Annotated in this window: 57 protein-coding genes and 1 rRNA gene (1 of these 58 running past the window's edge); 16 read left to right on the forward strand and 42 right to left on the reverse strand. The window is 35.9% G+C overall.

The window, feature by feature from the left end; translation table 11 throughout:
* Positions 1-210: 210 nt before the first annotated feature.
* A 5S ribosomal RNA gene (gene rrf / locus GJU43_RS01580) occupies positions 211-320 on the forward strand.
* A gap of 337 nt (positions 321-657) precedes the next feature.
* On the opposite strand, the gene GJU43_RS01585 is transcribed toward rrf, so the two are convergent.
* Together GJU43_RS01585 and GJU43_RS01590 are read right to left on the reverse strand one after the other, a co-directional pair.
* The gene (locus tag GJU43_RS01585; protein ID WP_154339102.1) at positions 658-1,071 is read right to left on the reverse strand and encodes a response regulator; all 414 of its coding nucleotides are present in this window, start codon (positions 1,069-1,071) and stop codon (positions 658-660) included.
* 8 nt (positions 1,072-1,079) lie between these two features.
* A complete protein-coding gene (locus tag GJU43_RS01590; protein ID WP_154339103.1) occupies positions 1,080-2,792 on the reverse strand; it encodes a PAS domain-containing sensor histidine kinase in 1,713 nt (570 codons plus the stop codon).
* 167 nt (positions 2,793-2,959) lie between these two features.
* Between GJU43_RS01590 and typA the strand changes: the two genes are divergently transcribed.
* Positions 2,960-4,756: a translational GTPase TypA gene (typA, locus tag GJU43_RS01595; protein WP_154339104.1), complete on the forward strand. Its 1,797-nt coding sequence runs from the start codon at positions 2,960-2,962 to the stop codon at positions 4,754-4,756.
* Positions 4,757-4,830: 74 nt separating this feature from the next.
* Here the strand turns inward: typA and GJU43_RS01600 are convergent, their stop codons facing one another.
* Genes GJU43_RS01600 through GJU43_RS01610 form a run of 3 tightly spaced genes read right to left on the reverse strand, consistent with a single transcriptional unit; the run spans position 4,831 to position 8,934 of the window.
* Complete coding sequence (locus GJU43_RS01600; protein WP_154339105.1) at positions 4,831-7,167, reverse strand: T9SS type B sorting domain-containing protein; 2,337 nt, start codon at positions 7,165-7,167, stop codon at positions 4,831-4,833.
* Positions 7,168-7,182: 15 nt separating this feature from the next.
* The gene (locus GJU43_RS01605) at positions 7,183-8,019 is read right to left on the reverse strand and encodes an ABC transporter permease (protein ID WP_154339106.1); all 837 of its coding nucleotides are present in this window, start codon (positions 8,017-8,019) and stop codon (positions 7,183-7,185) included.
* Between the two features lie 3 nt (positions 8,020-8,022).
* Positions 8,023-8,934 (reverse strand): ABC transporter ATP-binding protein, encoded by a 912-nt coding sequence (locus GJU43_RS01610; RefSeq protein ID WP_154339107.1) that lies wholly within the window; start codon positions 8,932-8,934, stop codon positions 8,023-8,025.
* Between the two features lie 126 nt (positions 8,935-9,060).
* Here GJU43_RS01610 and GJU43_RS01615 point away from each other — a divergent pair, with 126 nt between their 5' ends.
* On the forward strand, positions 9,061-10,113 hold the full coding sequence (locus GJU43_RS01615; RefSeq protein ID WP_154339108.1) for a hypothetical protein: 1,053 nt from the start codon (positions 9,061-9,063) through the stop codon (positions 10,111-10,113).
* 88 nt (positions 10,114-10,201) lie between these two features.
* Positions 10,202-11,059 carry a hypothetical protein gene (locus GJU43_RS01620; protein ID WP_154339109.1) on the forward strand — a complete coding sequence of 286 codons (858 nt, stop codon included), beginning with the start codon at positions 10,202-10,204 and terminating at the stop codon, positions 11,057-11,059.
* A gap of 250 nt (positions 11,060-11,309) precedes the next feature.
* On the opposite strand, the gene GJU43_RS01625 is transcribed toward GJU43_RS01620, so the two are convergent.
* Entirely contained in the window at positions 11,310-15,041 is a 3,732-nt protein-coding gene (locus GJU43_RS01625) for a metallophosphoesterase (RefSeq protein WP_154339110.1), read from the reverse strand.
* A gap of 26 nt (positions 15,042-15,067) precedes the next feature.
* Here GJU43_RS01625 and GJU43_RS01630 point away from each other — a divergent pair, with 26 nt between their 5' ends.
* A complete protein-coding gene (locus GJU43_RS01630) occupies positions 15,068-16,246 on the forward strand; it encodes a Pycsar system effector family protein (protein WP_154339111.1) in 1,179 nt (392 codons plus the stop codon).
* A 43-nt stretch (positions 16,247-16,289) separates the two neighbouring features.
* Here the strand turns inward: GJU43_RS01630 and GJU43_RS01635 are convergent, their stop codons facing one another.
* Positions 16,290-18,659, reverse strand: a complete 2,370-nt coding sequence (locus tag GJU43_RS01635) for a GAF domain-containing protein (RefSeq protein WP_154339112.1) — start codon at positions 18,657-18,659, stop codon at positions 16,290-16,292.
* A 228-nt stretch (positions 18,660-18,887) separates the two neighbouring features.
* On the opposite strand from GJU43_RS01635, the gene GJU43_RS01640 reads away from it, so the two are divergent.
* Together GJU43_RS01640 and GJU43_RS01645 are read left to right on the forward strand one after the other, a co-directional pair.
* Entirely contained in the window at positions 18,888-19,640 is a 753-nt protein-coding gene (locus GJU43_RS01640) for an SDR family oxidoreductase (protein WP_154339113.1), read from the forward strand.
* A 77-nt stretch (positions 19,641-19,717) separates the two neighbouring features.
* Complete coding sequence (locus tag GJU43_RS01645) at positions 19,718-20,299, forward strand: TetR/AcrR family transcriptional regulator (protein WP_154339114.1); 582 nt, start codon at positions 19,718-19,720, stop codon at positions 20,297-20,299.
* 86 nt (positions 20,300-20,385) lie between these two features.
* On the opposite strand, the gene GJU43_RS01650 is transcribed toward GJU43_RS01645, so the two are convergent.
* The 10 genes from GJU43_RS01650 to GJU43_RS01695 form a co-directional block, all read right to left on the reverse strand.
* On the reverse strand, positions 20,386-21,444 hold the full coding sequence (locus GJU43_RS01650; RefSeq protein WP_132034453.1) for a nucleoid-associated protein: 1,059 nt from the start codon (positions 21,442-21,444) through the stop codon (positions 20,386-20,388).
* Positions 21,445-21,488: 44 nt separating this feature from the next.
* Complete coding sequence (locus GJU43_RS01655; RefSeq protein ID WP_154339115.1) at positions 21,489-21,848, reverse strand: four helix bundle protein; 360 nt, start codon at positions 21,846-21,848, stop codon at positions 21,489-21,491.
* Between the two features lie 96 nt (positions 21,849-21,944).
* Positions 21,945-22,484 (reverse strand): hypothetical protein, encoded by a 540-nt coding sequence (locus GJU43_RS01660; RefSeq protein ID WP_154339116.1) that lies wholly within the window; start codon positions 22,482-22,484, stop codon positions 21,945-21,947.
* 359 nt (positions 22,485-22,843) lie between these two features.
* Entirely contained in the window at positions 22,844-23,443 is a 600-nt protein-coding gene (locus GJU43_RS01665) for an HPP family protein (RefSeq protein ID WP_154339117.1), read from the reverse strand.
* Between the two features lie 2 nt (positions 23,444-23,445).
* Positions 23,446-24,726, reverse strand: coding sequence for a chloride channel protein (locus GJU43_RS01670; protein ID WP_154339118.1), 1,281 nt, complete (start codon positions 24,724-24,726; stop codon positions 23,446-23,448).
* Between the two features lie 191 nt (positions 24,727-24,917).
* Positions 24,918-25,307 carry a VOC family protein gene (locus tag GJU43_RS01675; RefSeq protein ID WP_154339119.1) on the reverse strand — a complete coding sequence of 130 codons (390 nt, stop codon included), beginning with the start codon at positions 25,305-25,307 and terminating at the stop codon, positions 24,918-24,920.
* Positions 25,307-25,882: a sugar O-acetyltransferase gene (locus GJU43_RS01680; RefSeq protein ID WP_154339120.1), complete on the reverse strand. Its 576-nt coding sequence runs from the start codon at positions 25,880-25,882 to the stop codon at positions 25,307-25,309. The genes GJU43_RS01675 and GJU43_RS01680 overlap by 1 nt, the downstream gene beginning before the upstream one ends.
* Positions 25,883-25,891: 9 nt before the next feature.
* Positions 25,892-26,350, reverse strand: a complete 459-nt coding sequence (locus tag GJU43_RS01685) for a YciI family protein (protein WP_154339121.1) — start codon at positions 26,348-26,350, stop codon at positions 25,892-25,894.
* An 11-nt stretch (positions 26,351-26,361) separates the two neighbouring features.
* Positions 26,362-26,820 carry a DinB family protein gene (locus GJU43_RS01690; protein ID WP_154339122.1) on the reverse strand — a complete coding sequence of 153 codons (459 nt, stop codon included), beginning with the start codon at positions 26,818-26,820 and terminating at the stop codon, positions 26,362-26,364.
* 47 nt (positions 26,821-26,867) lie between these two features.
* Positions 26,868-27,629, reverse strand: coding sequence for a carbon-nitrogen hydrolase family protein (locus GJU43_RS01695; protein WP_154339123.1), 762 nt, complete (start codon positions 27,627-27,629; stop codon positions 26,868-26,870).
* Positions 27,630-27,792: 163 nt separating this feature from the next.
* Here GJU43_RS01695 and GJU43_RS01700 point away from each other — a divergent pair, with 163 nt between their 5' ends.
* From GJU43_RS01700 to GJU43_RS01735, 8 genes are all read left to right on the forward strand, one after another.
* Positions 27,793-29,958 (forward strand): TonB-dependent receptor, encoded by a 2,166-nt coding sequence (locus GJU43_RS01700; RefSeq protein WP_154339124.1) that lies wholly within the window; start codon positions 27,793-27,795, stop codon positions 29,956-29,958.
* A 251-nt stretch (positions 29,959-30,209) separates the two neighbouring features.
* On the forward strand, positions 30,210-30,620 hold the full coding sequence (locus GJU43_RS01705; protein ID WP_132034473.1) for a DUF2141 domain-containing protein: 411 nt from the start codon (positions 30,210-30,212) through the stop codon (positions 30,618-30,620).
* Positions 30,621-30,660: 40 nt separating this feature from the next.
* On the forward strand, positions 30,661-31,284 hold the full coding sequence (locus tag GJU43_RS01710; protein WP_154339125.1) for a hypothetical protein: 624 nt from the start codon (positions 30,661-30,663) through the stop codon (positions 31,282-31,284).
* An 18-nt stretch (positions 31,285-31,302) separates the two neighbouring features.
* Positions 31,303-32,661 (forward strand): 2TM domain-containing protein, encoded by a 1,359-nt coding sequence (locus GJU43_RS01715; RefSeq protein ID WP_154339126.1) that lies wholly within the window; start codon positions 31,303-31,305, stop codon positions 32,659-32,661.
* Between the two features lie 2 nt (positions 32,662-32,663).
* Positions 32,664-32,993 (forward strand): 2TM domain-containing protein, encoded by a 330-nt coding sequence (locus GJU43_RS01720; protein ID WP_154339127.1) that lies wholly within the window; start codon positions 32,664-32,666, stop codon positions 32,991-32,993.
* 2 nt (positions 32,994-32,995) lie between these two features.
* Positions 32,996-33,301, forward strand: coding sequence for a 2TM domain-containing protein (locus GJU43_RS01725; protein ID WP_229654981.1), 306 nt, complete (start codon positions 32,996-32,998; stop codon positions 33,299-33,301).
* A gap of 17 nt (positions 33,302-33,318) precedes the next feature.
* Positions 33,319-33,687, forward strand: coding sequence for a 2TM domain-containing protein (locus GJU43_RS01730; protein ID WP_154339129.1), 369 nt, complete (start codon positions 33,319-33,321; stop codon positions 33,685-33,687).
* A gap of 38 nt (positions 33,688-33,725) precedes the next feature.
* On the forward strand, positions 33,726-34,493 hold the full coding sequence (locus tag GJU43_RS01735) for a LytTR family DNA-binding domain-containing protein (protein ID WP_154339130.1): 768 nt from the start codon (positions 33,726-33,728) through the stop codon (positions 34,491-34,493).
* Between the two features lie 120 nt (positions 34,494-34,613).
* Here GJU43_RS01735 and GJU43_RS01740 read toward each other — a convergent pair whose 3' ends face one another.
* A complete protein-coding gene (locus tag GJU43_RS01740) occupies positions 34,614-35,639 on the reverse strand; it encodes a COX15/CtaA family protein (RefSeq protein ID WP_154339131.1) in 1,026 nt (341 codons plus the stop codon).
* Between the two features lie 17 nt (positions 35,640-35,656).
* On the reverse strand, positions 35,657-37,084 hold the full coding sequence (locus GJU43_RS01745; RefSeq protein ID WP_370455467.1) for a CCA tRNA nucleotidyltransferase: 1,428 nt from the start codon (positions 37,082-37,084) through the stop codon (positions 35,657-35,659).
* A gap of 340 nt (positions 37,085-37,424) precedes the next feature.
* Between GJU43_RS01745 and yaaA the strand changes: the two genes are divergently transcribed.
* A complete protein-coding gene (yaaA, locus tag GJU43_RS01750) occupies positions 37,425-38,183 on the forward strand; it encodes a peroxide stress protein YaaA (RefSeq protein WP_154339132.1) in 759 nt (252 codons plus the stop codon).
* 291 nt (positions 38,184-38,474) lie between these two features.
* Here yaaA and GJU43_RS01755 read toward each other — a convergent pair whose 3' ends face one another.
* From GJU43_RS01755 to GJU43_RS01865, 23 genes are all read right to left on the reverse strand, one after another.
* Complete coding sequence (locus GJU43_RS01755; protein ID WP_154339133.1) at positions 38,475-40,064, reverse strand: MDR family MFS transporter; 1,590 nt, start codon at positions 40,062-40,064, stop codon at positions 38,475-38,477.
* A 4-nt stretch (positions 40,065-40,068) separates the two neighbouring features.
* A complete protein-coding gene (locus tag GJU43_RS01760) occupies positions 40,069-41,148 on the reverse strand; it encodes an HlyD family secretion protein (RefSeq protein ID WP_154339134.1) in 1,080 nt (359 codons plus the stop codon).
* A 12-nt stretch (positions 41,149-41,160) separates the two neighbouring features.
* Positions 41,161-42,483, reverse strand: coding sequence for a TolC family protein (locus GJU43_RS01765; protein WP_154339135.1), 1,323 nt, complete (start codon positions 42,481-42,483; stop codon positions 41,161-41,163).
* Positions 42,473-43,102 (reverse strand): TetR/AcrR family transcriptional regulator, encoded by a 630-nt coding sequence (locus tag GJU43_RS01770; RefSeq protein WP_127339503.1) that lies wholly within the window; start codon positions 43,100-43,102, stop codon positions 42,473-42,475. The genes GJU43_RS01765 and GJU43_RS01770 overlap by 11 nt, the downstream gene beginning before the upstream one ends.
* A 144-nt stretch (positions 43,103-43,246) precedes the next feature.
* A complete protein-coding gene (locus tag GJU43_RS01775) occupies positions 43,247-43,564 on the reverse strand; it encodes a type II toxin-antitoxin system RelE/ParE family toxin (protein ID WP_154339136.1) in 318 nt (105 codons plus the stop codon).
* Complete coding sequence (locus GJU43_RS01780) at positions 43,555-43,797, reverse strand: hypothetical protein (protein WP_154339137.1); 243 nt, start codon at positions 43,795-43,797, stop codon at positions 43,555-43,557. Before GJU43_RS01780 ends, GJU43_RS01775 begins: the two co-directional genes overlap by 10 nt.
* A 48-nt stretch (positions 43,798-43,845) precedes the next feature.
* Positions 43,846-44,607, reverse strand: a complete 762-nt coding sequence (gene trpA / locus GJU43_RS01785) for a tryptophan synthase subunit alpha (protein ID WP_154339138.1) — start codon at positions 44,605-44,607, stop codon at positions 43,846-43,848.
* Positions 44,608-44,746: 139 nt separating this feature from the next.
* A complete protein-coding gene (locus GJU43_RS01790) occupies positions 44,747-45,484 on the reverse strand; it encodes a carbon-nitrogen hydrolase family protein (RefSeq protein ID WP_154339139.1) in 738 nt (245 codons plus the stop codon).
* Positions 45,485-45,531: 47 nt separating this feature from the next.
* Positions 45,532-45,849, reverse strand: coding sequence for a gamma-glutamylcyclotransferase family protein (locus tag GJU43_RS01795; protein WP_127339507.1), 318 nt, complete (start codon positions 45,847-45,849; stop codon positions 45,532-45,534).
* Between the two features lie 55 nt (positions 45,850-45,904).
* Positions 45,905-47,086, reverse strand: a complete 1,182-nt coding sequence (gene trpB / locus GJU43_RS01800; RefSeq protein WP_154339140.1) for a tryptophan synthase subunit beta — start codon at positions 47,084-47,086, stop codon at positions 45,905-45,907.
* 3 nt (positions 47,087-47,089) lie between these two features.
* Positions 47,090-47,758 (reverse strand): phosphoribosylanthranilate isomerase, encoded by a 669-nt coding sequence (locus tag GJU43_RS01805; protein WP_154339141.1) that lies wholly within the window; start codon positions 47,756-47,758, stop codon positions 47,090-47,092.
* A gap of 165 nt (positions 47,759-47,923) precedes the next feature.
* The gene (trpC, locus tag GJU43_RS01810) at positions 47,924-48,703 is read right to left on the reverse strand and encodes an indole-3-glycerol phosphate synthase TrpC (RefSeq protein WP_154339142.1); all 780 of its coding nucleotides are present in this window, start codon (positions 48,701-48,703) and stop codon (positions 47,924-47,926) included.
* 72 nt (positions 48,704-48,775) lie between these two features.
* The gene (gene trpD, locus GJU43_RS01815) at positions 48,776-49,768 is read right to left on the reverse strand and encodes an anthranilate phosphoribosyltransferase (RefSeq protein WP_154339143.1); all 993 of its coding nucleotides are present in this window, start codon (positions 49,766-49,768) and stop codon (positions 48,776-48,778) included.
* Positions 49,769-49,856: 88 nt separating this feature from the next.
* Entirely contained in the window at positions 49,857-50,264 is a 408-nt protein-coding gene (locus GJU43_RS01820; protein WP_154339144.1) for a GNAT family N-acetyltransferase, read from the reverse strand.
* Between the two features lie 90 nt (positions 50,265-50,354).
* Positions 50,355-50,921 carry an aminodeoxychorismate/anthranilate synthase component II gene (locus tag GJU43_RS01825; RefSeq protein ID WP_154339145.1) on the reverse strand — a complete coding sequence of 189 codons (567 nt, stop codon included), beginning with the start codon at positions 50,919-50,921 and terminating at the stop codon, positions 50,355-50,357.
* Between the two features lie 86 nt (positions 50,922-51,007).
* On the reverse strand, positions 51,008-51,451 hold the full coding sequence (locus GJU43_RS01830) for a hypothetical protein (protein ID WP_154339146.1): 444 nt from the start codon (positions 51,449-51,451) through the stop codon (positions 51,008-51,010).
* Positions 51,452-51,530: 79 nt separating this feature from the next.
* Positions 51,531-52,931 carry an anthranilate synthase component I family protein gene (locus tag GJU43_RS01835; RefSeq protein WP_154339147.1) on the reverse strand — a complete coding sequence of 467 codons (1,401 nt, stop codon included), beginning with the start codon at positions 52,929-52,931 and terminating at the stop codon, positions 51,531-51,533.
* Between the two features lie 298 nt (positions 52,932-53,229).
* On the reverse strand, positions 53,230-54,510 hold the full coding sequence (locus GJU43_RS01840) for a hypothetical protein (RefSeq protein ID WP_154339148.1): 1,281 nt from the start codon (positions 54,508-54,510) through the stop codon (positions 53,230-53,232).
* A 215-nt stretch (positions 54,511-54,725) separates the two neighbouring features.
* Positions 54,726-55,292, reverse strand: a complete 567-nt coding sequence (locus tag GJU43_RS01845; RefSeq protein WP_154339149.1) for a YceI family protein — start codon at positions 55,290-55,292, stop codon at positions 54,726-54,728.
* Positions 55,293-55,325: 33 nt separating this feature from the next.
* Positions 55,326-55,958: an NAD(P)H-dependent oxidoreductase gene (locus tag GJU43_RS01850; RefSeq protein ID WP_154339150.1), complete on the reverse strand. Its 633-nt coding sequence runs from the start codon at positions 55,956-55,958 to the stop codon at positions 55,326-55,328.
* Positions 55,959-55,963: 5 nt separating this feature from the next.
* A complete protein-coding gene (locus tag GJU43_RS01855; protein WP_154339151.1) occupies positions 55,964-56,425 on the reverse strand; it encodes a MarR family winged helix-turn-helix transcriptional regulator in 462 nt (153 codons plus the stop codon).
* A gap of 277 nt (positions 56,426-56,702) precedes the next feature.
* Positions 56,703-57,182 carry a DUF6691 family protein gene (locus tag GJU43_RS01860; protein WP_154339152.1) on the reverse strand — a complete coding sequence of 160 codons (480 nt, stop codon included), beginning with the start codon at positions 57,180-57,182 and terminating at the stop codon, positions 56,703-56,705.
* A 10-nt stretch (positions 57,183-57,192) separates the two neighbouring features.
* On the reverse strand, positions 57,193-57,671 hold the 3' portion of the coding sequence (locus GJU43_RS01865) for a YeeE/YedE family protein (protein ID WP_154339153.1). 85 nt of this gene lie beyond the right edge of the window; the window shows 479 of its 564 coding nt (coding positions 86-564); the start codon falls outside the window, past its right edge; its stop codon occupies positions 57,193-57,195.

Raw genomic sequence — 57,671 nt, forward strand, 5'->3', positions numbered from 1 at the left:
GGCTATAGATGTAAAGGCAGTAATGTCATAGTCGAGTAGTACTAATAATCCGTAAGCTTATGTACACCCTTTTCCCCAGTGGCAACACTGGGGGAGAAACTTTCTAAAACACAAAACTTTCTTTATCTCAGTATGTTAAGATATTGTTTTAATTATCAATTGTTAATTATCAATTGTCAATTAAAAAGTTACCTCAAGTAACAACGACCTTAAGGTGGTTATTGCGGCGGGGCTCACCTCTTCCCATCCCGAACAGAGTAGTTAAGCCCGCCTGCGCAGATGGTACTGCAGTTATGTGGGAGAGTATGTCGTCGCCTTTCTTTTAAAAACCCTGTTTCTAACGAAACGGGGTTTTTTGTTTTAAGGCTCTTGTCAGTTTTAACCGCAAAGTGCGCGAAAGGTCTTTAAAAATGACGTTAAATCGCAAAGGTCGCAAGGCCTATGCGTGAAGCATTGGAATTTGGAGTTTGTGCCGAAAGCTTGTCAGTATTGGAATTTGTATTTAACCTTAGTGCGTTAGGGATCGCAGCGGTATCCTTTTGCGGGGAAACTAAACCTGTGGCGAAGCCATCCTGAACCAATCCCGCAAAAGATTTAGCGAAGAGCCCGGCCCAGAGGGAAACGCCCAAAAATATAATTACATATTAAGGATATTTCTTAAGGGGTTATCTTTTTTTTAAGATATTCAAGCATTGGTTGTGTTATCGGCTTGGAAAGAAAGTCTATAATGATGGGGTATTTCTTTGCTTTAAGTAAATCTTCGGGGTCAATAGTAGAAGATAATACAATTACATTTGCCTTGTTGAATTCGGTATAATCCGAAGATGTAAAATGATCAAGAAATTCCCAGCCTCCCATAACGGGCATGTTTAAGTCTAAGAAAATTAACTCGGGCTTTTTAGTAATCGTATTTTTGCTGTTGTTGTATTTTAAGATGTTAAAATGGTGTAATGCTTCTTCGCCATTTTGTGCTGTGATAACTTCTTTTGAAAAGGAAGATTTTGAAATTACTTTTTTGCATAACATTAAGGTGATCGGGTCGTCGTCGATGCATAAAATTTGCTCAAGCATAATTGGTGTTAGTTTTTAAATGTTATGGTAAATGTAGTTCCTTTGTTCACCTCGCTATCAATGCTTATTGTTCCTCCCATGGTTTCTACCTGCGATTTTACGAGATAAAGGCCTAATCCTTTACTGTCAGGGTAATTATGAAACCTCTGGTAGAGCCCAAAAACTTTATCTCTGTTTCGTTCTAAATCGATACCAATTCCGTTATCCTTAAAGGTTAATATAGCCTTGTGATCTATTTGTTCTGCTATTATGGATATTTTTAATTTTCTGTTTTCTGATTTGTACTTAATCGAATTGGTGAGCAAATTAAGCAAAATACTTTCTATATAAGCTTTGTTTGTGTTTAATAATGGAACCTTATCAAATTTGAGTTTAATGATGGGTTTATGAAGTTCTATCTGAAAGGATAACTGGCTAAAGACATTCTCGAAAACTTCTTTTAACGAAACTTCTTCTTTTTGCATTGAAGGGTTGTCTTTTATTATAATGACCTTTACTAAATCGTTGATTGTTTCGTTTAATAAATGTGTTGATTTGTTGAAGCCTTTTAAGATTTCATCAAGCTCGGGATTTTCTACTGGGATATCTTCTATAAGATTTAAAAGACCAATTAAATTAGATAATGGTGCACGCAGATTGTGTGATGTTATGTAAGAAAATTGCTTTAGATCCTTGTTGTTTTGGGTCAATTCACGAATGAGGTGCTCTTTTTCTGTTTCTAACTTTTTTTCGTCGGTAATGTCTCTTTGGATGGAGATCCAATGGGAAATTACGCCGTCATTATTAAAAATCGGAATCATAGAGAACCGGACCCAGTATTCTTCTTTTTGTTTGGTATAGCTAATGGTTTCTATTAAGCATTCTTCTTCATTTTTGATGGCTCTTAATAGTTTTTTTAGTTCTTCGGAATCTGAATTTGGTCCTTTGTTGAATATATTTGTAGATTTTCCTATGATCTCATTAGGTTGATAACCTGACATTTGAGAGAAAGCAGGATTGATGTAAACTATTTTTGGAATTCTTCCGTTGGCTGAATTTGCTTCCGTAATTAATATTGAATCTTTAGATTGTGTGATTACGGTTTCTAAAAGTTTTAATCGTTGTTCTTCTTCTTTTTGCTTTGTAATATCCTGAATGGCTCCAATCATTCTGATGGCTCTTCCGTTTTCGTCTTTCAGTAAAAAGCCACGGTCTAAAACATATTTGTAAGTTCCGTCGGCGCATCTGAAGCGATATTGATCCTGCCATTTTTCGGTTTTCTGTTCTATAAATGAATAGAGTTTAATTGACATTCGTATACTATCTTCAGGATGGATTTTGTCAAACCACCATTTTGATGTTTTTCCAACTTCTGTCTGTTTGTACCCGAAAACACTTTCAATGCCTTTGTTCCAGCCGATACTGTCTTCCTGAATTTTCCAATCCCAAATCGTATCACTCGTTGCTTTTGCTACAATGTCATATTTTTCATTTGACTCTTTAATTTCTTCATTTGTTTTTTTTAATTTTTCAAAAACAGCAATATTTTTGCTTTCGTTTTTAGAGAGTATGTATTTGAAAATTAGAGCTGTAATTAATATAAATAAGATATCTTTTATGAAAAATAAATAAAAATATTCTTTGGTTGAGATAAAACTGGTTAGTAATTTATGACAGAAAATGGCCATAAATAACGAAATGATAATATAAATTAGAGTAATAGGGATAGTTTTACTTTTCATTACTCAAATATAGTTAAATTAACCATAATTAAACAATAATTAAACTCATTTTGGCCCCTAAATTTACATTGATTTAATCAACTAATTACTTGTCTATACGCAAACTATCGCAGAAACGTTTTTTATATCAAAATAAAGTGTACCTTTGCACCCATTAAAAATCTCAGATGGAATCTATTAGAAACATTGCAATTATTGCCCACGTCGATCACGGTAAAACCACTTTGGTTGATAAAATTATGTATCACTGTCAATTATTTCGTGACAACGAAAATACAGGTGATTTAATTCTTGATAATAACGATTTAGAGCGTGAGAGAGGTATTACTATTACTTCTAAAAACGTATCAGTTCAATATAAAGGAACAAAAATCAATATTATTGACACTCCTGGCCACGCGGATTTTGGAGGTGAAGTTGAACGTGTATTAAACATGGCCGATGGTGTATGTTTGTTAGTAGATGCTTTTGAGGGCCCAATGCCACAAACGCGTTTTGTACTACAAAAAGCTATTGATTTAGGTTTAAAACCTTGTGTAGTTATCAATAAAGTTGATAAAGAAAACTGTACTCCTGAAGAAGTTCACGAAAAAGTTTTTGACTTAATGTTTGAATTAGGTGCTGAAGAATGGCAGTTGGATTTTCCAACAGTTTATGGTTCTGCTAAAAACAACTGGATGTCTGATCATTGGGAAAACGTAACTGATAATGTGGAAGCATTATTGGATATGGTTGTTGAAAATGTACCTGCTCCTAAAGTTTCTGAAGGAACACCACAAATGTTAATTACTTCTTTAGATTTCTCAGCCTTTACAGGTCGTATTGCTATCGGTCGTCTGGAAAGAGGAGTTTTGAATGAAGGTATGCCAATCTCATTAGTAAAAAGAGATGGTACAATATCTAAATCCCGTATCAAAGAACTTCATACTTTTGAAGGACTTGGCCGTAAAAAAGTACAACAAGTTATTGCCGGAGATATTTGTGCAATCATTGGAGTTGAAGGTTTTGAAATTGGTGATACTATTGCTGATTTTGAAAATCCTGAAGGTCTAAAAACAATTGATATCGACGAGCCTACTATGAGTATGTTGTTTACAATTAATGACTCTCCTTTCTTTGGTAAAGAGGGTAAATTTGTAACTTCTCGTCATATTAGAGAGCGTTTGACAAAAGAATTAGAGAAAAATTTAGCAATGAAATTGGGTGAAACTGATTCTGCTGATAAGTTTATGGTTTTTGGTCGTGGAGTACTTCACTTATCTGTTCTTATTGAAACAATGAGAAGAGAAGGGTATGAGTTACAAATCGGTCAGCCGCAAGTTATCATCAAAGAAATTGATGGTAAAAAATGTGAGCCTATCGAGGAATTGACGATCGATTTACCAGAAAGCCTTTCAGGTAGAGCGGTTGAGTTCGTTACAATGCGTAAAGGTGAAATGCTAAGTATGGAAACTAAAGGGGACCGTATGATTGTAAAATTCAATATCCCATCACGTGGAATTATTGGATTGCGTAATCAATTGCTTACTGCTACTGCTGGTGAAGCGATTATGGCACACCGTTTTATAGGATACGAACCTTACAAAGGAGAAATTGCCGGACGTAACAAAGGTTCATTGATTTCTATGGAGAAAGGAAAAGCTATTCCATATTCTATCGATAAATTACAAGATCGTGGTAAGTTTTTTGTTGAACCAAATGCTGAAATCTACGAAGGTCAGGTAATTGGAGAAAACTCTCGTGGTGATGATATGTGTGTAAACGTAACTAAAGAGAAAAAACAATCTAACGTTCGTTCTTCAGGAAATGATGAAAAAGCAAGAATTATTCCACCGATTATTTTCTCATTAGAGGAAGCTTTAGAGTACATTCAAAAAGATGAATATGTAGAGGTTACACCAAAATCTATTCGTTTAAGAAAAATCTACTTAACAGAGACAGACAGAAAAAGATTTAAATTCTAATATTTGAATTTTATATATAAAAAAAGCCATCCGACTCGGATGGCTTTTTTTATGTCTTAAAGTTGTTAGCAGTATTATCTTTTTATGCTAAAATGGCCTTTGACGTTTTTGCCATTTGTAAAAATTAAATCAAACCAGTAATCGTCAGAAGGAAGTTGCTGACCGTTAAACTGGCCATTCCATCCCGGGCTGTTTTGATTCATCTGTTTTAACAACTTTCCATAACGATTAAAGATAGAAAGCCTGTAGTCCGGAAGCTGGTCCAGATTTTTAATTGCCCATACATCATTAATACCGTCTCCGTTTGGTGTGAAAAATTTAGGATAATCTAAAACATACACCAAATAATAATTAGAGATACCGCAATCATCTTTACTTTGTGCAAGTGCATTATAAATTCCCGGACTCACATTAGCGAAGAAAGGGGCATCCTGAAAATCAATTCCATTTAGGGAGAATTCATAATTGCCAATTCCTGTATATTGTAAGGTAACCGAATTGTCAGTGCCGGAAAAGTCCCTGATAACAGCTCCTGTAATCGAAGCAGGTTCAGATAAAATGACTTTGAATTTTTTAATTTTTTCACAACCGAATTCATTGGTGACTTTTACGGAATATTCTCCGGCTTCAGAAACAGTGATATTAGAAGCTGAGTTATTAGTATCAACATTCCAGAGATAAGAGCTAAAAGTACTGTCTACGGTCAAATCGATTTGGGTGCCTTTGCATAAGCTTTTAGTTTCGTCCTCAAATGCAGGAGGATCAAATGTGTTTACGACAAGCGTAATTGGTGTTATCGCATAACAGTCAGCTCCGTTTACGGCACGGGCATAAATAGTCTGAGAGAAAGCGGTTGTGTTTTTGAAAATGTTGGGCAATACATTTGTTTCTGCCAAGGCATCAGCAGCATTTAAATAATAGTGTATCACTAATCCGGCTGGCAGCCCTGTTCTGACTTGAGGAGTTACCTGCAAATCAAGATCAAACTGATAAAAACCATCCTGATTATTATCTAAGTCACAGGTTGCTATCGGATTCTGATCTGGAATCGTTGCGCCTGAAACTTCCAATGTTATCTGAGGCGTCTTAAAACAGCCATATTTGTTTTCAATTCGGGAAAAAATAACCTGATTAGCACTTTTATTGGTGTATTTTTCAGGAGCAGCAATTTCATTCGTTTTTGATTCAGCATCGGCTAATGATTCATAAAATCCTTTATTTAGAATCTCTGTATCATTATTTTTAATAATATCAACGACTTTCGTTAAATTGAAAACAGAGGTTCCGTCTGTGTTATCATCGCATTGAATCAATTTTGTATTGTTTGCTATAATTTCAGGAGTAAATTCAAGTTTAATTTCACCTGTTAGCACACAAGCTGAAGCTGTTACTGTTGCTTCTACTTTATATGTTCCGGACGCTGTGGCCTTATAGACCGGACCATTTTCCGAATTTATAAGAACTCCATCCTTAAACCATTTATAGGAGTAAGCAGCTGGTAATTTTGTATCTAAAGTTATGGATTCACCAAAACACACGGGATTACTGGTTAGCGCTGTCTGATCGGGACCAAAATCAATTTTTGAAGAAAAGCTACCCGATTGTAAAAAAACTGCAGAGTCATACAATCTATTATCATCATCGGCAATGACCAGTTTTACATGGTATTTTTTTCCGGTAATTACATTTGTCTGAGCATTCATGACAATGGTCTGTCCGGCATAGTTTATAGGACTTGTATTGGTGTTAAGTCCGTTGAAATAATGTATGTTGGATTCGGGACATCCGGGATAAGGATCTCCGTTAATATCATAGCCAGGCTGAATGGTGGGACGAATATTGATAGAAGAAACAGGTGTGTCAGTACCCGGCAGCACAGCCAGATTTTTGTACTCGTCATTGGTTCCGGCTTCTTTGATTAAAAAAGCAAATCCGTCTGAATAACGACAAGGGAAGAAAGACTGATATTCATTCGAAGCAAAAATATAATTGAAGCTCAAAAAATCCGTTAGGGGAACGAAGTCAAATTCCAGTACAGTAGCATTTATAGAATTAATTCCTAAGATCTGATTCAGCTCAAAATCTCCTTGCCATTTGACATCTCCGCCGCCCTGATTGCTTATATAAGGTCCTCTCGCAGATGAACTTGTTGAAGTGGTCAGAACAACACCTTCTTTAAAAGGAAAATTACTTGTTCCGGCATTAAAATACGCAAAACTGTTTTTTCCGGGTGTAAAAGTGTCCCCTGTTCCGGACACATTTGTAACCGAAACACAGGAACTATTTACTAATGTATTTTCTATTAACTGCTGTGGTGTTCTCTGATCGTTAATACTTATAAATTGTGCATTTATCCTGGCAGACGAGCAAAATATAAAGGAAACGAATAAAATTCTCTTAAAATAATTCATAGTAAAGCAAATATACTATAAATCTCTATTTTTTAATAGCTTGTAAGAAAAATGAATAAATAAAAATGTCCAGACCAATACAATCAGTATCGAAAGATAATGTACACTATAATCTTTGCTGCTCTCAACACCCATTTGGCTTCCGATGGTTTTTATTACGGATAATCTTGTAATGGGTTCTACGATCAAATTTGACATTGCTTCCAATGGAAGGAATTGCATAATATAATCTCCGGTATTGCTGTTTGGAAAAATTTTGAAAACTAAAAGGCCTTTAATAATGCCTTCAATGATACTCCATACCAAAAGAAAACCTAATGCAAATGCAGATCGTTTTACTAAAATTCCTAAAAATAAACAGAAAGAAAAGAAACCGGTCAGTTTTACAAAAAAGGCTAACAGGTAATCTAAATCAGTAAAAATGATTCCAAATTCATTATAAGAGGAAAAGGATAATCCTAGAATCAAAGTCATCACAAAAACGAAAATGGTAGAGCAAAAGGCAAAAAGTACTACAGTTAAAAATTTAGACAATATAAATTCCTTTTTACTCAGACCGTCAATTAGATTTTGCTTTAAAGTTCCGTAACTGTATTCGTTAGCCATCATGGAAACGATTACAATGGCCAGGAAAAATTTCAGCCAGGCAGCAACATAAGTATTAAAGTGCCAGATAAAAGGAAAATTAAAAATTCCCATTTCTGCTAAATGAAATTTAAATATCCCAATATCAAATTTTATCGAAGCTATTAAGGCTATAAAGGAAAGTAAAATGAAATAGGTTAATGTAAGGACACGACTGGCTTTGTTTTTCCAGATTTTCTGTAGTTCTATAGAGATAAGTCTTTTCATGGCTTAGTTGTTTTTTATAGTGGCGGTTTTGGTTAATTCTAAAAACTGTGCTTCCAGACTATTTTTGCGTTTTACTAAATGGCTTAAGGCAATGTTTTTAGAAAATAAATACTGATTCAGTTCAGCTGCAGACCATTCTGATTTTAAATACACCAGAATTTTTCCTTCTTCTTCTGTTATTCGGTCTACATTCGGATGCTCTTTCAGAACATTTTTCAAAGCTTCGTTATGATCGGCCTGAAGTTCAAAAAAGCCTTCATTGGCAGACATGCCGTCAACTGAGCCTGAGTATAGAATTTCACCTTTTCTTAATACAATTACATGCGAACATACTTTTTCCACTTCGTCTAATAAATGGGAGGCTAATAAAATAGTTGTTCCCTGAGCCGCAATTTTTCTGATAATATCACGGATCTGATGAATTCCCTGTGGATCCAGACCGTTTGTTGGTTCGTCTAAAATTAAAATTTCAGGATCGTTTAACAAGGCCGATGCAATAGCCAGACGCTGTTTCATTCCTAAAGAAAAGGTACTGAATCTGCTGTCTTTTCTTTCTGTAAGTCCTACTAAATCAAGTTTTTCGGTTATTTTAGAATAGTCAATACTTTTTATTTTACAAACCAGTTTCAGGTTTTCCTCGGCGGTCATGTACGGATAAAAGTTGGGTCTTTCAATGATGGCTCCTACTTTTTTTAAGGCTTCATGTGTCTGCATTTTGCCATTAAACCAACTGTAATTACCTGATGTTTTGTTTACAACGTTTAAAACAATTCCCAAAGTGGTAGATTTTCCACTTCCGTTCGGACCTAAGATGCCGTAAACACGGCCTTTTTGTATTTCAAAAGATACATTTTTTAAGGCCTGAATGCGCCCGTATCTTTTGTGGAGATTTTCGATAGTAAGAATGGTTTCCAAATTTATTTCGGTTTTAGTTTTTAGTATGACGATTCAATTGGCTTATTGTTACGCTAAATTTTATTTATGTGTTTAAAATTATAATTTACTGTAAATTTGTACTAAAGATATTCAAAAGATATTAAAATGAGCGAACCTTTAATGGTCCTAAAAAAACCGTCTTATCCTTTAACACTATCTCTTTTAAGTTATTTGGAACGATACGAACGAATTTCGAAAGTATCGGTGTTCTATGATGACTTATTGCGATTTTCAGGTTCGATAAATGTCTACGATAAAAATGAAACGGATACCTTATGGATTCGTGTCTATTACAATGAATTTGAACGAAATGAGATTGACCTGAACCTGAAACGAATTTATTCGCTGCTGCATTCAGATGGAAACAGTGAAATCATTCAGTTTCTGAATATTGATGCTATAGATTACTGTACTTTCGGAAATTCGAAACCTTTCCGAATAAAAGTCCGAAATATTCTCAATGACAATTATGTTCATTTTTATATTAAAAAAGCAGATGCTTCCCGAATTTACGGATTGGAACTCGAAGATATCCTATCGCCGGATAAAATCAATTTTCTGGTTTATAAAGATACTTTGATCGAAGAACATATTATCGGAATTCCCGGTGATGTTTTTATGGATACTTTGCTGCATAATTGTACCGAAATGGAAAAATCCCAGATAGCAAAAGAATTCGTAAAATTTAATGAACGCTGTATGATCCGTCTTTTAGGCGATATGCGGGCTTATAATTATGTTATTGTCCCTATTCATGATTTTGACCAGGTCGTTTATAAAATCCGCCCTATTGATTTTGACCAGCAATGTTATGAAGGTAATTTTAAGGTGTATCGTCCGCAGTTTTTCAAGGAAAACTATCCGATGATAAAACTAATTAAAGAGAAATTAGAGGAACGTTCGATCATTCAGTACAAAGATGAAGAAAGGGCGATTTTGGCAAAACGGATTCATTCGGCTGAAAACAGGATCAAAAAGTTATTGAATATCATGTGCCACGATACTATTTCGACAGAAGAACATCTGAATCAACTAAAAATGGAATTGTACCGTTATACCAATGATATGAAATTTAAAAACGCCAAATCGATGGGACACATTATGTTTGCTGCCTTTGAATTTATTACACGTAATTTTAAAAACACCAATTTAGTTTGATTTTTAGCACCGGATTTTTATTCGATTTACTTTTGTGAAATCATTTTAATCTATGTAATCCGTGGCTGAATAATTTAAAAATAATACTATGAAAAAGTCTTTTTTGCTTGCCCTTTCAATTGTTTTATTAGCCTGTCAGCAACAATCTGACAGCGATTTGAAAACACTTTTCTCGCTTCCAAAAAAGTTAAAGGAAGTTTCGGGAATCACTTATTTTCCTAAAACCAATCTGATTTATACTTTGGAAGACAGTGGAAATGCCAATAAAATTTACGCTTTGGGTGCTGATGGAAAATTAAATAAAACGATTACCATTTCAAACGCTAAAAATGTAGACTGGGAAGATATTACAAAAGATAAGGCCGGAAATATTTATATAGGTGATTTCGGAAATAATGATAACGAACGAAAAGATTTGTGTATTTATAAAGTTGCGAAAGGTGAGCTTAATAAAGAAAATGCTGTAGCCGAATATAAAGTGTCTTTTTCGTATCCGGAACAAACGGAGTTTCCACCAAAGAAGAAGGAACTATTTTATGATGTTGAAGGTTTTTTTGAACATGGAAACTATTTTTACCTTTTTACAAAAAACAGGAGCAAGGGCTTTGACGGGACTGCTTTTATCTACAAAATTCTAAATGCTCCCGGAGTTCAGAAAGCCACTAAGATCGGAACATTTAAAACCTGTGATACTTATAATCATTGCGTGCTGACAAGCGCTACAATCAGCCCTGACGGAAAAAAAGTGGCTCTGCTAAGCCATGACAAAATTGTTTTGTTTCAGGGATATAAAGGAGATGCTTTTCATAAAGGTTCCCAAACCGAAATAAAACTGAATCACTTTTCCCAAAAAGAAGCGATTGTTTTTAAAGACAACAAAACCTTACTTATCGCCGACGAAAAAACCAACAAAATAGGAGGTAAGGTGTATGAGTTTTTTTTATAAGGCTCTAAGGTTCTGAGTCGCTAAGTTTCTAAGTTTTTTTTTAAGTGTTTAAGTTAATAGCTAATAGTGAAATGTATTAAATGTTTTTTTTGAAACACTAAAAGTATTTTCAATTTTGAATAACGATTACATAAAATAAAAATGTCTGCTTTTATATTTTAAAAGCAGACATTTAACTTTGTTCCTTTGAACCTTTGCGACTTTGAGCCTTAAAAAACCTTAGTACCTTAGCTACTCAGAACCTCAGTACCTAGAAACTATAAGCTGCCCCAAAAATAACTCTTCCCACTTCGTCAGGAGATTTAAAATAAGAGATTCTGGCTGTAATTACGTTGACTGCATTTAGCCAAAGTCCGCCACCATAATCCTGGTGCCATTTTTTTGAATTTTCTCCGTCAAGCCAAATTCTTCCGTAGTCAAAACCACCCAGGATTCCGTAGGTAAACGGAACTATGGTACGGTTAATTTTGCCGAGGCTTAGTCGCAGATCGCTACTTTGTGAGAAATATGAACTTCCTAGAAAACGTTCGTTTCTGTAACCGCGTAAATCGGTATCTCCACCCAAAGTAGCACCCTGATAAAATTCGTAGTTGTTGTTTAAGATTGCTTTTCCTTTCACATAAGTAGCCAAAATCAATTTTCCACTATGATCTATTCGGTGTGTAAAACCTAATGCACTTTCAATGGCAGGGAAATTTTGTTTGGTATCATCCAGATTAGTCGTCCAGCTTGCCATAACCATAAAAGCCATACCTAAAGTTGGTTTTGCTTTAAAATCCGAGTTTTTAAAAGTATATTTAATTCGTGCTCCACTGTAAGACTGACCTTCAAAAATGGTCGGATTTATAATGCCGGGAGTATTGATAAATCTTCCTTCTGTATCTTCGACCTTCATTTTTTCGAAAAAAGGCTGAAAAGTCAATTCGCTTCCATAACGTCCTACATGTCTAAGGGCCGGAGCCACTTTAATCTGCTGGATACGAACTCTGTTATAATCCATTCCGAAATCCTGGTCGTTATTAGGCGTTTCATTTCCATACCCAAAGTAATTCTTGGCAAAATTCGGAGTAGTATATTGTGATTCTACATCAATGACCCATTTTCCTAATAGTCCCGGAAAATGCGCTACATAATTAAATTCAAGACCACCGGTTGCAAAATAATAAAAGGCGTTTAACACATGTCTTTGCGTATACGGATTTTGTTTGAAATTATTGACGGTGTAATTAAAATTAATACCCACTTTTACCCCATCATCAGGGTTAAAACCAATGTTTGGAAGTCCTGAAACTACATTGTATTTTGGCTTTTCATAGTTGTATAAATTGACATCATAATCATCCGTTAACTGGGTTTGGGTCTTTGAATCCAGGTTATAAGTGTTTTCCTTTGATTTGAAATCATAGACAATCACTCTTTTTCCGTTTTCAATGTTGTAAATATCATTGTTCTGACCCCCAATCAAACGAATTTTTATATTCGATTTGTGATTTCCGGTTACCTCAAAAGTATCGTTGTCATCTAAACCATAAATCCAAAGGTTGGAAGTTTTGCTGTCTGTTACATTTTTCGTGTAAATTAATTCATCACCTTCTTTCTTACTTCTGTAGACATTAATTTCTAAACTCTTTTTTGCATTATGATTGATGACAAATTTGTCTTTTCTATCTGTTCCGGCAATCATTATGGTGTGACTCAGGACATCAAAATATTTCGAAGCATATTTCTGCAGCTCTTTTTTCCTGTTTTTTAATTTTTGCTCAATGTCTTTAATTGTGGCATCCTGAACTTCTTTAGGCAAATTTTTAAAAGCATTATCGATATCATTATCAGATAAGTTTTGCTGAATAAATTTCGCCTGTTCGATCCAGTCTTTCTCATCAGCCGTTTTCAGAAAAGCTAAATCTAACGGATAAGGTTCTCTGTTAAGCCATTTTACATTATCGATTTCGTTTTTAAATGTTCGCATGTGGCGAAGTGCCGGAATATTCATTAAAATAGAAAGTAACGTTCCGTCATATTTCACAAAGGCCTGATCGCGATCACGCGGAATTGGCCGATAAACAATCTTGTCCCCAATTTTATATTCTCCCCAACGCCATTGGTCGCTGTGTCGGTCCCAATCGCCAATCAGCATGTCAAACAAACGGGCTTTGATGTATTCTTTTTCATCAACGGTATATTTTTCATCTTTGTGAAGATTTTTCATCATATCATCGGTACTGATGATGTCTCTCGGATGTCCAAAACTTTTGGCATCCAAATGATTGTCGGCTGCTCTCTCTTCAACCATGTATAATTCATCTCCGAAATTTGAATTGAATTCTTTCAGGCCATCCTGCTTCGGAATATAGTACAAAACGGGATTGCTGTGCGCAAGGCCTAATTTGTCTGCCATAGTTCCAACAGCAAATGGAGTGTAGGGATGAGAAGTAGTATAGAAATCCAGTAAAAAACCTTCAGCATACGTATCTTCAAAATCATTTACAATATACTGATCTTTAAAAGCAACAGATTGCAGGAATTGGGTGGCACTTTTTTTCATGGCACGCAATACATATTCACGGCCTTTATCGTCAGACATTCGTAACGATTTAGACTGATGGCCTCCACCTTCACGAATCGGTTTCAAACCTCCCATCAAAGTGTCCAAAGTTGCTGTTTTGGCTTCAATTGGTAAGCTGTAATAGGCTCTGTAATGATTTCCGAATAAGAATCTGTGAAACAGACTTTTCTTCGTCATTTCTTTAGTATAGATAGAAGTGGTTATCGTTTTTGGAAAATTGGTGCTATTGGCAGCCCAGTTAATTTCTTTTGCTTTTATGATTTCATGTTCGAAAAGTAATTTTTCTTTTTGATTTTCTTTTCCAAAGAAATTAACTTTTGCATCGCCGCTTTTAAATAGTGTCAGTGTTGCGTAGCCATTTCCTCCGTACGAAAAATCATTTGCTCCTGTAGCCCTTGCTGCTTCGGATTTCGAACCTGCACCACTAATAATTTGCCTGATATTTTCCCTGTTGATATATTGCAGATTATGATCGTGTCCCGAAACTACAATTACATTTTTCTGTCCCTGGAGTAAGGTTTTTATTCGCTTTGCGTAAATCGTGTATTGTTTATTTTGTAAATCCTGCGGACTTATACCGGATGTCTTTCGTAATAAATTAATAAAAGAACCAATAATAGGAAGCGGAATTTTATTTTCCAATGGGAATAATTGTTTTTCCAGCGAAAACTGACCACCATGTGTCCCATTACTCATTAAAGGATGATGAATAGCAAGAACTACCGTTTTTTCCTGGTTTTTGTTTAAAAGATTTTCAAGTTCATCAAAGAAGTCTTCTCTTGTTTTGATATCACAATTGTCATTAATAGTAGGGTGATGATCCCAGTTTTCGAGATACCATTCACTGTCTACCGTAATTAATGTCGAAGTACTGTCAATTTTCACATCTTCAATCGGACAGCCTTTGCGTGGTAAAAAAGCTTTTTTATCATTAAGGTATTTTGTTACAAAATCGGCCTGACGTTCCAAGCCGCTAATACCGCTGTACCAGTCATGATTTCCGGGAATAAAGATCGTTTTTCCTTTAAATCCTTCGGTTAGTTTTAATTGATTTTTAAGTTTTGTCTCTGCGGTCGCTTTTTCTGCAGCATTATTATCACCGGGGAAACCTTTCGGATATATATTGTCTCCCAAAAACACTAAAGTCGATTTTTTATTTGCTTTTTTTAGCTTTTTATGCAATAATTCAAGTGTCTGCTGCGCTTGTGCTTCGTCAGCATTTCCGGCATCTCCGACTAAAAAAAGAGTGTGGGCAATTTTTATGGTATCTGTTGCGTTTTCATTTTCGTTGGCGCTTACATTTTTTCCGTATTCTGCTTTATGTGTAGCACACGAGTGAAGTATTAACACAGAGGTTATTACCAAAGAATAGTTTTTAATCTTAGTAATAAAATGGTTATCCAAAAACAATTTCATAATTTCGTGGTATAAAAATATTCTTTATGAATTTAATAGAACAATCCGAAGATTTCGTCAGTAATTTACTCAAAGATAACCTTTCTAATCTATATTCTTACCATAATATTAACCATACTTTTAATGTAGTAACTGCGGTTAATAAGCTTTGTACGAAGGAAAATGTGGGGGGTGCCGAAAAAGAAATGCTTTTAGTGGCTGCATGGTTTCATGATACGGGTTACATAAAAGGTGTAGAAGACCATGAAAATGAGAGCGTAAAGATCGCAACGGCCTTTTTGAAAACGAAAGACCAATCAGAGGCATTTATAGCGGAAGTTTCGAAACTTATTTTGGCTACCTCAAAAACGTATGTTCCGCAAACACACCTGGAAAAGATTATAAAAGATGCTGATTACGTTCATATTACAAGTTTAGAATACGAATCCACGTGTGAATTGCTGCGTTTTGAATTAAAAAACACCCTGAACCTTTCTTTCTCCAGCTTAGACTGGGCAAAGGAAAACCTTAGTTTTTTGATAAACAAACATCGGTTTTATACGGATTATGCGCTGAAAAAATGGCAGCCTCTAAAAGAGAAAAATATTGCTACGGTTCAGAAAAGGTTAAATAAGGAGGAATTGAAAAAAGCAAAAGAGTCTGAAGCCGAAGAAAAAAAGAAAGATAAAGTAGAAAAACCGGACCGTGGTGTAGATACTTTATTTCGTGTCACTCTGGGAAATCATACCCGTCTCAGCGGAATTGCAGATAGTAAGGCGAATATTCTCTTGTCAGTAAATGCGATTATTATTTCGATTGCGCTTTCTTCAATTATACCAAAATTAGACAGTCCAAAAAATGCGCATCTGGTGATTCCGACTTTTATTATGCTGATGTCGAGTGTGATCACTATTATTTTTGCTATTCTGTCTACACGTCCAAAAGTAACTTCGGGTTTTTTTACACGTGAGGATGTTGAAGCTAAAAAAGTAAATTTGATGTTTTTTGGAAATTTCTACAAAATGCCGCTTAAAGATTATGACTGGGCCATGAATGAAATGATGAAGGACCGTGATTATCTGTATTCGACCATGATCAAAGATTTATATTATCTCGGATTGGTATTACAGCGCAAATATAATTTACTGCGAATTGCATACAACTTTTTTATGGTTGGCATTATCATCACCGTTATTGCATTTGTGATCGCTTTTAAAAGCTTATAAAAAAAAAGCTCAACTAGTTTAAAGTTGAGCTTTTTTTATAAAACTAGTTGAGTTCATCCAGTAAATCCTGATAGGTAATTTTTTTAGCATTGGCATTGGTAATGTTATTAATTACTTTTACGCGTATGGCTCTCAAGCCTGAAACACCCTGTAAATCTTCCACTTCAAATTGCTCGATTGCAGGTTCCAGTATTTTTTTGTGCTGTAAATATTTAATGTATTTCAGATATTCAGCTTCTTCGCTATTTTGGGAATATACGATCGTAATTTTTTCTTTCTCCGTAATTCTGTCTTTTGTGCCTTTGATATTTGCTTTGTCAATACGCTTTTTAACCACCTCATATCTTGCGTTATAAGTTCCATCAACATCAAAACGTTTTTCATCCATTCTGAAACGAATAGAAAGCGCGGAACTGAAGACGAGAATTAAAGATGTTACATCCAGTTCATATGGTAAAGATTCTTTAAGCTGATGATGTTCCAGTTCCATTTCACATAAAGTCTGCAGCTGCCATAAACGCAGGTTGTGCAGATACATGATGTCAAAAGGTTTTGTTGGTGCTATGGAAGCTCCGATATATAAATTATGCTCAACACCATCGGTTTTAAAACGCTCGTAATAATGCGGGTAGATCTGCTGGGCTTCCAATTGTTTTTTGTCCAGTACAGAAGCCAGTTTTTTATTGATGATGGACATCGCATTATCAAATTTCTTTCTTTCCTGGTAAAACATTCCTGTTTTTTCATCTAAGCTTTCAAAATACAACTGCTCTAATTTTTCATTTTTAGCGGTGTCTTTTGTGTTTTTTAGAAGAGGATGAATTTCTTCTTCGATATAACGCTGAATATGTTGTTCGGTATCTGCTTTTAAAGGCTGATCCAATTCGTCCCGAAGCGATTCCAATTCAAATTTACGCTGTTCCAGAAGCATCAGGTTGCTGTTGGGTTTCTGGTTTCCGAAAATTTCCAAAATGGTCGTAAGCTGATTTTTTAAATCTCTCTTAACCGTTTCATTTCGATGCTCTGAAGAACCTTTAATGTCAATTTGTCCGTATAACGGGAAAACGTTTTTAAATACAATTTCCTTAAAAATATAATCTTTAGCAGGATTGTTGTTTTGAAAGTAATTTTGGGATTCTTTTTTAAATTTCCAATACACACTTGGGTGAATTGTGGTGTATTCACGCTGAATAATCGCTTCCACCTGATGTTGCATGTCCGTATTATAACGATCGATAGTGTCGGTTAAATAAGGCAGGACCAATTCCAGTTTGGTAGCGTTTACGCTGTTTAAGCTTCTTGGATTTTCAGAAACCAGTTCGACAACACCCAGTAAATGCCCGTCTTTGATGACCGGAGCAAAAACACAACTCTGAATGTTTTGTTTTAGTAAATGTTCACCCAGTCTCTTATTTGGAGATTCTTCCATGAATTTTTTAACATTGGAAATAACAAAAGGCTCCTGTTTATCCAATAAATTTTCAAAAGAACATCCGAAAAAAGCATTTTTGCAATCGACTTCCTGATCGGTTGAAAGTAAAAAACTTTGCAGCTGATTATCATATTTAATTGGTCTTATAAATTTTTCTTCCTCCGGATTATAGATGATAAAACCCACTTTTAAATCAGGAACTTTAAAAATAGATTTAAAAATATTTTCGATAATATCATTGGATGCTACCGTTTTTGTATCGGGTTTCAGAAGATTGCTTTTTAAATTGGAGATGGCACTTTCCGTAGTGGCGTCAAATAAAGAAACAATTCCGAAACCTTTTAGCATCCAGCTTCCGGGAGGAAATTTTGATTTCCATAATTCCGTATCATTATAATTGTCAATTAACAGATCGATATCATCTTGTGTAAGCGAAACAGAACGTTCTGTTGGCGTGATTTCCATAAAATCGGCATTATACAGAATACGATAATGTTTTTCAATTCCGTTTTCATCCGGAATATCATAAAAAAAGATTTTATTGAAATCTATATTTTGTCCATAATAACTGCTCAGAATCAGGCAGCAGTTATTAATATAGAACTGGTGATTATCAAAATCACGAATTTCCATATAAAACTCATCACCGGCATTACGCAATATTCTTTTGAAACGTTCTGTATAATTGAAGGAAATGTTTTGAAACGGAATAGTAACCGCTTTTATTTCATTGTAAGTCAAAGCTGTCGGGAATAAATCAGCCAGTATGTTTTTAATTAAAGCCTCATTGTTTTTGATAATACTGAAATCTTCAATTCCAGTCTTCAACTGAGGTATAGATTCTATTTGTTTTAAAATAGCTTTCGCATAGTTCGAACGATAATCTACATCAGATAAAGCAATTTCTTCAAAAGATTCAATTAGTTTATGAAAGGAGATTATGGTTTTGAAAGGACTTTCTGCGTGCAAAAGAGTATCCATTTGTTTTTGATTTAGAATGCAAAATTAAGCAAAAATTAAGAATGTTACTTCTTTTGCCATCTCTTTCGCTTATGGTTTGATAGATTTTTATAGGCTGGAAACCAAAGGATTCAGCGCTTCTTTTTTATTTAACAAAATATTAACCTGATAAATAACGGAACGATCATTCCGTTATTGTATCTTTGCACCATAATAATTGAATAATCAATACTTTAAAAACAAATAAAAATGAAAAATTTAGAAAAAAAAGTTGCCCTTATAACAGGTGGAAATAGCGGAATAGGTTATGCTGCCGCAGCGGAATTTGTAGAAAGAGGCGCAAAAGTAATTATCACAGGAAGAAACAAGGAAGCTTTGGTGAAAGCAGAAAACGAACTGAATGTAACCGGAATTGTTGCTGATCAGGGAAATTTAAAATCGATTGATAATCTGGTAGCTGAAGTTGCCGCAAAATTTGGTAAAATTGATATTGTATTTTTAAATGCCGGAGTGGCTTCATTTGCACCTTTGGAGTCTGCATCAGAAGAACATTACGATTCTATTATGAATGTAAATGTAAAAGGCGTTTATTTTACGCTTCAGAAATTATTGCCCATTTTGAATGACGGAGGTTCCGTAATTTTCAATACTTCTATCAATGCAAGTGTGGGTATGCCGAATTCAGGTGTTTATGCCGCTAGTAAAGCAGCTCTTTTATCTTTAAACAGGGTATTTGCAACTGAATTGGCGCCAAGAAATATCAGAATCAATGCGGTTTCTCCAGGACCTGTTGAAACACCGCTTTACGGAAAATTAGGTTTGGAAAAAGAAGAAGTGGAAGGTTTTGGAACTATTTTAGGAGAGAAAATATTATTGAAACGTTTTGGTAAAGCTTCAGAAATTGCAAAAACTGTAGCTTTCCTGGCTTCTGATGATGCATCGTTTATTACCGGTACCGAAATTGTTGTCGACGGTGGATTAATCGTTAACGCTGTTGTTTAATTTTTTTTTTTTACTTTAATTCAGGAACGATTGTTCCGTATTTTATGTATCTTTGCAAAGAATTTAATTAGGGAGTCATGGCCAGAACGAAAGAATTTAACGAAGAGAAAGCTTTGGATAAAGCTATTGAGATTTTCTGGCACAAAGGGTATAACGGAACTTCGGCTCAGGATCTTGTAACCCATTTGGGTTTAAGCCGCTCCAGTTTGTACGATACGTTTGGTGACAAGCAAAAGCTTTTTTCTATGGCCCTGAAAAGATATCAAAAGCAAGGTGAGGATTATGTAAGAGAGCTTCTGCAAGAATCTGAAGATATCAAAGCAACCCTGACAGAAATCTTTAAGCAGGCTGTTGCAGAAAGTCTGGAAGACCGTATTACAAAAGGCTGTTTTATGGTAAATTCCTCGGTAGAACTTGCCATGCATGACGAAGAAATTGCCAAAATAGTGAATGATAACCGAGTGACTATGCAGGATATTTTTCTAAAAGCCGTAACAAAAGGGCAGGAGGCAGGACAAATTTCGACGAAACAGAATGCCAGAACGCTGGCTCGTTTTATCTTTAATAATTATACCGGAATCAGGGTTTTGGCCCGTTCGGGAGAGAAAGACAAACAAGCTTACGATGATATTCTCAAAGCAATGTTTTCGTTGTTTTAGTTGGGAAGTATTTAATTAAAAAACGGCAATTACATATAGTAGTTGCCGTTTTTTGTTTAAGTAAGTAATAGAAAATGAATGACTTTTTAGCTTTTTTCTTCTTTATTGAAGTAAACTAAATAGTAATACATTTGTTTTTCTTCATCCCACCCTTTTTCAACGTATTTTTCTGCGCTTTCCGGATTGATGAAATCCATTTTTATCTGAATATGCGTATCCAGATTAATCACATTTTTAATCGATTTTCGGGCGTCAGAAACTGCTGCATTGGCAATTGGGAATGAGGTTACATCTTCGATGCTGTATTTTTCTCCTTTATCCACTTTATAGTTTTTGAATTCAGGAATTAAGTCAGGGTTGTCCAGTACTTCGTTTAGGAAATTTTGTTCTTCAAACTGATCGTTTTTGGCGAAATAATTCACAGAACGGTTCATAAACATCACCTCTTCTTTTTTGTCTTCTGCCGGTAAAACGACGTCTTTAGCGAAGTTCTGACAGAATTTTAAGTACTTTTTAGTGATAAAATTTTCATCTTCAAAAGCATCAACAGATAGAAAATGCTCCAGCCAGTAACGTGCGTCATAACGGTTGCTGTCTACGGTAAGAATTTTATATCCTTCTTCTTTTTTATAATTAAAGATCAGACATCCTTTATCTAATTTGCTTAGGTTGATTCCTTGTTGCAGGATCATTTCAAGGTTGCTGTCTTTTTCCTCGAATTGTAAAAAGTCAGCTTGTAATTCACTTTTAAAAATTCCGATAGCATCCACAACATTGTTGTCAATACTTAAATTGGTCAGATAGGTCACATACACCTCTCCGTTCTTAATATGCGGGTGATTGGACTGCTCGAATAAATGTGTCGTGATTTTTTTGGAAATTTCCTGCACATTTGCCGGATTAGCAAAAATCTCGGTAGCATATTTAAACATGTCATTGTAATCCAAATCTACTTCGTGCGCAAACTGATAATAGTTTTCTTCTTTTTCTCTAAAAGGCTTAAAGAAGTACTCTTTTATCAAAGGCACAATTTCATCATTTAAATTAAATGGCTGTTCCGATAAAAAAATCGCTTCGTTTCTGCTTTTGTTTCCTACGCGGTGTATCGAAAGCGTCTCGATGTGGGTGTTGAATAAGTTGATCATATTTAAAGGTTCTGAGGTTCTGAGTCGCTAAGGTTCTGAGTTTTTTAGTTTCTGTCTTTTATTTTTTTTATAAACGAAACTAGCATTCTCTCTACTTCCCGGCTGTCCTCATATAAATTATTAAATTCTTGTTCGTTAAGATAGGTTATATTTTTAGCAATTTCTAACTGAGTCTGCATTTCAAATAAAGAAGCTATTGCTATATTTAAAAAGCGCAAAAAATCTTTATCACTTTCTCGTCCGTATCCTTCTGCAATATTGCTTGGGATTGAAATCGAACTTCGTCTGATTTGTGAAGTTAATCCGAAGATTTCTTCTTTCGGGAAATGGTTTGTTGAAAAATAGATTTTGGTAGTGAGGGCAACTGATTTCTGCCAGATTAAAAGTTTTCTAAAGTCACTCATTTTTTATTAATTTATTAAAGTTAATAAAAATAAGAAAAAACCTTCAAAATAAAAACCTTAGAATCTTAGCGACTCAGAACCTCAGGACCTTTCCGTTTAATTCCAATTCTCCTCAAACCCGAAATCCTCAAAGCTGTCGTCTCCTTCAAACATATCCAGATCATCTTCGTCTAAATCATCTTCAAATTCGCCGTAGATATCGTCATGCATATCAGCTTCAAAGTTTTTTTCGATGGCTTCGTCCGGCATTTCACCGTGAGAGAATAGCGTTTCCGGATAAATTGCGGTAGCCGATTGCTCTTCTACAGCGGCCAATTCTACAAGGAAAGTCCACATATTGATGAAATCGTACACATAGATAATTTTGGTATTTTCTTTGTCTAAAATATCAGATAATGCGTAATCGCTCATGGTTTTTTGTTCGCCGGGAACGTCTCCGGTATCAAAAAGCGGAATTTCATCTTCCTGATTCCAAGTTTCATCGCAGGTATAAAACGAAGCTACTTCCATTCCGTCAAAACCAAAAGCGTTGAAGATCGCATTGTGTAAATCCTCAAGGGTATCGTCCTCAAGAATTGCAATGTCTCTGAAAATATCTTCTTCGGCGTCTAGAATTACTCTAAATTTATAAACCATAATCTTTGTATTTTTTGAAAAGTCAAAGGTAAAATATAAAAAACGAAATACGAATTTTGAATTACGATTTGTTGAAAAGATTTTAGAAAGGGATTAATCTTAACGAATGAAGTTGGTATTACCCCGTGTGTCAGGCTGAGCGGAGTCGAAGCCCATTACAATTCGCATACCTTCGACTTCGCTCAGGATGACACCAGGTCAACATGCTTCCTTTAAGGTTTTCAAAACCTTACAGATTTTAATAATGACTAAAGTTTAAAATTTTCGTTGTGACTGTCAGGCTGAGCGGAGTCGAAGCCCCGTTCCAATTGACAAGCCCTCGACTTCAATCAGGATGACAATCATTTTTCGAATAAAAATTACTTCCCAACCAATCGCTTTCTGATCTTATGATAACGTTTGTGATATGTGCTATGACTTGGATAGGTTCTGCCTGAAGTCATGTTATTAAAAATTAGCGCCGTTATAAATAGAATTAATACACCGTCTAAAACGGGAGAAAGTACATACATATAACCTAAATTTTTTATCTGAGCAGAGCCTGTAACTGCAATAAGTGCGGTTGCACCTCCGGGTGGATGAAGTGTTTTAGTAATTTGCATAAAAATAATAGAAAGCGAAACCGCAAGTGGTGCAGCTAACCAAATAATATCAGGCACCAGCTTGTTTACTGTAACGCCAATAATCGCCGAGATCAAATGGCCACCAATTAAATTTCGGGGCTGTGAAAACGGACTTTGGATAATTCCATAAACTAATACGCTTGATGCTCCAAAAGAACCAATTAAAAAAACAATATCGCTGCCGGAAAAGCGAATAGATTCCAGATAAGCGAGGATTCCAATTCCGATAAAGGAACCTAAAAAGGACCAAAAATGTTCTTTATAATCAATTAAGGTTTCTTTGTAAAGGATATAACGGGTTTTGCGATAACTTCTTTTTATTTTCTGAACTGGCATGCTTATTTTATTAAACTTGGAGAATACGTATAAACAGTATATGGATAAATCATTTTCGCTGTGTATTTCGAAATCAGGCAAACACCTAAGATGGGAAGGAATAAGGTATAATCGTTTGTTAATCCGCACACTAAAAATATAGCAGTAAAAGGCGCATGAATGCTGGCACTTAAAACAGCTGCCATTCCGATGATCATAAAATTAACCGGGATTACCTGCGTGTTAAAAAACGTATTTAAAACTGAAGCTACCAATAAACCCAGAAAAGCACCGATAAAAAGGCTCGGGGCAAAAACACCTCCATCGCCGCCGGAAGCCAGTGTTACAGAAGTTACAATTGGTTTCAGGATTAAAATTCCAATGAAAGTCAATGCTAAAGTTATGGTTAACGGAAGCTCGCTTGAATTTCCAAAAATCATTTTAATAGCATGATAGCCTTCCCCGTACAATTGCGGAAATACAAATAGAGAAACACTCAGCACAGTTGAACCTAAAAGAATTTTGTAATAATGCGTTTGAATTTTACCAAATTGAGATTTAAAAAACAAGACGCAACGGGTTAGGTAAACTGAATTTATTCCGGCCAGAATGCCTAAAAGAATAAAATACGGAATCGCTTTCAGATGCCAGGTTGTAATCGACACGCTAAATAAAGGTTCTTCTTTTAGAATGGACAGTAAACCAAACGCTATCGAAACAGCAATTACATTGGTAAGGATAAAAGCACGCGTTATTTTTCGGGAAATGACTTCAACAGCAAATAAAATTCCCGCAATCGGACTGCTGAATAAGGCGGTGATCCCCGCGGCAACGCCCGCACAAATCAATTCTGTTTTGTATTTACGAAAGACATTTTCTTTTTGCTGTGCAACGGAACCAATTGTCGCAGTAGCCACAACAGTGGAGACTTCGATTCCGGTTGAGCCTCCAAAAATTACGGTTAATAATCCGTTTATAAAATGGGATGGAATTTTGTAGGAAGGAAGATTTTTTGAACCTGAGTTAGTGCTTTCAAAAACTTCTTTAATGCCTTTGTTTTCTTTTTTCTTAAAAAGGTACTGTCTCAAAAAATAGATTACAGACAATCCGAAAACGGGAAAAATAAGGCAGAATACAGGGTTTACGGTCACTTCGTGAAAGAAGATTTCTTCGTAGTATTCGGTTATTTTTTTTAATGAAATTCCTAAGAATGCGGAAAGAAAACCAATTAAAACAGAAACTATAACTAATTTTCGGAAAACAATGAATTGATGATTTTTTTTGATTTGTGCCGTTTTGTTCATCAGAGTTAAATTTGAGAATCGCAGCGTTTTATTTGCGATTTCACAAAATTAGAGATTCATATTCGTTTTTTAATAGATTTGGCTCTTTATAAAATGTTAAATTTATTTATTCTGGAAAAATCCTGCAAAGCCACAAATTAGCAAAGTCTAATTTAATACCAGTAATAAAATGCCACCCTTACGTAATTATTCTATCGCTCGTAAAACTCAATGGGCAATAAATCCGGATCAGCGATAAAAGTAAATCGCTTATCAGTCGTTTCATCAATTCTGATAGGTTCTGAATCAATATTTTTCGAATTTAAAAAAGCAACGGTTTCCTCCAGATTAATGACTTCAAAAGCCAAATGACGCAAACCCACTGCTTCTGGTCTTGAAGGCCGTTGCGGTGGATTCGGAAACGAAAATAATTCTACGATATAACTTCCGTTTAATGCCAGGTCAAGCTTGTACGACTGCCTTTCTTCACGGTAGATTTCGCGAATAATAGTTAAGCCTAAAACTTCGGTATAAAAAGTTTTGGATTTTTGATAATGAGAACATAAAATGGCAATATGGTGGACTTTGTTTAAGGTAAGCATTATGATTTTGATTCAGGTTCCTGATTTAATTTTCGAATGATTTTTGCGGGATTTCCAACAGCCAGTGAGTTGTCCGGAATGTCTTTCGTAACAACCGATCCGGCGCCGATAACGCATCCTTTCCCGATCGTTACGCCCGGACATATAACAGAATTTCCGCCAATCCAGCAATCGTCTCCAATAGAAACTGGCCGTGCATTTTCTAATGTTTTGCGTAATTCGGCGTCAAGCGGATGAGTCGCCGTATAAATTTGAACGTTTGGAGCAAAAAACACATTCGATCCGATATGTACCGGCGCGCAGTCTAAAACCACACAATTGACATTGAAATAAACGTTGTCTCCACAGAAAATATTGTATCCGTAATCACAATGAAAGGGAGGTTCGATATAAAAACTTTTACCCGTATTCGGAATTAATTCGGCTAAAATCTCCTTTGCTTTTTTGGTCAGGCGGTATTCTATTACGTTGAGCCGGTGCAATAAGTTTTTGGCTTTTCGTCGTTCTTTTACTAAAACAGAATCTCCTGCAAGGTAATATTCGCCCGAAATCATTTTTTCTTTTTCAGTCTTCATACACTAGGGTTATATTTTTGTCTTCGCGATTTTTTCATGAATTTTTAAGGTTTCCTGCAAGGCTGCGGTGGCGTACCAGGGTGTTAATTCAGCTTCAAGTAAATTTGCTTTTATTGTGGGATCCGTGACAACAAGTGCTTTTGCCTCTTCAACAGTTTCTACATTAAAAATATAAATGCCCCTGTAGTTTCTATCGTTTTTCATGAAGGGGCCTGCGACAATCAGTTTGCCTTCCTGAGCTAATTTGTTGATATTGGCCATGTGTCCTTCAAATAATTTTTTGGTCTCTTCTTTGGAGGCACTGGTGTTCGTTCCTGATTTTAGAAGGCAAAAAACGTATTTTTTCATTCCGTAATCATCGGCATGCAAGGATTTTGCCAGATTTTCATCGAATTTTACTTCTTTTTGCTGCGAAAAACCAATTGCAGTTAAAAGTAAAAAGACGGGCAATAGTATTGATTTTTTCATAGGCTTGATTGTTACAGTAATTTTTTCAAAATCACAATCTGACCCAAATGATAAACATCATGCTGAATGATTCCATGAATGTGTTCGTAATAGGTGTGGTTGTTATTAATGTATATTTTTTCTAAATCGGAATCATTAAAATCTTCAAAAAAGGCATTCCACAATTCCTGCGATTTCGCCAGACTTTGAAGCGATTGTTCCCAGGCTGCTTCGGAAGAATCTAAAACCGGAACAAAATAATTATGGTCAGGAGTCAACACGGTTTCTCCCTGAACGCGTCTTAGAATGTTTCTTCTCCATTGGATAAGATGGTTGACAATTTCCCAAATGGTATTTAAATTCGGATTTACTTTCCGGTAAGCCTGCTCTGCCGTTATATTTTCTAAAGTATGTGCCAGAGTTACTTCCAGCCACGGATTTCCATTATAAATGGATTGATATAAATTCGAGATTCTTTTGTTTTCTGACATAACTACTATGGTTTTTGGTTTTTTCTTAAAATGTAATTTTAGTTTTTTTAGTGATTATCAAAGGTGTAAAGTGAATTCTCTTCAATAATACGTGTTGTAATTTCTTCTGTTTGGGTATTGAAAACAATAATGCCTTGATTTTTATGATTAAGTTGTCCTGCTAATTTTCCTTCTTTTGTCCAGACAGCACTATAACCAGCACTTATAAAATTATCACATTGGCCAATACAATTTGACATTAAAACGGGCATAGCATATTTTTGAGCAACTTCGGGATAATGTACAACAGCTTTTTCTATTCCGTTTTGTGATTTGGCTACGCTGGCGACATAAATTTCTCCGCCCATGTTGCTTGCTTTTTCAGCATGTGCTATTTGCAGGCTTTCATAGCAAATAGCGGGAATAATTTTTTGGTCTTCAATTTCAATTAGTATTTGTTCATGACCTTTTTCAAAATAAGGAAATTCATCCTCATGAAGCTGTTGCTTGGAGTAGGTAAGTCTTTCCTGATTGGGTCGAAATACAATCATACTGATTCGGATCCTGTTTTCAGCCTTTGTTGGAATTCCGACTCCAATCGTAATCTCTTTACGATTCGAAATTTGCTGAAAAGTATTCAGTCGATCATCTTCCGGATCAGTTGCAAGGGCTTTGGAAAGTTCCGGTTCATAACCTGTTAAAGAAAGCTCCGGGAAAAATATGGAAGTTGCTTTGAGGGAAGAAGCAATTTCGATAAATTGAATGTGCTTTTCTATATTGGCCGGGATGTCTCCCTTTACAGGTTTTATCTGTGCGACTGCTATGTTCATTTATTCTTTATTTTAAAATGCGACGAACTAAAAGCTAAGATACAAATAAGTAATTTACAACTCATCCCCGAATTTCTACAATTGGGTTATTTAATATTTTTTAACTAAAACTGTTAAAATACATTTGCATCATCAAAAACCAATACTATATAAACCAACAGGTATGAAAACCAAATTACTTTTTACAATTATCGTTTTATTTTTTGGAGCTATTGTTTCTGCTCAAAACACCATTTCGGGGAAAGTGGTTGACCAGAAAGGAAAACCAGTTCCCGGAGCTAACATTTACATTGACGGAACGTACGATGGGGCTACAAGTTCTGAAACGGGTGAGTTTTCTTTTGAAACGACAACAACGGGAAATCAGTTTTTAATTGTGAGCTTCCTGCTGTATGACACCTTCAGACAAGAAATTGATGTTGCCAATTATAAAAACCAGACGGTTAAATTAAGAGAAAATGTAAATGCTCTTGACGCGGTTGTAATCACAGCCGGAACCCTGGAATCTGGAGATAAGGCGAGGGTTTCAGTACTAAAACCCTTAGACATTGTGACTACTGCGGGTTCTGCCGGAAATATTATAGCCGCTTTGCAGACTTTACCGGGAACACAGACGGTGGGGGAAGATGGACGATTGTTTGTTCGTGGAGGAGAAGCCAGCGAAACACAGACTTTCGTTGACGGACTTCGTGTCGCGCAGCCTTACGGAGCAAGTACGAATAATTTGCCAACCAGAAGCCGTTTTTCTCCTTTTTTGTTTAGCGGAATCGCGTTTTCTACCGGTGGTTATTCTGCAGAATACGGGGAAGCTTTATCGAGTGTTTTGCTTTTGAATACACAGGACGAACCGGATCAGAATAAGACAGATATCGCTTTAATGACCGTTGGTCTGGGAGTAGGAAATACGCAAAAATGGAAAAAAAGCTCGTTCAGTATCAATACCAATTACATCAATCTGGCACCTTACCAGGCCGTTATTCCACAAAATGTAGACTGGAATAGTCCCTACCAGTCTTTGGGTGGAGAAGCCGTTTATCGTTATCATTTTACGAATGGAACCTTTAAATTATATGCTGCTTTTGATTCTGAAAAATTCGATCTGAATCAGAAAAACATAAATTTTGCTGACCCTGTCCGAACGGATTTAAACAATAATAATTTTTACTTTAATGCTTCTTACAAAGGGAATTTTGGAACCGGCTGGCAACTGACTTCAGGAATCAGTTACGGGTACAGCAAAAACAAAGTTAAATTTAATATCAACGATGTGGACAGTGATGAAAATGCGGCACAACTGAAATTGAAATTGAAAAAGAATGTTTCCAATTACTTTAAATTATCTTTTGGAGCTGATTATTTCATCACAAAATTTAATGAGAACTTCAATGACAATATTTCGACAAAAGTGACAAACGGTTACGACTCCAATATTGCGGCTTTTTACACAGAGGGTGATATTTTATTTTCAAAGAACCTTGCCCTGAAAGTAGGTTTGAGACTTTCGAATAATAGCTTACTGGATGAAACTAATCTGGCACCAAGGGCTTCCGTAGCTTACAAGGTTTCTAAAAACAGCCAGTTCTCTTTTGCTTATGGGGATTTCTCCCAGACACCTGTGGTGGATTATATCAAGTATTCAAAATACCATCAGTTTGAAAGCGAAAAAGCACAGCATTATATTCTGAATTATCAATTTACCAAACCGGGGCAAACTTTCAGAGCCGAGGCTTATTATAAAGATTACAGCAATTTGGTTCAGTATAATACTAGAGATATTCAATACAATTCGGTTTTCAATAATAATGGTTCGGGTTATGCCAAAGGACTGGATTTATTCTGGAGAGACAGTAATCTGCATAAAAACCTGGAATATTGGATTTCTTATTCGTACATCGATTCAGAAAGACAGTATAAAAACTTTCCGAATATGGCGACACCAAATTTCGTTGCGAATCATAGTTTATCCATCGTAACCAAATATTTTATTACCGACTGGAAATCACAAATTGGTTTCACGAACAGTTACAGTTCCGGAAGACCTTATAACGATCCGAACCAGACCCAATTCATGAACGGGAAAACGAAATCCTACAATAGTTTAAGCTTTAACTGGGCGTACTTATTAACCACACAAAAAATATTGTATTTCTCTGTTTCAAATGTGTTAGGAAGCCAAAACGTTTTCGGATACGATTACGCTAAATTGCCGGATGCAAACGGAGTTTACAACAGACAGGCGGTTACCCCAACAGCAGACAGATTCTTCTTTGTTGGTTTCTTCTGGACGATTAGTCAGAATAAAAATGAGAATCAGTTGAAGAATTTATAGTTTCTAAGCGACTAAGTTGCTAAGGTTCTGAGGGAGTAAGAAAAAAAACTTAGAAACTAAGAACCTTAGCATCTTAGAACCTTCCAAAAAAACAATTCAGTCACCAAATTCAACAACTCGGTATCATTTAATTTTAAAACAATAATATCCGGTATACTTTTGAAGTATAAATTAATAACAGAGTTTTAATCATCAATAAAAACGCAGTAACTCAGAACCTTAATTACTTAGAACCTTAAAAAAAAGAAATCATGACCAAAATTATTACACTAATCACCTTTTTTATCTGCAGTTTAATGTCTGCACAAAATGTAAATCTTACTGTTTCTGTTTCAGGTTTGAAAAACAATACAGGAGCTGTCAAAGTAGGTTTATACAACTCAGACGGCACATTCCTGAACACGACTTACAAAAGCATTGTTTCTGAAATTAAAAATAATGAGTTAACCGTTACCTTTAAAGGTATTCCAAAAGGAGAATACGGGATTTCAACGTATCATGATGAAAACAGTAATGGAAAGCTGGATAAAAATATGATGGGAATTCCTTCTGAAGCCTATGCATGTTCGAATAATGCAAGAGGATTTATGGGGCCTCCTTCGTACAAAGATGCTAAATTTACGGTTAGCAAAGACTCGAAAATAGCTATTGTATTCAACTAAAAAATAAATAATTAATTAACAACCATTAAAATAAATCAAAATGAAAAAAATAATTACCACCATCGCATTATTTGTAGCCGTAATAAGTTCAGCACAAACACAATTTGAACAGGGAATGGGAAAAGCATTCGGACTTTGGAAAGAAGGAAAAAATACAGAAGCTTCGGCAATGTTCGAAAGAATAGCGTCTGCAGAAAAAAACAGCTGGCTGCCTAACTATTACGTTGCCTTAGTGAACACAACAAGTGCTTTTGCAGAAAAAGATAAATCTAAAGTTGATTTATTACTGACCAAAGCACAGGATGCCCTTGATGTTGAATTTATAAAAGACCAGAACAACGCAGAATTGTATGTTTTACAGGCTTTGCTTTACACGGCATGGGTGGTACAGGATCCGATGACAAACGCTCAAAAATATTCCGGTAAAATAATGGAGAATTATGCTAAAGCTAAGGCCATAGATCCTAATAATCCGAGAGCTGTTTTTGGTGAAGCCGATTATCAGTTAGGCGGAGCAAAATGGACAGGTGTGGATACAAAACCATTGTGTGCTCAGGTTGATAAAGCTGTCGAACTTTTTGCTACATTTAAACCGGAAACTCCTTTTTCACCAAAATGGGGATTAGACAGAGCATTGGAAACGCAAAAAAGTTGTAAAAAATAATATCATATTAGTTCAAAAATGAAAGACCATAGAAATACATTCGCAAATTTGAGAACCGGAACAATCATGTGTTTCAAAATCTCTATGGTCTTTACAGTCATCTTCTCCGCTTTTTTAGGAGCCGATTTAAATGTTCAGAATGTACTGCTTACGTTCTTTTTAAGTTGTCTTTATTCCTTTGGACTCGGTTTTGGAAATGGCTTTCTGAATGTTCTTTTAGATAAAAAATGGGATTGGCTGGAACAAACAAACCTCAGGGTGTATTACGGCATTCTCTGTACTGTTTTATATACGGTCCCGGCTGTTTTAGGAATCAACTATATCATCTTTGTAGTGGTACAGCATCTTCCTTTAGAGAAGTTTTTTAGCGAAAGAATGATTTGGGTACACCTTTTTTATATCATTTTATCGTTGGGAGTTTCGACTTTCATGCAGGCCAGAAGCTTTATGGTAAAGTGGAAACAAGCCTCTAAATTTGAAATAACGCAACAAAAGATTATTGCGGGAACGGCAAATGCTAAATTCGAAAGCTTAAAAAATCAGATAGACCCGCATTTTCTCTTTAACAGTTTAAATGTGCTAAGTTCCCTGATTGAAGAAAATCCGGATAATGCACAGCGTTTTACCACTTCCTTGTCTAAAATCTACCGCTATGTTTTAGAGCAAAAAGATAAAGAACTGGTTTCTGTTGAAGAAGAATTATCGTTCGCCAAAACCTATATGAATTTGCTGAAAATGCGTTTCGAAAACAGTTTGTTTTACGAGTTGCCGACAGAAGGTATAAATCCGGATGCTAAGGTCGTTCCGCTGTCTTTACAGCTTTTGCTCGAAAATACAGTAAAACACAATGTGGTAAGCGAACAAAAACCATTGCATATCAAAATTTTTATTGACGGTGACTGTCTCGCGATCCAGAATAATTTTCAGAAGAAAGAAGTACTGCAGGATCGTCAGGGGGTTGGTTTGCAAAATATCGTAAACCGATACGGAATTGTAACCGACAGAAAAGTTTTGATCGAACAAAATGAAAAAAATTTTACCGTTAAAATTCCGATTTTAACCAAACAAATTTCAGTTATGGAAACAAGTGCAGAATATAGTGATGAAAATAAAGCCTATTTCAGGGCTAAAAAGAGAGTAGAAGAGTTAAAAGGATTTTATGCAAACGTAATTTCATATTGTTGTGTGATTCCGTGTTTAATTTTTGTAAATTTAACCTACTCTCCTGGATTTCAATGGTTTTGGTTTTCGGCCTTAGGCTGGGGATTTGGACTTACCATGCACGCTTTCAAAGTGTTTGGGTACAGCTCTGATTGGGAAGAACGAAAAATCAGGGAAATTTTAGAAAAAGAAAACAACCAAAAAACCTGGAAATAAGTATGGAAACGAATTGTAACAAGAATCGTGAAAGATTTGAGTTTCAACAAATCTTCAGAAAAAAAGCAGTACAGCTAAAATCCTTTTATACGCATGCGTTTATGTATGCAGCAGGAGTAGTGATTTTTGTAGTAAAGGAGTATTACGGAGTTCCATTGAACTTCTTTCCGTTCCAATATTTAAATCATGTTGTAATGATAATCTGGACCTCAGTGTTTTTATTTTCAGCAATAGATTTATTTCTTTCTTTTAAAGTTTTTGGAAAGGTATGGGAGGAACGTAAACTGAAACATATTTTAGAGAAAAGACAAAAAAAACAAAAATGGGTGTGATCATGGAGATAAATTATAACGAAGAAGACAGATACTATCTTGCAAAAAAGAAAGTAGAAAATATTAAAGGCTTTTATAGTAATCTTACCGCCTTTATTGGTGTGAATATTATTTTGATTGTCATTAATTTGTGGACATCTCCACAGTATTTATGGTTTTTCTGGCCACTATTGTGGTGGGGAGTAGGAGTTCTTTTTCATGCATTAAAAGTTTTTGAAGTATTTCCGGTTTTAGGTAAAGATTGGGAAGAAAGAAAAATTAAGGAATTGATGGAAAAAGAAAAAGAGAACAAAAACAAATGGCAATAATATAAATCAATAAAAAAATGGGACGATTTAGAAGACGTATGTACGAAGAATATGCAAACGAATTTAGCACAGACGAAAGTTATAACAGAGCTTACAGAAAAGTAAAAAAAATAAAAGGATTTTATTCGCATTTGAAGGTTTATATTATAGTGAATGCTATTATCATTATTTCAAGTTTAAACAGAGACTTTGTTGGAAATCATTTTGAATTGAGAGGCTTTCAGAATTGGGAAATCTATTCGACCGCATTTTATTGGGGAATTGCTTTAGCCATTCATGCCTTTACCGTTTTTGGGCCTGATATCTTTTTCAATAAAGATTGGGAGGATAAAAAAATCAAAAAATATATGGAGAAAGAAGTAGAGAGTAAGAATAAATGGGAGTAACTTTAAAATTTATTTTTTCAAATTTTGCATATCAATAGATGATCACATTAATTATAGAAGACGAAAAACCAGCGGCAAGATTGTTGCAGCGGAAACTTGAAAAGTTAGATATTGCCGTAGAAACCATGTTGCACTCTGTAGAAGAATCAATTCAGTGGTTCAGCAATAACAAACATCCCGATTTAATTTTTCTGGATATTCAGCTATCGGACGGTTTGTCGTTTGAAATTTTTGAAAAAGTAAACATTACAAGTGCCATTATTTTTACTACCGCTTACGATGAATATGCTTTAAAAGCCTTTAAGCTTAACAGTATCGATTATTTGCTGAAACCGATTGACGAAGATGATCTGGATGTTGCTGTTACCAAATTCAGAACCCGTCTTCCAAAATTAGAAACAGAAACTACCAACCTTCAGCTCGATTTTGAACAAATCAGGAAAATGCTTTCCAATCCATTTGAAAAGAATTATAAAAAGCGATTTACGGTTAAAATAGGGCAGCACCTAAAAGTGGTTACAACAGACGAAATCGAATGTTTTTTTAGTGAAAATAAAGGAACCTACATTCATACCTTCGACAACCGGAACTATTTAATCGATTCGACTTTAGAAATCCTCGAGCAGGAACTGGACGGGAAAGATTTCTTTCGTGTAAGCAGAAAGTTTATTGTTCCGCTTACAGCCATAAAAGAAATTCAGGTATACACCAATTCACGGCTAAAAGTTATTTTGCCTTCTTATAAAGAAGATGAGGTTATCGTGAGCCGTGAAAAAGTTCAGGATTTTAAGAGTTGGCTGGGATAACAGCCGAAGGTCAGATTAAAATTTCATCCTGTTAATCCGTAAGGTTTGGGATTAAGCTGATAACATATACTAAATAAAAAAATCCTTCAGCGAAGGATTTTTTTATATTTTCAAAGTTTTTTATTTACTCAGTCGGTGCAACGTATAAGTCATGGCGCTTAAAAGGAAAAATGCCATAATTTGATGAATTAATCCTAATGCCAGAGGAACACTGTATAAAAGTGTAAATACGCCCAACGCAAACTGAATGAATACAAAAAGAACTAACGTTTTTATTCCGTTTTTTTGCGTTCTGGAAAGCGGGAATTTTGTGCTTTTGTAATATAAAAATAGAATAAAAGCGACTACAACATAAGCAAAAGTTCTATGCACAAACTGAACACCGCTTTTACCTTCAATTAAATTTTTGACAAGGCTCGACTGTTCAATAAAAACAGAATCGTGTATGAATTGCCCGTCACTCATTAAAGGCCAGTGATTATGGATTAATCCGGCATTTAAACCTGCCACAAATCCGCCGTAAATAATCTGGATCAATAAAGCAACCAGGGCAAATCTGGCAATATTGCGAAGTGGCACTATTTTATTGAAATTTCTTTCCGGATAGATTAAATCAAGGGCAACCCACAACGTATAAGCAAAAGTGATAAACGCAAAAGTAAGGTGTAAGGACAGTCTAAAGTGACTTACATCCGGATTGTCGATTAGGCCGCTGCGAACCATAAACCAGCCCAGAAAGCCCTGAAATGCTCCCATTGCCAGAAGAACGATACACTTTTTGACAGTTGCACGATCCAGTTTTTTCCTGATGAGGAAATAAACAAAAGGAACAAAGAAAACCAATCCTATGATACGACCAATAAAGCGGTGGAACCATTCCCAGAAATAAATAAATTTATAATCGGATAGCTGAAAATCGTTATGGATATTGATTTTCTGATATTCCGGAAATTTCTTGTACTGTTCAAAAGCTTCGTTCCATTTTGCCTCTGTTAAAGGCGGAAAAGTATCGGTTACCAAATGCCAGTCGGTCATTGATAATCCTGAATTGGTCAGACGTGTAATACCGCCCACGACCACCATTAAAAACAATAAAACACAGCCGGATAGTAACCAAATAATTACTGATTTATTCTCTTTTTTCATTGTATAAATACTTATTCTTAAACTTTTTTCAAACCTAACTTTTCAGCTTTTTTCTGCATAAAGGCAAAAGCAGCGTCATATTCATTTGGAATTTCGCCTTCGAGAATGGCTTCTTTAATAGCTTCTTTCAAAACACCGATTTCACGTGAAGGCTTTAAATTATAATATTCCATAATTTCTTCTCCTGAAATTGGCGGTTGAAAATTACGTACCTGATCGCGTTCTTCCACTTCAACAATTTTCTTTCGGACGATTTCGAAATTCTTGTGATACTTTTTAAATTTTGCCGGGTTTTTGGTGGTAATATCGGCTTCGCATAATATCATTAAATTTTCAACATCTTCCCCTGCATCAAAAACCAGACGGCGAACGGCACTATCGGTTACGATATCCTGTGCCAGAACAATTGGACGCGAACTCATGATGACCATTTTTTGCACAAATTTCATTTTGTGATTTAAGGGCATGTGCAGGCGTTCGAATATTTTTTTAGCCATTTTTCCACCCAGAAATTCATGTCCGTGAAAAGTCCAGCCCTGTTTTTTATTGAAACGTTTTGTCGGTGCTTTTCCGATATCGTGCAGCAAAGCCGACCAGCGCAGCCAGACATCATCGGTGTTCGGGCAAATATTATCGACAACTTCAAGCGTGTGATAAAAGTTGTTTTTGTGGGTATGTCCTTCAATTTCTTCGACCTGGTTCAACGCTGTTAATTCAGGTAAAATAATATCCAGAAGTCCGGTTTTATATAAAAGTAAAAATCCGATCGAAGGTTTTGGCGTCGAAAGAATTTTGTTTAATTCATCCACAATTCTTTCTCCTGAAATGATATTTATTCTTTCGGCATTTTTGGTAATCGCGTCCAATGAATTTTTCTCGATCTCAAAACCCAGCTGAGTCGCAAAACGAATCGCACGAAGCATACGCAGCGGATCATCAGAATAGGTAATGCTAGGCTCCAAAGGTGTTTTTATGATTTTGTTTTCTAAATCAGCCAGACCACCAAAAGGATCTGAAAGATCTCCAAACGTTTTTTCGTTTAAGGATAAAGCCAAAGCATTTATAGTAAAATCACGACGATTCTGATCGTCTTCCAGAGTTCCGTTTTCAACAAGCGGGTTTCTGCTCTCAAAATTATAAGATTCTTTTCGGGCACCTACAAATTCAATATCAGTGTCTTCAAAACGTAACATGGCAGTTCCGTAAGTTTTAAAAACCTGAACTTTTGGTTTTTTAGGAAGTAACTCCGATACTTTTAAGGCCAGTTCGATTCCGCTGCCCACCGCTACCACGTCAATGTCTTTTTTAGAACCACGGTTTAAAAGTAAATCCCGGACAAAACCGCCAATCACGTAAGTATCGACATTTAGTTCCTGAGAGGCCTGCGAAATGATTCCGAAGATTTTATGTTGTAAAGCTGTTTTATAATTTGTCTGTATAGCCACGAATTCACGAATTTTAAATAGTACGTTTTATTGCTGAAGAGAATCGAACGTCTGCAAATTTACAACATAGAAAATGCCTATTATAATCTACGGCTCACTTTTTTGAAGAAATTCACAGTTTGAAGTGCAGAATTTTATGAAATAAAAAAGGTTTCCTCGAATTTCACGAATTTCCACGAATCATACTGCATTTCCAAAAATAAAAATTAGCGGCAATTCGTGTAATGGGTGGCAAAAAAAAGCCCGTAAAGGGGAATTATGGGAGTATCAAACAAATCAATTGCAATACTGTTTTTTTAGCAATTCAATTTGTATTTTTGAATCACTTAAAAATGCACAAATGAAAATTGTTATATCACCTGCGAAGTCATTAAATTTTGAAAAAGAATTACCCACTCAACATTATACAGAACCTTCTTTCCTAAAAGAAGCACGTCAGGTTCATAAAGTTTTAAAACCCAAAAAGCCAGGTGATTTAGCGGAATTAATGTCGATTTCCGAAAAACTGGCCGATTTAAACTGGCAGCGAAACCAGGAATGGAAAACGCCTTTTACACCTGAAAATGCACGTCCGGCAGTTTATACTTTTGATGGTGATGTTTATACGGGTTTAGATGCGTATACCATTCCGCTGGAAAAATTAGAAGTTTTGCAAGACAAACTCAGAATTTTATCGGGACTTTACGGTGTTTTAAAACCACTTGATCTTATGCAGGCCTACCGTCTCGAAATGGGAACAAAACTGCCCATCGGCGAGCATAAAAATCTGCATGATTTCTGGAAAGGACCGGTTACCAAAGCGTTGAATAAAGAGCTGTCAAAAGGGGAGTTGTTTGTGAATCTAGCCAGTACTGAATATTTTTCCGCTGTTGATGTGAAAGCTTTAAAAGTGCCGGTAATTACGCCCGATTTTAAAGATTATAAAGATGGGAAACTTAAGATAATCAGTTTCTTCGCAAAAAAGGCAAGGGGAATGATGGTGCGCTATATCATCGATACCAATGCTGAAACGATTGACGATTTAAAAGGGTTCAATTACGAAGGATATCAGTTTGATGCCAATCTTTCGGTGGGAAATCATCTGGTGTTTACGAGATAGGTTTTTTTTTGAAGTTGCAAAGTTGCAAAGGTTCAGAGGTTTTTTAGGGTGTGAGTTGTTTAGGTGCTAAGTTACTAAGTCTTTTTTGTTACCTTAATTAATATTCTGGCTTTCGGTTTGGAATTTCAATTGCCTCCGGCTTTAGCTGGAGATATGTGGTTGAATTCATAAAAAGGCTTTAGTCAGACTATCTTATTTAAATATTATTTCGTTCGGGAAATTAAAATAAAAAAGCCGGGTTCAAATAGAGCCCGGCTTTCCGTATTATAAATCAATTTATTATAATTATTATTAATGCATCGCATCGGCGGGATTAATCTTGTTTTTTCCTTTCTTGATGAAAAGAATAATGGGTATACAGCATAAAAACATTACTCCTAAGTACATGAAAATATCGATATATGACATTACGGTACTTTGTTTTAAAACGGCGTAATCTATTGCCTGATAGGCTTTTTTAAGCGCAACATCGGCGCTGTAGCCTTTAGCTTCAAACGCTCTTTGCATTCCTGTGATACGTTGTTGAACCTGATAGTTTGCAGGATCTACATTTGTCAGTAGATTAACTCTGTGCTCCTGGCTAAAACGCGTGATAAAAGTGGTAATGATAGCAATACCAAATGATCCTCCTAACTGACGCATCATTCCGGTAAAAGCAGCTCCTTCACCAATATGTTTTCCTTTTAAAGTCGAAAGCGAAAGCGTCGTAATAGGTACGAAAAGCAATCCTAAACCGACTCCTCTCAAAATCAAAGGCCAGTACATATGTTCTACACCGGTATCAGGTGTAATTCGGGTTTGCATCATAAAGGTAAAGAAGAAGAAAACTAAAAATCCTACTCCAACCATATACCCCTGAGGTACTCCTTTTTGAATCATGTTTCCCACAAATGGCATCATGATCGCTGTTGTAATCGAACCCGGGATCAGTAATAATCCGGCATCGGTTGCTGTCCATCCTAAAATAGACTGTGTATAAATCGGTATAATTAAGGTAGATCCGTATAAACCGAAACCAAGAATAAAACACATAATGGTTCCGATTCTTAAGTTTCCGTCTTTTAAGACACTTAAATTTACAATAGGATGTTTGTACGTAAGCTCTCTCCAGATAAAAAGTATTAATCCAAAAACTGTAATTACGCTTAATGATGTAATTAACGGGTCATTAAACCAGTCATCCTGCTGTCCGTGCTCCAAAACAAATTGCAGTGATCCGATAAAAGTAGCCAGCAGAACAATTCCCCACCAATCTACCTGATTTGCTTTTAATTTTTCTCCGTATTTCGGACTTCTTACAAAAGTAATGGCCAGAATAGTAGCAATAATTCCCAACGGGATATTGATATAAAAAATATAAGGCCAGGAATAATTATCTACTAAATATCCTCCCAATGGCGGTCCTAAAGTCGGCCCCACAATTACTCCCATTCCGTAAATTGCCTGTGCCATACCACGTTTTGCTACAGGGTAACTTTCTGTAATAATAGTCTGTGCTGTTACAAGCAGGGCGCCACCACCCATACCCTGAACGAACCTAAAAGCTACTAATTCCCAGATATTACTGGCATTTCCACATAAAAAAGAACAAACGGTAAATATGATGATAGAGGCCACAAAATAATTACGTCGTCCAAATTGCTGTGATAGCCAGCTCGTCATCGGTATTACAATAACATTCGCAATTGCGTATGCTGTAATAACCCAGGCCACATCAGTCAAAGTAGCACCAAGGCTACCCCGCATGTCTGTTAGTGCTACGTTTACAATGGTTGTATCAACGATTTCAAGCAAGGCACAAAGTACTGCTGTAATCGTGATAATGACACGTCTGTAACCGTATTCTACTAAATCATCATCTCCTTGTACTGCTGCTGTCATTCTATTATTTTAAATGTACGTCTACGTCAACATTCATTCCCGGACGTAATAATTTTACTTTCTCAGGATCGTTTGATTCATCTAAGCTAATTTTCACTGGTAATCTTTGAATCGTTTTTACGAAGTTTCCTGTTGCATTATCAGGAGGTAATAAAGAAAAACGGGATCCTGTAGCTGGTGAGAATGAGGTTAAAGTTCCTTTGAATTCATAGTTCGGATAAGCATCAACTTTTAAGCTCACTTTCTGACCCACAACCATTTTGTTTAATTGTGTTTCCTTGAAGTTAGCGACAACCCATGCTTCCGTATTATTGATGATATAAAATAAAGATTGTCCCGGCTGTACCAGTTGTCCCGGCTGAATATCAACTTTAGAAACCTGACCATCAATAGCAGCAGTTACAACTGTGTACGTAAGGTTTAGTTTCGCTACATCCAGCATTGTTTTTGCTTTTTTGATGTTGGCAGCGGCAACTTCAGTTTGTTTATCAGAAACTTTCGATTTAGACTGAATCACTGATTTTTGAAAAGAACTTGCTCTTTGTTGCTGTTCTAAAACACGTACCTGGTTTTCAGCTTCGTCTTTTGCAGTCTGAGCCTGCTCAAATTGCTGTTTTGTGATCGTATGTGTTTTATACAAATTGTTGTAACGGTTGAAATCGTTGGTAAGCTGTCTCAGTCTGATTTTTGCACTTTCGATAGAACCGCCAGCAGATTTCACATTGGCATCAGAAACAGAAATACTCGCATGCGCACTTCCAATATCCGCTTTAGCAGCTTCGTATTGGCCTTCAGCTCCTAAAAGTGCCGCATTTGCTTCATCAATTTTTAATTGATAATCTCTTTTGTCAATAGTAAATAAAGTATCTCCTTTTTTTACAAAATCATTATCTTTCACATAAACTTTACTGATATAACCGGATACTCTTGGGATGATCGGGTTCATTTTTTTCTCGATCTGTGCATCATCCGTCTCTTCATGAGCTTGTGAATGCATGTATTTTGTTATTCCGTAAGTTCCGCCCACTAAAACCAAAACGGTTAGTATAATGATGAATTTAGTATTTGTTTTTTTCTTTTCCATGAGAGCTATCGATTATATTTTAGAAAGATTGAATGATTGTGATAATTGTCCTGATACTGACAGTAATTCGTAATATTTTTGAATAATGGCTGCTTTAGATAAAGCAGTGTTTATTTTCGCATTTAGTTGTTCTACATCAGCTTCAACCAAGTCATTGGTGTCCGATAAACCATTATCAAATTTGTCTTTTACAAGCCTGTAGTTTTCTTCTGCCTGCTGAAGTGCTTCGTCATAAACAACGCTCTGGTTGATCGCTAAGCTGTAATCTTCAATAGATTTCTGAACTTCTACTTTGATTCGGTCTGTCATAATAGCTTCCGTGTTTTTTACTTCCAGAGCTTTGCTTTCAGCCTCACGTACATGAGCACTGTTTTTCAGGATTCCGGATAAGTCATATCTTAGACCAACCCCAAAATTCATGGCGTATTTTACCGTAATAAAATCTTTAAGGTCTAAAGCCGTATAGCCACCCAATAAGGCAAGAGAAGGATAATAGCCTGATTTTGCGACTCTAATGCTGGCCTCACTGGCTTTTTGCTGGAAACGAATCGCTTCTAAATCTTTTCTGCTTTCAAGCGCTAAAGCATCTGAAGTAGGTGCATTAGTAGTTTTTAAATTGAAGAAATCAGATTCATTCACCTGAAGTTTTACGGTAGGATCTAATTTTAACAGGGTAGTCAGGTAAAAATTGATGTTATTGAGGTTGTTGTTCGCTTCATCAATCGACAATTTCGTTTTAGAAACCAATAACTGCGCTTTCAGTAAATCATTTCTCGGAATGATTCCGTTTTTCTCCAGTTCCGTAAAATCAGTTACACGCTGTTGCGCCTGTTTTTGATTTTCGTTTAAAAGATCTAATGTTTTTTGTGCTTTGTATAAAGCAGTGTAATAGGTAATCACACGTAAAGCGACATCTTCTTTGGTTTTAGCGGCATTTGCACTTTCGGCCTCATAAAGATTATCGTAAGCTTCAATACTGCTCTGGATTTTAAATCCTGAAAAAATCGGAAGACTCAGATTCGCCATACCAAACATGGCACGATCCGGAGAAGCCATTGGTTCTGCACTTGCTTCGTCATTGTGCATGTCGATGGAAGCTTTTGTTAACCTTTGGTACTGCCCTTGAATTTTCAAATCAGGATATTGGTTGTTTTTAACCGTTTGTAACTCATACTTTTTTGTGTTTACCCTAGTGTTGGCAAGAGTAACTTCGTTACTTTTTTCCCAGGCCAGTTTAACGGCTTCGTCTAAGGTTAAACTTGTTTTTTCTTGTGCTTCTATTGATGATATTCCGATAAAGAAAATCCCAAAGAGCATTAATTGACTAATTTTCATAAACAAGTAGCGCTTTTATAGTTTGTTGAATGTGCTTTGTAAGACTGTTTTTAATGTAATCGTTGTATAACGTTTCTGTATTTAAATTTAAAAGCTCCTCAAAGAAAGGTTTATTCATATGAAAATGAAAAAAAGTTCCCATTATCGTTGGAGTAATCAACGGAATAATAACATCTTTCCTGAAAATCCCTTTTGACTGGCCTTCTTTAACGATTGTTTCAAGCGATTTTAAATTCCCTTTTTTTAATTCGGTGAAAGCGGCAAGATTTTCTTCTCTCTTTTTAGAAGTAAGTTCAAAATGTAAGATTCTGTAAATCCCTCTGTTACAATTAATTCGGTTAATGTAAATTTCGATTAATTTATTGACTTTATCAAGAGGTTCCAGATTTTCATGCAATAAAAGTTCGATTTGCAGTTTTAAGTCAGAAGTTTTGTATAGAAGTAAAGCCTCCAGTAATCTTTCTTTAGAACCAAAATAATACGAAACCATGGCAATATTAATTTTTGCCATTTTCGATATATCCCGTATGGATGTACCCTCAAATCCTTTCTCGGAAAATAGCTTCTCCGCGACCTCAAGGATCTGAATTTTTTTATCGTTTAATTCGACTTTAGACATGGTATCATTTATAATCGGGTACAAAATTAAACAAGCGTTTAATTTAAACGCTTGTTTAATTTATTTTTAACACAATATTAACAGAAAACCATGTAGTTGCCTTAAGATAATATTGTGTTAAAAAAATAATTAGGAAAGAAAGGATTATTTTCCTGAAGAAAGCTTTTGAGGATTTTGTCTTGTATCAAAAATAGTAGATACAAATACGATCTGCCGGACTTCATCAATCCAATAAATAATTTTGTAATTTTTAAAAACTATATATCTGAAATCTTCGATTCTTTCAGATAAAAGGGCTTCTTTTTGTCCGCCATAAGCGTTGATTTCCAGGGATAGCGAACTGTCAATTATACCATTTACTAAATCTTGTGAAACTCTTATCCCAGCTTTGAATTTGTAATATTCAAAAATATCTTCAAGTTTATTTTCTGCAAATTGAGTCCAATAAACAGTTAGCCCCATTTTTGAATTTTAGATTTTAAGTCTTTTCCAGATACAATTCTTGCATTTCTGGCATCATCTAAGGATTGATCAATTTCTTTATTAAATTGTTCAATATTCATTGATTTCATTTCCTGATCTAAAAGTTCAACTTTTTGTTTATGAAGCAAGTTTTCAAGATCAATGACTATTTCTTCACTTTGAAGTCTTAGAAATTCCTGAACGAAAGATATTTTGCGGGCTTCTAAATCCATGATAATTGATTTTATTCAAATGTACAAAATAATTGTAAATGTTGTTGGTTATCGGATCCCTCCAACAAATTCCGAAATTTTGCCAGAACCACTTTCACTCAAATGTTTAATAAAAGCACTCCCGATAATAGCGCCTTTGGCAAATTTGGTGGCCTGGTTAAAAGTCTCCTTATTCGAAATTCCGAAACCAATGATTTGTGGATTTTTCAGGTTCATGCCTGCAATTCTTTCGAAATAATCTTCCTGAACATTTCCAAAACCGGATTGAGACCCCGTAACACTTGCCGAACTTACCATATAAATAAAGCCGTTTGAAACACTGTCGATAAAACGAATGCGCTCGTCTGACGTTTGCGGGGTAATCAAAAATACGTTTATTAAACCGTATTTATCGAAAATAGCTTTGTATTCGTCTGCATAAACATCAACCGGAAGATCCGGAATAATTAAGCCGTCGATACCGATTTCAGCACATTTTTTGCAGAATGCCTCAATGCCGTATTGTAACATCGGATTGAAATAGCCCATAATGATCAACGGGATTTTTACGCTTTCGCGAATGTCTTTCAACTGATCAAAAAGGATTTGTGTTGTCATTCCGTTGTGCAGCGCCTGTGTTGAACTCGCCTGAATTGTTGGTCCGTCTGCCAGAGGATCGCTGAAAGGTAAACCAATTTCAATTAAATCCACTCCGTTTTTTTCTAAGTCCTGAATGATTTGAACCGTATCGTTTAAATTAGGATATCCCGCCGAAAAATAAATAGAAAGGATCTTTTTATCTTCCTGTAATTTTTGAGTTATTCTGTTCATTTTATATTTTTTATTTGCTCCCGACAGGTTTTTAACCTTACAGGGTAATTATTTATTTTTTTGCCACAGATTAAAATATTTTAATGATCTTTTGAGAATTTAATCTGTGAGAATCTGTGTAATCAGTGGCATTCTTTTTCTAATTGATAATGACCTGACTCGTCCAGTTATCATTTTGATTTTCTACAATTAAAAGTCCGGAATCCGAATCGTTCATTTGTGCAACCAGTTCTCCTTTGTTGTTCCAGAACGCACTTTTTCCGCCTGAAGGATAACCCCATGATTCGCCGCTGAAATTAGACATCAGAACATTCATTTTATGTTTTTGGGCATAACTTTGTAAATCACGGTACGCATTTGGAATCCCGTTTGGCGAAAAGAAAATACTGGCGATATAAATCGAAGTTTCATTTTGACCAGCGTTTTCAGCATGCAGCGGATTGTCTATATCAGCGCAAATGGCAAATGAAATTTTCTGGTCTTCAATCGTAATCATCGGATTATAATCAAAGGAAGGCTGGAAAAACTCATCTTCCCCTTCATGCAAAAATTGTTTGGTATATATCGAAACCGAATTATCGGGAAAAATAATAAATTCACCGATATACAATTCTGATTCATTCTGAATGGGAGCACCCGCAACAATGGTGATATTATAATCGACTGCCAGTTCTTTTAAATGGTCTATCCTGTAATCGTCTTTTGTAAAGGCCAATTCCGCTGCATTTTCTCTTTCGTAACCTGTAATCGACAATTCCGGAAACACAATTAAATTGGCGCCTTTTTCTGCAGCCAGTCCGATCAAACGATAATGATCCAATAAATTAGAGGCTATATCTCCACGTTTTGGTTTTGTTTGTGCTGCTGCTAAAATCATTATGATGTATTATTTTTTAGTATTTATGGGTTGAGGTTTCTCGATCTTTAACTTTCAATGTAAATCCATGCCGTTACGCCAGATTTCAGTTTGATCTGAACTCTTTTGTAGGCATTCGATTCGAATAAATCTGCTTTTGCCAGATCTTTACTGGATATCGTATACACAATTCCTTTGATAAAATCGGAAGTATTTTCGCTGGGCATGGCTACAAAATAATCTGTCATTCCAAATTCTTCCTCTATTTTTAAATCCTTTAGTTTATAACCTGTCAGCTGGTCCGGTGTTCCGGGCAAAATCTTATTAAAAACCTGCATCTGAATTTCTTTTGACTGTAATGTTCCGTAAGAAAATAGCTGTTCCATAAATATTGTTTTGTGTTGTTACTGGTCTGCAATGACGCCCAAATTACAATTTTTATTATAATTTAAAATATTCGATATAATTGTCTAAATCTTTGTCACCACGTCCCGAAAGACTGATGACCACGACATCTGTTGGTTTGAATTTTTTCTGGTCCAGAACGGCAAAGGCATGCGCGCTCTCGATCGCCGGAATAATTCCTTCTAGTTTTGTCAGTTGTAAACCGGCATTCATCGCTTCATCATCGGTTACGGAGAAGAATTCCCCACGGCCCGTTTGTGCCAAATGTGCATGCATTGGTCCGACTCCCGGATAATCAAGACCTGCGGAAATAGAGTAGGGCTCTGTAATTTGTCCGTCCGGGGTCTGCATCAAAAGTGTTTTGCAACCGTGAATGACACCGACTTTCCCTAACTTACTTGTGGCAGCACTATGACCACTGTTGACGCCTTTTCCGGCAGCTTCGACAGCAATGATGCCCACTTCAGTCTCGTGTAAAAAATGATAAAAAGTTCCCGCTGCGTTACTTCCGCCACCGATACAGGCGACGACGTAATCCGGGTTTTCGCGTCCTTCTTTTTCTTTCAGCTGCCATTTGATTTCTTCTGAGATAATACTCTGGAAACGGGTGACCATGTCCGGATAAGGATGTGGTCCAATTGCAGATCCGATAATATAATGCGTATCAACCGGATTGTTAATCCAGTCACGGATGGCTTCGTTTGTAGCATCTTTTAAGGTTCTTGAACCTGAAAGTGCCGGACGAACTTCTGCGCCTAACATTTTCATTCTAGCCACATTCGGAGCCTGGCGTGCAATGTCAATTTCACCCATGTACACAATGCACTTCAGTCCCATTAAGGCACAAACCGTTGCTGTTGCCACACCATGCTGACCTGCACCGGTCTCTGCAATAATTCTTTTTTTGCCCAGACGTTTGGCAACGAGTATTTGTCCGATAGTGTTGTTGACTTTATGTGCTCCCGTGTGGTTTAGGTCTTCTCTTTTCAGGTAGACTTTGGTATTGTATTTTTCAGACAGACGCTTGGCGAAATATAGCGGGCTTGGACGGCCAACGTAATCTTTTAGTAATTGGTTAAATTCTGCTTTGAAATCGGGCTCAGCGATGATTTTTAAATATTGCTGGCGTAACTCTTCTACATTCGGATACAGCATTTCGGGAATGTAAGCTCCTCCAAATTCGCCGTAGTATCCTTTTTCGTTAACATTATAGTTCATAATTTATTTGTTTTTTATTTCCTGGAGGCGGGCACGTACAGCTGCACTGGCGTGTGTCTCTAGATATGCCTCTCTGCACAATTTTACATTTTTTAATCCGGGTTCCATCTCAAATTTACTGTTTATATCAATGGCATAAATGGGTAATTTAAGATTTTTTATCAAAGGTATTTCATCCATTCCGATACCGCCGCTTAAGAAAAACGGTTTCCCGGATTTGTATTTTTCTAATATCGTCCAGTCGAAAGTTGTTCCGTTTCCGCCGGGTAATTTTCCTTTGGTATCGAATAAAAAATAATCACACAGTTTTTCAAAAGGAGTTAAAAGATCAAAATTAAAATCTTCTCCGACAGAAAAAACTTTTATGATTTCGACTTTCGCATCAATTTTGGCATCGATTTTCTTTTTTAGTTCCTGACAGAATTCAACGGATTCATTTCCATGCAGTTGGACAGCCTGTAAATGGTATTTATTGACTTTCGACATGATATAATCGACCCTTGCATCTACAAAAACACCTGTTTTTTTGATTGTTTTGATCAGTTCCGGAATCGTTGCGTCAAAATAGCGAGCGGATTTTTCGTAGAAAATAAATCCCATATAGTCGGGCAGGAGCGCTCCTACTTCGAGAATATTATCGGGATATTTCATTCCGCATATTTTTAGTTTCATTTTTTTTTTTTTTGCTTTACGCTTTAAGCTGTAGGCTCTAGGCTAATTTTAATAATGTTGAAAAGGCTATAGGCAATAAGCTTTAAGCTTTAGGCTGTGGCAGTAGGTTAATTTGAATGCTGAGAAAAACTTTAAGCCTATAGCTTAAAGCTTAAAGCGTACAGCCTAAAGCTCTCTAATAAATTCCCTTGCGGCTTTTCCCGCATTATCGGTTTTCATGAAATTTTCTCCAATCAGGAAACCGCTGTAACCGTAAGGTCTTAGTTCTGAAATGGCTTCAACTGATGAAATGCCGCTTTCGGAAACTTTTACAAATTCATCCGGAATCTGAGAGGCCAGTTGTTTGCTGAAATCCAGACTTACTTCGAAGGTTTTCAGGTTTCGGTTGTTCACGCCGATCATATCCAGCGTTGGCATAATCGATTTTTCTAACTCTTCCTTATTGTGGACTTCCAGTAAAACTTCTAAACCTAGTTTTTTAGCGAATTCAGACAATGATTTGATTTCTTCGCGGGTTAAAACCGCTGCGATCAGTAAAATTAAATCGGCTCCAAAAGCTTTGGCTTCCAGAATCTGGTATTCGTCTACAATAAATTCTTTTCGCAAAAGCGGAATAGCTACAGAAGCTCTTGCCAAAAGTAAATCGTCCAGTGAACCGCCAAAATACTTTCCGTCCGTTAAAACAGAAATTCCGCAGGCACCTGCACTTTCATATCCTTTTACCACTTCTTCAACCGTAAAATTATGATTTATTACTGATTTTGAAGGCGAGCGGCGTTTGTGTTCTGCAATAATTCCGGTTTTGCTTTGTCTTAATTTTTGACTTAAAGAGATCGTCTTTCTTTCAAAAAATACCGAATTTTCCAATTGTGCAACCGGAATGATTGATTTCTTAAGGACAACTTCCCGTTGTTTATCGAAGATTATTTTATCTAAAATATTCATGATTTATTTTTTGTTTCAGGTTTCAGGTTTCAAGTTCCAACAACCTGAAACTTGAAACCTGAAACTATTTTTTTACTTACTTAATTCTTTCAGTTTGTTTAATACTTTCAGTCCTTTTCCGGAGAAGAGACTTTCTTTCGCCTGTTTAAAACCTTCCTGTGGAGAGCATTTTGTTACCGTTGAAATCGCCATTGCTGCATTCGCACAAACCACATTGTTTTGGGCTTCGCTTCCTTTTCCGGAAATGATACTGGTAAACATTTCTGCTGACTCTTCGATGGTTCTTCCGCCTTCGATCTCACTTTGGGCTAAAAGGCGAACATTAAAATCTTCCGGTTTTAACATCCCTTCCATAGTGCTGGTGATGATTTTTGTCGGACCGGTTAACGAAATTTCGTCATAACCGTCAAGCGAATGCAGGATCGTAAAATTCACATCGGTATTCTGGTATAAATAAGCATACATTCGGGCTAGTTCTAAATTGAAAACACCCACCAGCTGGTTTTTAGGAAACGACGGATTTACCATTGGCCCTAACATATTGAAGAATGTTTTTACGGCCAGTTCTTTTCTGATCGGGCCTACATTTTTCATTGCCGGGTGAAATAACGGTGCATGTAAAACGCAAATTCCGGCCTGATCGATACATCTTTCCAGAAACTCCGGATCATTGCTAAATTTGATGCCCATTTTTTCCATGACATTGCTGGATCCGGAAATAGAGGAAACCCCGTAATTTCCGTGTTTGGCCACTTTTATTCCGGCTCCTGCAGCGATAAAGGAAGCTAGAGTCGAAATGTTGAACGTATCTTTTCCGTCACCACCCGTTCCGCATAAATCGATAGTATTATAGGCTGATAGGTCTATGCGAATGCATAATTCTAATAAGGCTTCACGAAAACCCGAAAGTTCGTCGATCGTTATACTGCGCATCATAAACACAGTTAAAAAAGCCGAAATCTGACTTGGATTGTAGGCTCCGCTTGAGATATTAATCAATACGGTTTTTGCTTCTTCTTTGGTAAGCATTTCGTGATTGATTAATTTATTTAATATATTTTTCATTTTTTCTTTGAGGTTCTAAGTTGCTGAGAGGCTAAGGTTCTGAGTTTTCTGCTAAGACTGTAAACTGATACTAACACTGTCTGCTTTCTCAATGTTCATTTCCCTGATAAATCCACATGGGTTCCGTTTTTCCTGCACGTTCGAATCCGTTCTTTTTGTAAAAGTCAACCGCTCGTCCGTCTGCGGTTAACATTTGCATGTGAAAGTGACTGTACTTCTCCTGCATTTTATCCATAATCAGTTTACCGATTCCTTTTCCCTGATATTCTGGAAGCACTAATAAATGAGGATAATAAACCGTTAAATATCCATCTGAAATGGCATTGCCAAGGCCGACCAGTTTTTTGTCTTGCCATGCGGTTATTAATGTTTCCGAATTCAAAAGAGCGTTATACAATTCGTTAGGTTTATTGGCCGAACTCCATTCGTTTTCTTTGTAAAGAACCAATATGTCTTCCAGGTTAATTTCTTTGGTATCTAAGATTTTTATGTTCATTTTTTTTCTTTAAGGTTCTAAGTTTTTAAACTGTGATCCCAATAGCTATGGGGAAAGACTGAATACTGCCACTGCGACTGTAAACCGGTACTAACTCTTTATCCAATTCTCTAAAATCCTTTTTCCTTTTGGTGTCAGCACACTTTCCGGATGAAACTGAACACCTCTTACATCAAAAGTTTTGTGTCTCAGTGACATAATCTGTCCGTTTTCATCTATTGAAGTCGCTTCTAAAACGTCCGGTAAATTACTGTCCACCACCCAGGAGTGGTAACGTCCTACTTCAAATTCATTTCCTAAACCTTCAAACAGGATTTCATCGGAAACTACTGTTTTTACGTTCGTGGCAACTCCGTGATATACTTTGTCAAGGTTTGAGAGTGTTCCTCCAAAAACTTCTCCGATTGCCTGTTGTCCCAGACAAACACCTAAAATACTTTTGGTCGGGGCATATTTCTGAATTACAGCTTTTAGTAATCCTGCTTCATCAGGGATTCCGGGACCCGGCGATAGTAATATCTTATCGAAAGAAGCGATTTCGTCTATGTCAAACTCATCGTTTCTGTAAACGGTAACCTCGCAATTTAAATCTTCTAAATAGTGCACGAGGTTGTAAGTGAAACTATCGTAATTGTCTATAACTAATATTTTTTTCATTTTCTTAAGGTTCTAAGTTGCTAAGTTCCTGAGTTACTAAGATTTTAAACTGTGACTGCAAACTGTGACTGGCAACTAATTTTTATTTATTTTTCTCTAACGTACTTCTCGACAATAATGCGGTCAACGCCTAATTTTTCCACTTTTTCTATTCCTTTTTGAATCAGCGTATCATTTTTAACTTTTACTACAAATTCAAACTTGTTGTTTTCCCATTGACGGTTATTAAAATATTCCAGATTTTCGGTATAAATACTGTCTTTCAACGTATATTTTCCGCCTCCTCCAAAAAATACAGCGGCTGTGGAATCTTTGCCGTTATTTAAATCATGATTGAAAAAAGCAAAGTGCGAATCATTTATAATTTTAATCATTTTTGTTTTGGAATTGAAAGTCGAAAAAGTCGAATCTTTCTCTGTGGTTTCTGCCGATACCAGACGCCAGGTTCCTTCAATAGGATTTTGTTTTTTCTCCGAAGTACAAGCTGAAATGCTTAGTATTAAAATTAAAATTGATATTACTTTTTTCATGGTTTTTATGGTTGGTTTTTGTTTCAGGTTTCAGGTTGTGACTGTGACTGCGACTGTGACTAATCGGAGCGATTAAATATTAAATCTTCTCTGCCATTTCCAATGCTGTATTGAGCGCTCTTAACTTATTGTAAACTTCCTGCATCTCGCTTTCCTCATCTGAACTTGCCACGATTCCGGCTCCTGCCTGGCAGTGCAATTGATGGTTTTTACTAAGGAAAGTCCGAATCATAATGGCGTGATTAAAATTGCCTTCAAAATCCATAAAGCCGATCGCGCCACCGTAGAAATTACGATTGGTTTTTTCATAGTCTTCAATCAATTGCATGGCTCTGTGCTTCGGTGCTCCACTTAAAGTTCCTGCCGGAAAAGTATCAGCGACAACCTGCATTGTAGTTGCTTTTTCATGCAAATGCCCTGTTACTTTTGAAACTAAGTGAATGACATGAGAGAAAAACTGAACTTCTCTGTATTTCTCCACATTGACATCGTGACCGTTTCTGCTCAGATCATTTCTGGCCAGATCGACTAACATTACGTGTTCACTGTTTTCTTTTTTGTCTTCCGAAAGTTCTTTTGCCAGAAGAGCGTCGCGTTCGTCATTTCCGGTTCTTTTGAATGTTCCGGCAATCGGGTGAATTTCTGCTTTTCTGTTTTTTACGATAATCTGCGCTTCAGGCGAAGAACCAAATATTTTGAAATCGCCGTAATCAAAAAAGAATAAATAGGGAGAAGGGTTGATGCTTCTTAAAGCTCTGTAAACATTAAATTCATCACCTTTGAAACCTTGTGTAAAACGACGGGATAAAACCAATTGAAAAACATCGCCACGGAAACAGTGTTTTTTGGCCAATGCCACATTGTGTTTGAATTCGGCATCCGTCAGATTCGAAAATCCTTCACCTTCTTTAGTAAATTTATAAGAAGCTATATTTCTCGACTGCAATAATTGTTCGATTTCAGAAATATTGTTTCTTCCGTCTACACTGTGGCAGAAGATATAAGCTTCATTTTTGAAGTGATTAATGGCGATAATGTTTTGATATACGGCATAAAAAACATCCGGAATTGAAGTCGCGTTGTCTTTTTTGGCAATAGTCACTTTTTCGAAATAACGAACAGCATCGTAGGAAATGTATCCGAATAAACCGTTGTTGATGAATTTAAAATCATTTTTCTCCGATTGAAACTGGCTTGAAAATTCCTGAATGACCTCCGGAATATTGGTTGAAGCAGTAATGGAAATGGTTTCCGTTGTTCCGTCAGGAAAAGTTTTAGAGATGACCTCGTTTTCGATTTTAATTGTTGCAATAGGATTACAGCAGATGTAAGAGAAACTATTGTCATTTCCGTGATAATCGCTACTTTCCAATAATAGACTATTGGGAAACTTATCCCTGATTTTAAAATAGATACTTACCGGCGTTATAGTATCTGCCAGAATTTGTTTGTAGTGTGTGTGGAGTATAAAAGGTTTCAATGTATTTCGTTTTTTATAGTTTATTATTTTTTCATTTCGATTGTGACCAAAAAAAAAGGCTTGTCGTGATGACAAGCCTTTTATATTTATAGTTTTAAAGTACCATAGGAAGCTTTGTTCACGACGTTTGACGTAAATTCTTCCACCACCAAGTATTGTTTAAAATTGTTTGCATTTCTTTTTTTGTTGTGACAAAGATATAAATGTAATTTGGATTAAAAGACATAAAATCTTAAAAAAATCTTTTCTAAATCTAGATTTTTGTTAAATTCTAAAAAAGCAGAGGACTTTCAAATGCTTAATTTCCAATTGCAATCGTGTTGTTTTGGTTCGCTCTAAAGTCCGGATTTCCTTTGATGTTTGGCATGGTAAACAATTCGTTGTTTTTCATTTTTGTATATCCGATTCCAAACTCAGGTTTGTTGTACCAATTTTGAATAGATGGATCTGTACCACTTGCTTCACTTGTAATTCCTCCGTTGCAATTGTTTACAATTACGTTTTTGAATGTAATTTTAGATAAGTTGGCATCACTGCTTCCAATGTTTTCTTCCAGTAAAACAAAAGGGGTAAAGCCCGAAGCAATGCTGTTGGTTAAGTTGAAAAATGTATTTTCCCTAATATGGATGGATTCTCTTACCAATCCCTGATTGTTTTCTTCCAGATTTACAAGTGTAATATTACTTGCATTTATACGAGTCAGTTTCTTGCTCATATCTGTATTTTGAATTTTATCATAAGAATCTACCTCAAAACATCTTGATCCTGAAACATCTGAAGAGAAAGGATGGCGGATAGCAATACTGTTGCTGATGTTGATCTGGGCTCCTTGTGTAAAATCAAAATCATCATCGGTAGTACGGTACGAAACCAGGTTGCTCATATTAATATCTCCTCCGTAACATTCGAAAGAGTCATCATTCGAAAAACTAATCTGAATATTGTTTAAAACCGTTTTTCTCCCTACTCCGGCTAAAGAAAGCCCGTTAAGTTCTTTTAAAGCACTTAATTTTCTTCCTGCATATTCAATACGTACATATTTCAGGATTCCGGAATTGTCTTCTGCATCAGGACCGCCATAATGATTGAGAATAGGATCTAAGTCGAAAGGCAACGTATGTAAGCCTCCCAGAGTATTTATTGGCGCTTTTCCTAAAATAATGATACCGCCCCAGTCGCCCGGTTTTCGTTCTGTTTTTTCTTTATTTGAAGTAAAAACAATCGGATCTGTTTCTAAGCCTTCAGCCACGATTTTTGCCCCATTGGTGATCACCAGTGTTCCGCAGGTTTTATCGTCTCCTCGAATAACAGTTCCCGGTTCTATTGTAAGGGTAGCATTGTTGGTAACATATACAACACCTACTAATTGGTAGGTATTGCGTTTTAAGAGTTTGGTATCTTTATCTATTGTTCCGGCGATTATATTGGTAGCTTCGCCATATTCATTGGCAACAGGTTTAAAATTGGTCCAGTTATTCATCCAGTTGTTGGTTCCAATAATTCCTTTGGTTTGTTGTTGGGCGTGTAGAAAAAAACTGCTGATAAGAGCAATAAGTGCAAAATGTACTTTTGTTTTCATAACTATTTGATTTCTAGTTTTTGATTTCTAGTTTTTGAATTTTTTTAATGATCCAAAATTAAAGGCCTCATGTTAATCAAAACCGTGATCAGTATTACCAAAATGTTATGTGAATATTACGAACGTTATTTTTTTGAATATATAGCAAAAAAGAAACCCCAATAGCCTAAACTATTGGGGTTTTCTGAATATTATGAATCAGTAAGCGTCAAATATTAGAATTTTAAAGCTACAGTCAATTCGAAATCGTCATTGATCGTTTTGTCTCCTAAACCTTCAAAGAAGTTTCCTGAACCGTATTTGATATCGTATTTAGTTCTGTCTACTTTAAATGCAGTAGTTGCAGTATTTCCGGCTACAGCGATGTCAAAAGTTACTGGTTTAGTGATTCCTTTGATCGTTAAATCAGCAGTTACCGTATAAACATCAGTTGATTTAGCACCGATAGTTTTGAAAACTAATTTAGCAGTTGGGAATTTGTCAGTTCCGAAGAAATCGTCAGCTTTAAGGTGACCGTTTAATTTTCCTTGGTATTCTCCGGTTAAGTCAGTAGAAGTTAAAGAAGTCATGTCAACTGTAAAGCTACCTCCAACTAATTTTTTTCCTTTGAAAACTACAGCACCATCTTTGAAGTTTACTGTTCCGGAGTGTTCTCCTGTTACTTTTTTACCTACCCATTTGATAGTAGATGCTTTTACATCTATTTTCTTTGTTTGTGCGTTTACTGAAACGCTAGCCACTGCTACGAATAATGCTATTGCAATTGTTTTTAAATTTTTCATGTTGTTAAAATTGATTTTGATTGTTATTAATAATTATAGTGTGATAAATAATTCTTCGTTTGATTTTCTAACTTTTTTGTAATGTTGAGCATCGTCTGCATCATGTCTGTATCCTACAGCTGCAATAACAGCAGCATTTAGGCCTAATTTATCGAAACCTAAGATTTCGTTGAATGCAGCAGCATTAAAACCTTCCATTGGAGTGGCATCGATTTTTAATTCAGAAGCGGCACTTAGCAAGTTTCCTAATGCGATATAAGTTTGTTTTGCTGTCCACACATTTTTTGATTCAGCAGGTAAGCTGGAAATCATACCTTTCATCATGTCACTGAATCCGGCAAGTGCATCGGCAGGAACTCCTCTTGTTTCGCTAATATTACTGATGTATTTGTCTACAGAGTCCGCTCCTGTGTTTACGTCATTTGCAAAAATAAACAGATGAGAAGCATCTGTGATCTGCGTCTGACCATAAGCAGCAGCTTTTAATTGCTCTCTTAATTCAGGATTTTCTACAATTACAACTTTATAAGGCTGTAATCCGTAGGAAGAAGCACTTAATCTAACGGCCTCTTTAATTGTTTTTAGATCTGCATCAGAGATTTTTTTTGTTGCATCATATTGTTTTGTTGCATATCTCCAATTTTGATTTTCTAAGAATGTACTCATAAATATTAATTTTTTTGGGTTCGGTATTTTTCTAATAACTGATTTAATAATTCTAATTCTTCAGGGCTAATATTCTCTGCAAATACGCGTTCGTGCTCATCTACCTTAGGGTCCAATTCTTTCAGTACATCTAATCCTTTTTGGGTAATCAGAACTTCAATTTTGCGTCGGTTGCCAGGGCAAACATTTCGGGTAACAAAATCCTTCAGTAATAATTTATCTACCAATCGGGTTGTATTACTTGTTTTGGCCAGCATACGTTCTTGTATTACACACATATTAGCAGGATTCCCTTTTTGTCCTCTTAATATACGTAACACATTATATTGCTCCCCGGACAGATCATACGGTTTTATTAACTCGTTGAAATGATCCTGAATCACATTTTGCGTGTACATGATATTCAGAATAACTTTTTTCGCATTATCCATCTTAACTGTACTTTTTATAACCTCTTCAATTGTCATAGTCGTAAGTGTATAATTTGTATATACAAATGTATAGCTTTTAATAGTTGTATATACAAATGTTGTGTTAATTTTTTGTTAATTGAATTCATGCAAAATTACCACCTATCTAATTCCTATATAATTAGTATAAATGTATTACAAAAAATTAGTTTAAAATATTGATTTTATGATATTTAACGATTCTTTAAAATTGCGGCTGACTTCCGGGTTGAAAAAAGAAACCCCGACGGATTTTTAAACCTGTCGGGGTTGGTATTATTTCCGGGATAAAAAATTAATGAGGAAGTTTATCTTTAATAAGACCATAAACCCAGGTTCCTGCTATAGCACTTATCAAAGTAATAACAATTACCGTAACTCCGGTCCCGATCTGAGCAAATAAAGGTCCGGGACAAGCTCCTGTCAATGCCCATCCAAAACCAAACAGTAAACCGCCGTAGATTTGTCCTTTGCTGAATGTTTTTGGCTGAATTTCAATTTTTTCGCCCTGAATGGTTTTAATATTCAATTTTTTAATCAGCTGAACCGATATAATTCCGACCACAACTGCGCTTCCAATGACACCATACATAAAGAAGGATTGCAACTGAAACATTTCCTGAATGCGAAACCAGCTGATGATTTCTGCTTTTACGAATATGATTCCAAATAGAATTCCAACGAAAAGGTACTTAAGATTTGAGAAACCGGAATCTTTTAACTGGCTTCCGTTGATTCCTTCGGTATCGGTATTTTTATTTTCTAAATTATTCATTTGTAGATTTTTAAAGTGAAAGAATATAGGGTAAGATCAAATTGGCCATGATAAAACCACCAATCATAAAACAGATGGTGGCAACCAATGACGGCCATTGCAAGTTTGAAATTCCCATAATCGCATGACCACTTGTACATCCGCCGGCATAACGCGTTCCGAAGCCTACTAAAAATCCACCGACCACCATCATGATAAAACCACGAAGTGTCAATAAACTTTCCCATGAAAAAAGTTCTTTGGGCATTAACCCCGAACGATCCGTGATTCCGTACCTGGCTAATTGCTCTGAAAGTTTGGCCGTAATTTCAACCGGATTTGGATTCGCCAGGAAATAAGCCGCAATAACTCCGCCAAGGAAAATTCCGAAAACGAAAAATAAATTCCAGCTTTCTTTTTTCCAGTCGTATTTAAAGAAGGAGATATTTGCCGGAATGCAAGCCGCGCAAATGTGTCGCAAGGAAGAGCTAATCCCAAAAGATTTATTTC

It is taken from the genome of Flavobacterium sp. LC2016-23 (assembly GCF_009674775.1).
GTDB lineage: Bacteria > Bacteroidota > Bacteroidia > Flavobacteriales > Flavobacteriaceae > Flavobacterium.

Excerpts from the sequence above, each read along its gene's own strand:
- trpC (WP_154339142.1), bottom strand. The coding sequence starts at position 48,703 with ATGAATATTTTAGATAAAATAATCTTCGATAAACAACGGGAAGTTGTC.
- GJU43_RS01615 (WP_154339108.1), top strand. The coding sequence starts at position 9,061 with ATGAGCGAACCTTTAATGGTCCTAAAAAAACCGTCTTATCCTTTAACA.
- GJU43_RS01860 (WP_154339152.1), bottom strand. The coding sequence starts at position 57,182 with ATGAATAATTTAGAAAATAAAAATACCGATACCGAAGGAATCAACGGA.
- typA (WP_154339104.1), top strand. The coding sequence starts at position 2,960 with ATGGAATCTATTAGAAACATTGCAATTATTGCCCACGTCGATCACGGT.
- trpD (WP_154339143.1), bottom strand. The coding sequence starts at position 49,768 with ATGAAAAATATATTAAATAAATTAATCAATCACGAAATGCTTACCAAA.
- GJU43_RS01795 (WP_127339507.1), bottom strand. The coding sequence starts at position 45,849 with ATGGAACAGCTATTTTCTTACGGAACATTACAGTCAAAAGAAATTCAG.
- GJU43_RS01650 (WP_132034453.1), bottom strand. The coding sequence starts at position 21,444 with ATGATCAACTTATTCAACACCCACATCGAGACGCTTTCGATACACCGC.
- GJU43_RS01625 (WP_154339110.1), bottom strand. The coding sequence starts at position 15,041 with ATGAAATTGTTTTTGGATAACCATTTTATTACTAAGATTAAAAACTAT.
- GJU43_RS01685 (WP_154339121.1), bottom strand. The coding sequence starts at position 26,350 with ATGAAAAAATCAATACTATTGCCCGTCTTTTTACTTTTAACTGCAATT.
- GJU43_RS01850 (WP_154339150.1), bottom strand. The coding sequence starts at position 55,958 with ATGAGTACATTCTTAGAAAATCAAAATTGGAGATATGCAACAAAACAA.
- GJU43_RS01630 (WP_154339111.1), top strand. The coding sequence starts at position 15,068 with ATGAATTTAATAGAACAATCCGAAGATTTCGTCAGTAATTTACTCAAA.
- GJU43_RS01845 (WP_154339149.1), bottom strand. The coding sequence starts at position 55,292 with ATGAAAAATTTAAAAACAATTGCAATAGCATTATTCGTAGCAGTGGCT.
- GJU43_RS01735 (WP_154339130.1), top strand. The coding sequence starts at position 33,726 with ATGATCACATTAATTATAGAAGACGAAAAACCAGCGGCAAGATTGTTG.
- trpB (WP_154339140.1), bottom strand. The coding sequence starts at position 47,086 with ATGAACTATAATGTTAACGAAAAAGGATACTACGGCGAATTTGGAGGA.
- GJU43_RS01700 (WP_154339124.1), top strand. The coding sequence starts at position 27,793 with ATGAAAACCAAATTACTTTTTACAATTATCGTTTTATTTTTTGGAGCT.
- GJU43_RS01740 (WP_154339131.1), bottom strand. The coding sequence starts at position 35,639 with ATGAAAAAAGAGAATAAATCAGTAATTATTTGGTTACTATCCGGCTGT.
- GJU43_RS01705 (WP_132034473.1), top strand. The coding sequence starts at position 30,210 with ATGACCAAAATTATTACACTAATCACCTTTTTTATCTGCAGTTTAATG.
- GJU43_RS01620 (WP_154339109.1), top strand. The coding sequence starts at position 10,202 with ATGAAAAAGTCTTTTTTGCTTGCCCTTTCAATTGTTTTATTAGCCTGT.
- GJU43_RS01670 (WP_154339118.1), bottom strand. The coding sequence starts at position 24,726 with ATGAACAAAACGGCACAAATCAAAAAAAATCATCAATTCATTGTTTTC.
- GJU43_RS01720 (WP_154339127.1), top strand. The coding sequence starts at position 32,664 with ATGGAAACGAATTGTAACAAGAATCGTGAAAGATTTGAGTTTCAACAA.
- GJU43_RS01820 (WP_154339144.1), bottom strand. The coding sequence starts at position 50,264 with ATGAACATAAAAATCTTAGATACCAAAGAAATTAACCTGGAAGACATA.
- GJU43_RS01790 (WP_154339139.1), bottom strand. The coding sequence starts at position 45,484 with ATGATTTTAGCAGCAGCACAAACAAAACCAAAACGTGGAGATATAGCC.
- GJU43_RS01710 (WP_154339125.1), top strand. The coding sequence starts at position 30,661 with ATGAAAAAAATAATTACCACCATCGCATTATTTGTAGCCGTAATAAGT.
- GJU43_RS01585 (WP_154339102.1), bottom strand. The coding sequence starts at position 1,071 with ATGCTTGAGCAAATTTTATGCATCGACGACGACCCGATCACCTTAATG.
- GJU43_RS01760 (WP_154339134.1), bottom strand. The coding sequence starts at position 41,148 with ATGGAAAAGAAAAAAACAAATACTAAATTCATCATTATACTAACCGTT.
- GJU43_RS01640 (WP_154339113.1), top strand. The coding sequence starts at position 18,888 with ATGAAAAATTTAGAAAAAAAAGTTGCCCTTATAACAGGTGGAAATAGC.
- GJU43_RS01725 (WP_229654981.1), top strand. The coding sequence starts at position 32,996 with ATGGAGATAAATTATAACGAAGAAGACAGATACTATCTTGCAAAAAAG.
- GJU43_RS01680 (WP_154339120.1), bottom strand. The coding sequence starts at position 25,882 with ATGAAGACTGAAAAAGAAAAAATGATTTCGGGCGAATATTACCTTGCA.
- GJU43_RS01590 (WP_154339103.1), bottom strand. The coding sequence starts at position 2,792 with ATGAAAAGTAAAACTATCCCTATTACTCTAATTTATATTATCATTTCG.
- GJU43_RS01825 (WP_154339145.1), bottom strand. The coding sequence starts at position 50,921 with ATGAAAAAAATATTAGTTATAGACAATTACGATAGTTTCACTTACAAC.
- GJU43_RS01780 (WP_154339137.1), bottom strand. The coding sequence starts at position 43,797 with ATGGATTTAGAAGCCCGCAAAATATCTTTCGTTCAGGAATTTCTAAGA.
- GJU43_RS01755 (WP_154339133.1), bottom strand. The coding sequence starts at position 40,064 with ATGACAGCAGCAGTACAAGGAGATGATGATTTAGTAGAATACGGTTAC.
- GJU43_RS01765 (WP_154339135.1), bottom strand. The coding sequence starts at position 42,483 with ATGAAAATTAGTCAATTAATGCTCTTTGGGATTTTCTTTATCGGAATA.
- GJU43_RS01655 (WP_154339115.1), bottom strand. The coding sequence starts at position 21,848 with ATGAGTGACTTTAGAAAACTTTTAATCTGGCAGAAATCAGTTGCCCTC.
- GJU43_RS01675 (WP_154339119.1), bottom strand. The coding sequence starts at position 25,307 with ATGCTTACCTTAAACAAAGTCCACCATATTGCCATTTTATGTTCTCAT.
- GJU43_RS01600 (WP_154339105.1), bottom strand. The coding sequence starts at position 7,167 with ATGAATTATTTTAAGAGAATTTTATTCGTTTCCTTTATATTTTGCTCG.
- GJU43_RS01730 (WP_154339129.1), top strand. The coding sequence starts at position 33,319 with ATGGGACGATTTAGAAGACGTATGTACGAAGAATATGCAAACGAATTT.
- GJU43_RS01855 (WP_154339151.1), bottom strand. The coding sequence starts at position 56,425 with ATGACAATTGAAGAGGTTATAAAAAGTACAGTTAAGATGGATAATGCG.
- GJU43_RS01775 (WP_154339136.1), bottom strand. The coding sequence starts at position 43,564 with ATGGGGCTAACTGTTTATTGGACTCAATTTGCAGAAAATAAACTTGAA.
- GJU43_RS01665 (WP_154339117.1), bottom strand. The coding sequence starts at position 23,443 with ATGCCAGTTCAGAAAATAAAAAGAAGTTATCGCAAAACCCGTTATATC.
- GJU43_RS01805 (WP_154339141.1), bottom strand. The coding sequence starts at position 47,758 with ATGAAACTAAAAATATGCGGAATGAAATATCCCGATAATATTCTCGAA.
- GJU43_RS01770 (WP_127339503.1), bottom strand. The coding sequence starts at position 43,102 with ATGTCTAAAGTCGAATTAAACGATAAAAAAATTCAGATCCTTGAGGTC.
- trpA (WP_154339138.1), bottom strand. The coding sequence starts at position 44,607 with ATGAACAGAATAACTCAAAAATTACAGGAAGATAAAAAGATCCTTTCT.
- GJU43_RS01715 (WP_154339126.1), top strand. The coding sequence starts at position 31,303 with ATGAAAGACCATAGAAATACATTCGCAAATTTGAGAACCGGAACAATC.
- GJU43_RS01605 (WP_154339106.1), bottom strand. The coding sequence starts at position 8,019 with ATGAAAAGACTTATCTCTATAGAACTACAGAAAATCTGGAAAAACAAA.
- GJU43_RS01690 (WP_154339122.1), bottom strand. The coding sequence starts at position 26,820 with ATGTCAGAAAACAAAAGAATCTCGAATTTATATCAATCCATTTATAAT.
- yaaA (WP_154339132.1), top strand. The coding sequence starts at position 37,425 with ATGAAAATTGTTATATCACCTGCGAAGTCATTAAATTTTGAAAAAGAA.
- GJU43_RS01645 (WP_154339114.1), top strand. The coding sequence starts at position 19,718 with ATGGCCAGAACGAAAGAATTTAACGAAGAGAAAGCTTTGGATAAAGCT.
- GJU43_RS01840 (WP_154339148.1), bottom strand. The coding sequence starts at position 54,510 with ATGAAAACAAAAGTACATTTTGCACTTATTGCTCTTATCAGCAGTTTT.
- GJU43_RS01660 (WP_154339116.1), bottom strand. The coding sequence starts at position 22,484 with ATGGTTTATAAATTTAGAGTAATTCTAGACGCCGAAGAAGATATTTTC.
- GJU43_RS01695 (WP_154339123.1), bottom strand. The coding sequence starts at position 27,629 with ATGAACATAGCAGTCGCACAGATAAAACCTGTAAAGGGAGACATCCCG.
- GJU43_RS01830 (WP_154339146.1), bottom strand. The coding sequence starts at position 51,451 with ATGAAAAAAGTAATATCAATTTTAATTTTAATACTAAGCATTTCAGCT.
- GJU43_RS01635 (WP_154339112.1), bottom strand. The coding sequence starts at position 18,659 with ATGGATACTCTTTTGCACGCAGAAAGTCCTTTCAAAACCATAATCTCC.